47 protein-coding genes and 5 pseudogenes (2 of these 52 cut by a window edge) are annotated in these 57,671 nt (G+C 68.6%); 21 read left to right on the forward strand and 31 right to left on the reverse strand.

What is annotated here, in order from left to right; all coding sequences use genetic code 11:
* A protein-coding gene (locus OG878_RS01105; protein ID WP_328884960.1) for an N-acetylmuramoyl-L-alanine amidase crosses the window boundary here: on the reverse strand, positions 1 to 1,348 show its 5' portion. Its footprint begins 545 nt before the window's first position; the window shows 1,348 of its 1,893 coding nt (coding positions 1-1,348); it begins with the start codon at positions 1,346 to 1,348; its stop codon lies beyond the left edge, outside the window.
* A gap of 157 nt (positions 1,349 to 1,505) precedes the next feature.
* A complete protein-coding gene (locus OG878_RS42125) occupies positions 1,506 to 2,015 on the reverse strand; it encodes a hypothetical protein (protein ID WP_443049042.1) in 510 nt (169 codons plus the stop codon).
* A 680-nt stretch (positions 2,016 to 2,695) separates the two neighbouring features.
* Between OG878_RS42125 and OG878_RS01115 the strand changes: the two genes are divergently transcribed.
* Together OG878_RS01115 and OG878_RS01120 are read left to right on the forward strand one after the other, a co-directional pair.
* A complete protein-coding gene (locus tag OG878_RS01115; RefSeq protein ID WP_328884961.1) occupies positions 2,696 to 2,965 on the forward strand; it encodes a hypothetical protein in 270 nt (89 codons plus the stop codon).
* 434 nt (positions 2,966 to 3,399) lie between these two features.
* Entirely contained in the window at positions 3,400 to 3,963 is a 564-nt protein-coding gene (locus tag OG878_RS01120) for a hypothetical protein (protein WP_328884962.1), read from the forward strand.
* A gap of 753 nt (positions 3,964 to 4,716) precedes the next feature.
* On the opposite strand, the gene OG878_RS01125 is transcribed toward OG878_RS01120, so the two are convergent.
* Complete coding sequence (locus OG878_RS01125; RefSeq protein WP_328884963.1) at positions 4,717 to 5,493, reverse strand: DUF427 domain-containing protein; 777 nt, start codon at positions 5,491 to 5,493, stop codon at positions 4,717 to 4,719.
* Positions 5,494 to 5,890: 397 nt separating this feature from the next.
* On the opposite strand from OG878_RS01125, the gene OG878_RS01130 reads away from it, so the two are divergent.
* On the forward strand, positions 5,891 to 6,511 hold the full coding sequence (locus OG878_RS01130; protein WP_328884964.1) for a DUF7691 family protein: 621 nt from the start codon (positions 5,891 to 5,893) through the stop codon (positions 6,509 to 6,511).
* 438 nt (positions 6,512 to 6,949) lie between these two features.
* Here the strand turns inward: OG878_RS01130 and rph are convergent, their stop codons facing one another.
* A complete protein-coding gene (rph, locus tag OG878_RS01135; protein ID WP_328884965.1) occupies positions 6,950 to 9,547 on the reverse strand; it encodes a rifamycin-inactivating phosphotransferase in 2,598 nt (865 codons plus the stop codon).
* Positions 9,548 to 10,754: 1,207 nt separating this feature from the next.
* Entirely contained in the window at positions 10,755 to 11,201 is a 447-nt protein-coding gene (locus tag OG878_RS01140) for a DUF6228 family protein (protein ID WP_328884966.1), read from the reverse strand.
* A gap of 94 nt (positions 11,202 to 11,295) precedes the next feature.
* Between OG878_RS01140 and OG878_RS01145 the strand changes: the two are divergent.
* Positions 11,296 to 11,502 (forward strand): annotated as a pseudogene (locus tag OG878_RS01145) (transposase); the annotation flags it as partial.
* Here OG878_RS01145 and OG878_RS01155 read toward each other — a convergent pair.
* Positions 11,501 to 12,177: pseudogene (locus OG878_RS01155) on the reverse strand (IS630 family transposase); the annotation flags it as partial. The pseudogenes OG878_RS01145 and OG878_RS01155 overlap by 2 nt on opposite strands.
* 416 nt (positions 12,178 to 12,593) lie before the next feature.
* A pseudogene (locus OG878_RS42130) lies at positions 12,594 to 12,704 on the reverse strand (IS5/IS1182 family transposase); the annotation flags it as partial.
* Positions 12,705 to 12,907: 203 nt separating this feature from the next.
* Here OG878_RS42130 and OG878_RS01165 point away from each other — a divergent pair.
* A complete protein-coding gene (locus OG878_RS01165) occupies positions 12,908 to 13,777 on the forward strand; it encodes an LLM class F420-dependent oxidoreductase (RefSeq protein ID WP_328884968.1) in 870 nt (289 codons plus the stop codon).
* 183 nt (positions 13,778 to 13,960) lie between these two features.
* On the opposite strand, the gene OG878_RS01170 is transcribed toward OG878_RS01165, so the two are convergent.
* From OG878_RS01170 to OG878_RS01190, 5 genes are all read right to left on the reverse strand, one after another.
* Positions 13,961 to 14,725, reverse strand: coding sequence for an alpha/beta fold hydrolase (locus OG878_RS01170; RefSeq protein ID WP_328884969.1), 765 nt, complete (start codon positions 14,723 to 14,725; stop codon positions 13,961 to 13,963).
* Positions 14,726 to 15,455: 730 nt separating this feature from the next.
* Positions 15,456 to 15,929 (reverse strand): carboxymuconolactone decarboxylase family protein, encoded by a 474-nt coding sequence (locus tag OG878_RS01175; RefSeq protein WP_328884970.1) that lies wholly within the window; start codon positions 15,927 to 15,929, stop codon positions 15,456 to 15,458.
* A gap of 555 nt (positions 15,930 to 16,484) precedes the next feature.
* Positions 16,485 to 17,192 (reverse strand): B3/B4 domain-containing protein, encoded by a 708-nt coding sequence (locus tag OG878_RS01180; protein ID WP_328884971.1) that lies wholly within the window; start codon positions 17,190 to 17,192, stop codon positions 16,485 to 16,487.
* A 34-nt stretch (positions 17,193 to 17,226) separates the two neighbouring features.
* A complete protein-coding gene (locus OG878_RS01185; protein WP_328884972.1) occupies positions 17,227 to 17,874 on the reverse strand; it encodes an FMN-binding negative transcriptional regulator in 648 nt (215 codons plus the stop codon).
* Between the two features lie 31 nt (positions 17,875 to 17,905).
* The gene (locus OG878_RS01190) at positions 17,906 to 18,751 is read right to left on the reverse strand and encodes an EamA family transporter (protein WP_328884973.1); all 846 of its coding nucleotides are present in this window, start codon (positions 18,749 to 18,751) and stop codon (positions 17,906 to 17,908) included.
* 118 nt (positions 18,752 to 18,869) lie between these two features.
* Between OG878_RS01190 and OG878_RS01195 the strand changes: the two genes are divergently transcribed.
* Positions 18,870 to 19,454, forward strand: a complete 585-nt coding sequence (locus OG878_RS01195; RefSeq protein ID WP_328884974.1) for a helix-turn-helix domain-containing protein — start codon at positions 18,870 to 18,872, stop codon at positions 19,452 to 19,454.
* 144 nt (positions 19,455 to 19,598) lie between these two features.
* Here the strand turns inward: OG878_RS01195 and OG878_RS01200 are convergent, their stop codons facing one another.
* The 3 genes from OG878_RS01200 to OG878_RS01210 form a co-directional block, all read right to left on the reverse strand.
* Positions 19,599 to 20,108, reverse strand: coding sequence for an NUDIX hydrolase (locus OG878_RS01200; RefSeq protein ID WP_328884975.1), 510 nt, complete (start codon positions 20,106 to 20,108; stop codon positions 19,599 to 19,601).
* A 475-nt stretch (positions 20,109 to 20,583) separates the two neighbouring features.
* Entirely contained in the window at positions 20,584 to 21,411 is an 828-nt protein-coding gene (locus tag OG878_RS01205; protein ID WP_328884976.1) for an SDR family oxidoreductase, read from the reverse strand.
* A 170-nt stretch (positions 21,412 to 21,581) separates the two neighbouring features.
* On the reverse strand, positions 21,582 to 22,175 hold the full coding sequence (locus tag OG878_RS01210) for a TetR/AcrR family transcriptional regulator (RefSeq protein ID WP_328884977.1): 594 nt from the start codon (positions 22,173 to 22,175) through the stop codon (positions 21,582 to 21,584).
* A 150-nt stretch (positions 22,176 to 22,325) separates the two neighbouring features.
* Here OG878_RS01210 and OG878_RS01215 point away from each other — a divergent pair, with 150 nt between their 5' ends.
* The 6 genes from OG878_RS01215 to OG878_RS01240 all read left to right on the forward strand — a co-directional run bounded on the left by OG878_RS01215 (position 22,326) and on the right by OG878_RS01240 (position 30,906).
* A complete protein-coding gene (locus OG878_RS01215; protein ID WP_328884978.1) occupies positions 22,326 to 22,763 on the forward strand; it encodes a hypothetical protein in 438 nt (145 codons plus the stop codon).
* Positions 22,764 to 22,997: 234 nt separating this feature from the next.
* On the forward strand, positions 22,998 to 23,165 hold the full coding sequence (locus OG878_RS01220; RefSeq protein ID WP_328884979.1) for a hypothetical protein: 168 nt from the start codon (positions 22,998 to 23,000) through the stop codon (positions 23,163 to 23,165).
* Positions 23,166 to 23,281: 116 nt separating this feature from the next.
* Positions 23,282 to 24,397: a cation diffusion facilitator family transporter gene (locus tag OG878_RS01225; RefSeq protein WP_328884980.1), complete on the forward strand. Its 1,116-nt coding sequence runs from the start codon at positions 23,282 to 23,284 to the stop codon at positions 24,395 to 24,397.
* Positions 24,398 to 24,409: 12 nt separating this feature from the next.
* Positions 24,410 to 25,063: a class I SAM-dependent methyltransferase gene (locus OG878_RS01230; RefSeq protein ID WP_328884981.1), complete on the forward strand. Its 654-nt coding sequence runs from the start codon at positions 24,410 to 24,412 to the stop codon at positions 25,061 to 25,063.
* Between the two features lie 841 nt (positions 25,064 to 25,904).
* Complete coding sequence (locus tag OG878_RS01235) at positions 25,905 to 27,527, forward strand: beta-N-acetylhexosaminidase (protein WP_328884982.1); 1,623 nt, start codon at positions 25,905 to 25,907, stop codon at positions 27,525 to 27,527.
* A 286-nt stretch (positions 27,528 to 27,813) separates the two neighbouring features.
* On the forward strand, positions 27,814 to 30,906 hold the full coding sequence (locus OG878_RS01240; protein WP_328884983.1) for an alpha-N-acetylglucosaminidase TIM-barrel domain-containing protein: 3,093 nt from the start codon (positions 27,814 to 27,816) through the stop codon (positions 30,904 to 30,906).
* Between the two features lie 804 nt (positions 30,907 to 31,710).
* Here OG878_RS01240 and OG878_RS01245 read toward each other — a convergent pair.
* From OG878_RS01245 to OG878_RS01275, 7 genes are all read right to left on the reverse strand, one after another.
* A complete protein-coding gene (locus OG878_RS01245; RefSeq protein ID WP_328884984.1) occupies positions 31,711 to 32,262 on the reverse strand; it encodes a DoxX family protein in 552 nt (183 codons plus the stop codon).
* Between the two features lie 1,127 nt (positions 32,263 to 33,389).
* The gene (gene galE / locus OG878_RS01250) at positions 33,390 to 34,409 is read right to left on the reverse strand and encodes a UDP-glucose 4-epimerase GalE (protein WP_328884985.1); all 1,020 of its coding nucleotides are present in this window, start codon (positions 34,407 to 34,409) and stop codon (positions 33,390 to 33,392) included.
* Positions 34,410 to 34,685: 276 nt separating this feature from the next.
* On the reverse strand, positions 34,686 to 34,829 hold the full coding sequence (locus tag OG878_RS01255) for a hypothetical protein (protein WP_328891535.1): 144 nt from the start codon (positions 34,827 to 34,829) through the stop codon (positions 34,686 to 34,688).
* The gene (locus OG878_RS01260) at positions 34,771 to 35,304 is read right to left on the reverse strand and encodes a DUF6215 domain-containing protein (protein ID WP_328884986.1); all 534 of its coding nucleotides are present in this window, start codon (positions 35,302 to 35,304) and stop codon (positions 34,771 to 34,773) included. Before OG878_RS01260 ends, OG878_RS01255 begins: the two co-directional genes overlap by 59 nt.
* Before the next feature lie 238 nt (positions 35,305 to 35,542).
* Complete coding sequence (locus OG878_RS01265) at positions 35,543 to 36,019, reverse strand: iron chaperone (RefSeq protein WP_328884987.1); 477 nt, start codon at positions 36,017 to 36,019, stop codon at positions 35,543 to 35,545.
* 417 nt (positions 36,020 to 36,436) lie between these two features.
* Complete coding sequence (locus OG878_RS01270; protein ID WP_328884988.1) at positions 36,437 to 36,889, reverse strand: pyridoxamine 5'-phosphate oxidase family protein; 453 nt, start codon at positions 36,887 to 36,889, stop codon at positions 36,437 to 36,439.
* Positions 36,886 to 37,242, reverse strand: coding sequence for a VOC family protein (locus tag OG878_RS01275; protein WP_328884989.1), 357 nt, complete (start codon positions 37,240 to 37,242; stop codon positions 36,886 to 36,888). Before OG878_RS01275 ends, OG878_RS01270 begins: the two co-directional genes overlap by 4 nt.
* Before the next feature lie 136 nt (positions 37,243 to 37,378).
* Between OG878_RS01275 and OG878_RS01280 the strand changes: the two genes are divergently transcribed.
* Positions 37,379 to 40,165: an ATP-binding protein gene (locus tag OG878_RS01280; protein ID WP_328884990.1), complete on the forward strand. Its 2,787-nt coding sequence runs from the start codon at positions 37,379 to 37,381 to the stop codon at positions 40,163 to 40,165.
* A 155-nt stretch (positions 40,166 to 40,320) separates the two neighbouring features.
* On the opposite strand, the gene OG878_RS01285 is transcribed toward OG878_RS01280, so the two are convergent.
* The 5 genes from OG878_RS01285 to OG878_RS01305 form a co-directional block, all read right to left on the reverse strand.
* Positions 40,321 to 40,665: an HIT domain-containing protein gene (locus OG878_RS01285; protein WP_328884991.1), complete on the reverse strand. Its 345-nt coding sequence runs from the start codon at positions 40,663 to 40,665 to the stop codon at positions 40,321 to 40,323.
* Positions 40,666 to 40,858: 193 nt separating this feature from the next.
* Positions 40,859 to 41,623 carry a DUF6292 family protein gene (locus OG878_RS01290; protein ID WP_328884992.1) on the reverse strand — a complete coding sequence of 255 codons (765 nt, stop codon included), beginning with the start codon at positions 41,621 to 41,623 and terminating at the stop codon, positions 40,859 to 40,861.
* 135 nt (positions 41,624 to 41,758) lie between these two features.
* On the reverse strand, positions 41,759 to 41,890 hold the full coding sequence (locus OG878_RS01295; RefSeq protein ID WP_328884993.1) for a hypothetical protein: 132 nt from the start codon (positions 41,888 to 41,890) through the stop codon (positions 41,759 to 41,761).
* Between the two features lie 413 nt (positions 41,891 to 42,303).
* A complete protein-coding gene (locus OG878_RS01300; protein ID WP_328891095.1) occupies positions 42,304 to 42,675 on the reverse strand; it encodes a fic family toxin-antitoxin system, toxin component in 372 nt (123 codons plus the stop codon).
* Between the two features lie 2 nt (positions 42,676 to 42,677).
* Entirely contained in the window at positions 42,678 to 42,941 is a 264-nt protein-coding gene (locus OG878_RS01305; RefSeq protein WP_328884994.1) for a hypothetical protein, read from the reverse strand.
* 420 nt (positions 42,942 to 43,361) lie between these two features.
* Here OG878_RS01305 and OG878_RS01310 point away from each other — a divergent pair, with 420 nt between their 5' ends.
* Complete coding sequence (locus OG878_RS01310) at positions 43,362 to 43,685, forward strand: hypothetical protein (protein ID WP_328884995.1); 324 nt, start codon at positions 43,362 to 43,364, stop codon at positions 43,683 to 43,685.
* Positions 43,686 to 44,509: 824 nt separating this feature from the next.
* On the opposite strand, the gene OG878_RS01315 is transcribed toward OG878_RS01310, so the two are convergent.
* The gene (locus OG878_RS01315) at positions 44,510 to 45,148 is read right to left on the reverse strand and encodes a DUF1707 SHOCT-like domain-containing protein (protein ID WP_328891096.1); all 639 of its coding nucleotides are present in this window, start codon (positions 45,146 to 45,148) and stop codon (positions 44,510 to 44,512) included.
* A gap of 384 nt (positions 45,149 to 45,532) precedes the next feature.
* Here OG878_RS01315 and OG878_RS01320 point away from each other — a divergent pair, with 384 nt between their 5' ends.
* Complete coding sequence (locus tag OG878_RS01320) at positions 45,533 to 46,780, forward strand: glycosyltransferase (RefSeq protein ID WP_328884996.1); 1,248 nt, start codon at positions 45,533 to 45,535, stop codon at positions 46,778 to 46,780.
* A gap of 197 nt (positions 46,781 to 46,977) precedes the next feature.
* The gene (gene helR, locus OG878_RS01325; RefSeq protein ID WP_328884997.1) at positions 46,978 to 49,131 is read left to right on the forward strand and encodes an RNA polymerase recycling motor ATPase HelR; all 2,154 of its coding nucleotides are present in this window, start codon (positions 46,978 to 46,980) and stop codon (positions 49,129 to 49,131) included.
* Positions 49,132 to 49,389: 258 nt separating this feature from the next.
* Here the strand turns inward: helR and OG878_RS01330 are convergent, their stop codons facing one another.
* Both OG878_RS01330 and OG878_RS42135 read right to left on the reverse strand, forming a co-directional pair.
* Positions 49,390 to 50,145 (reverse strand): fibronectin type III-like domain-contianing protein, encoded by a 756-nt coding sequence (locus OG878_RS01330; protein WP_328884998.1) that lies wholly within the window; start codon positions 50,143 to 50,145, stop codon positions 49,390 to 49,392.
* Positions 50,146 to 50,206: 61 nt separating this feature from the next.
* Positions 50,207 to 50,809: pseudogene (locus OG878_RS42135) on the reverse strand (glycoside hydrolase family 3 protein); the annotation flags it as partial.
* 525 nt (positions 50,810 to 51,334) lie between these two features.
* On the opposite strand from OG878_RS42135, the gene OG878_RS01335 reads away from it, so the two are divergent.
* Positions 51,335 to 52,489, forward strand: coding sequence for an ROK family transcriptional regulator (locus OG878_RS01335; RefSeq protein WP_328884999.1), 1,155 nt, complete (start codon positions 51,335 to 51,337; stop codon positions 52,487 to 52,489).
* Positions 52,490 to 53,167: 678 nt separating this feature from the next.
* On the opposite strand, the gene OG878_RS01340 is transcribed toward OG878_RS01335, so the two are convergent.
* The gene (locus tag OG878_RS01340) at positions 53,168 to 54,634 is read right to left on the reverse strand and encodes a chlorohydrolase family protein (RefSeq protein ID WP_328885000.1); all 1,467 of its coding nucleotides are present in this window, start codon (positions 54,632 to 54,634) and stop codon (positions 53,168 to 53,170) included.
* 364 nt (positions 54,635 to 54,998) lie between these two features.
* Here OG878_RS01340 and OG878_RS42140 point away from each other — a divergent pair.
* The 4 genes and pseudogenes from OG878_RS42140 to OG878_RS01360 form a co-directional block, all read left to right on the forward strand.
* A pseudogene (locus OG878_RS42140) lies at positions 54,999 to 55,148 on the forward strand (ABC transporter permease); the annotation flags it as partial.
* Positions 55,149 to 55,373: 225 nt separating this feature from the next.
* A complete protein-coding gene (locus OG878_RS01350; protein ID WP_443049220.1) occupies positions 55,374 to 56,471 on the forward strand; it encodes a dipeptide/oligopeptide/nickel ABC transporter permease/ATP-binding protein in 1,098 nt (365 codons plus the stop codon).
* Positions 56,468 to 57,469 carry an ABC transporter ATP-binding protein gene (locus OG878_RS01355; RefSeq protein ID WP_328885001.1) on the forward strand — a complete coding sequence of 334 codons (1,002 nt, stop codon included), beginning with the start codon at positions 56,468 to 56,470 and terminating at the stop codon, positions 57,467 to 57,469. Before OG878_RS01350 ends, OG878_RS01355 begins: the two co-directional genes overlap by 4 nt.
* Before the next feature lie 52 nt (positions 57,470 to 57,521).
* Positions 57,522 to 57,671, forward strand: the 5' portion of a protein-coding gene (locus tag OG878_RS01360; RefSeq protein ID WP_328885002.1) for an amidohydrolase family protein. It continues 1,062 nt past the right edge of the window; only the first 150 of its 1,212 coding nucleotides appear in the window; it begins with the start codon at positions 57,522 to 57,524; its stop codon lies off the right edge, out of view.

Here is a 57,671-nt window from a genome sequence, read left to right on the forward strand (position 1 = left end):
CAGGTGTGGCACCCGTCGGGTCGTCGGACGGGCAGACCTCTACGGTCTGCTGGTTGTGGGCGAACCCGGGAGTGATCGTTACGGCCGAACCGATCCGGCCGACGCCATGACGGCCGTCGACAGGGGCGTCAAGGAGACTCATGAAGCGCTCCCAGTCCCAGGACGGGCCCGGGTCCCAGTGCATCCCGGAGACCAAGGCGGAGTTCGGTCCGGGGACGTTGTCATGCCCGACGATGTGCTGCCGGTCCAGAGGGATGCCGAAGCGGTCGGCCAGGTACGTGACGAGTTCCGCGCTGGTCTCGTACTGGGTCTGGGTGTACCAGCTGCCGCCGGCGGCGGCGTAGCCCTCGTGCTCGATGCCGACCGAGTGCATGTTGGTCGAGTAGTTGCCCGCTTGGAAGGAGAGGTCCTTGGTGGGCACCATCTGCGTCACGGCGCCGTCGGAGGAACGGATCACGTAGTGAGCCGAGCCGCCGCCCGGCGTCTGGAAGGTACTGATGGCCGACTCGTAGGAGGACTCGGTGTCGTGGATGACGATGGAGTCGATCCGGATCCCGTTGGCGGGTCGGTTGGACACCTGGCCGTTGGCCGCCGCTGCCGGGATGAAGACGCAGTCGAGGGTGGACGGGCACTCCGTGTCCGCCGCGGCGGCCGCCTTCAGGCGCAGCGCGGCCAGTTGCCCGGTGGCCGGTCGGACGTCCGGTGCGGCGGACAGCCGCACGTGCTGCCCGTCCTGGGTGGTTTCGTCGGCACCCTTCTTGATCGTGGCGAAGACCCGGTCAGCGAACACCTGTGCCGCGTGCTTCTGCCCGGATCCGCTGTAGCGGGCCACCGCGGCATACCATTGGCCCGGGTCCGCCGGGGTGTCACCCACCGCGGTCTTTGCGTAGGAGGCGAGGAGGGCCGCGCCTCCGCGGATGTTGGCGACCTCGTCGTTGCGCAGTTCGTCGGCGGGCAGACCCGTCACTTCTGCGGCCGCCTGGAGGGTGTGCAGCGACGGATCGGCGGTCATCTCCTTGAGGTCGCCGCGGCCGACCGCTCCCGCACCGCCTCCGGCCATCATCTCGGGCGTCACGTCGGTCAGGTGCATGGGGCCGTAGCCGCCGCTGGTGCTGTGTTCGCCGGGATGGGCGTTCCAGGCCGACTCGTGATACGCCACTGCGAGAAGGACCGGCACGGGAACGCCGTACTCCGCCGCGGCCTGCTCAAAAGCGTTCTGGCGGGTGTCGGTCTGTGTCTGTGCCCCTGACGCCTGGGCGAACAAGGGAACGGTTGCCATGCTCGCTGCCGCCAGCACGCCTGCCGTGATCGTCAGTGGCAGCCGCCATCGCGGCTTACGCTTGTGCACTGCAGTACCTAGCTTTCACACGCTGGTAATGATCTTGAGAAGTCACTGCCGAACCTCAATGCCGATGACGTCGAACTCGGCCTCGGACGCCGCCTGTTGGGCGTGCGGTAGTGAACTTGCACGCTTTGACACTACTGCTTGAGCTCGTGTCAACACATCACACTATCCTATGGTGCGAGTACAGGATCATGCTGTGAACGGAACCTTCACAACAAGCGAGGCTTGGAGTGCGCCGTTCACCTGTCGACTGGTTCACGAGGGTATTCACGGTGCGCCGGCGGCCGGCCGTTCCGTACCGGCCGATGTGGGAGTTCGGACGATTCTGACGCTTTGCGACAGCCAGGCCTTGCAGCCGGCCCACGCGGTCACAGGAACGGACCGGACGGCCGGCCATCACGTCGGAGGAGCCGATGTTCTCCGCCTCCACCTTTCCGGGATCGGCGGTTCGATCTTGATGCAGCCTGCCGTGCGTCAGGCGGTCGGCCTCGCCGCCCTTCAGATCGTCACGTGCCAAGCCGGTGACTGTGGTGTGGTTCAGGTCCATCGAGCGCACGGACTCACCGACGCGCCGCGGCTCGTCGAGGCCCAGGGCCCTTGGGCCAAGGGCTGTCCCGATCCGGCAGAAGCCGCAGTGCCGGCGGGCCGCGGGCGACGTGCCGATGGCCATGCACCGGCTTGACCAGGGCCCGGACCTTGCCGCCGTCGAAGAATGCCGTGACATCGGGCGGGTATCCGAGCCGGCGTTCCGGTGTCGGCGACCAGCGAGCCGGCCGCCGACACCGAGGCAGCCGCCGGGTAGGCAGCCCACCAGCCTCCGGCCGCACCGCCTACCGACAGCGCGAACCGGTGCCGCGGCGCCGACCCGGCCGCCGCGACAACTCGGGTGAAGACGCGTCCGCGATCAAGCTCGGCATACAGGCGGGCGCAGGGCTCGATGGGCGGCTGTCACAGCTCCCTCAGTTGTTCGGTCAATGCAGGTATGACTTGCGCGGTGTCCGTGCAAGCCCCCGCAGCGAGGAAGGGGAGCAAGCATGTCAAGCCCCCGGGACAACCGATGCATCCGCGCGATACCTGCTCACCGGCGGCCGGGCCGACCTGGCATCCGCATCGCTCGATCCCAGGCGTCTGCCACAGCCGTCCGAAGACTGCCGCCTGCATGTGCTGTCCGGTGCGGGTACCGGCTCCCGCGGAGCGGCTCATGCTGATGCGATGCCCCACAGCTCGCCTGCGGCACCGACGGCGCGCCGCTCGCGGCGGAGGACGGCCAGAACACACGGTTTCCCCCTGCCGATCCGCAACCATTCCGGTTCCTCAAGACTCCCGGCTTGAGCCGACGAAAGAGGCATGATGCCCAGAGACCCTGACACGCACTCCGATGCCGCCGCCGCCAGTGTGTCTCTGGCAACCGAGGCCGCCCTGCTCGAGGCCCGTCTGCGCGCGCTTCACGAGGCCCTCGACACTGTCGACGCGCGCATCAAGGCGGTCTCCGACGCGCTGCGCCGGCTGCGCCGCTCTGCATCCGTCTCCAACGTCGCGGACCGTGAGGTTCACGGTGGTTCGCCCTCCCAGGACGAACCGCCGTCCCCCACCCCCTCGACGCATGCACAGAGTGGTTGAAACGTTCCCTGCCGCGCCGGCCCTGACGGGGATCGCGCCCTGGCTTCTGCAAGTGGCGGTGGTCGACGCTGCGCGGCCGGCGGACGGTGTCAGCGGCCCACGGGCCGGACCTTCCGGTCACTCATACCCATTGAGTTTCCCCGGACAGTGGCAAGCATCGACGGGATATAGCTCTTTATCCCAAACACCACCGAAGTGTCTCAACTGCTCGGCAGGTCGGGCATTCTCCCCTCCCAGGCGACAGCACCGTGTTCCGTGTTCCGGTCATACAGTGCACCGGCCTCTCCGTAACATGCGCATCCGTCCGATTCAGCTGTATGCGGGAGGACCTCCAGCATATGATGTGCCGGGGTACCCATCCCGAGGTCGGCCGAGCGGCATCGCAGGTGAGCCGACAGGGACGCACCAAGAGGGGTTGAGGATGAGAGGAACACATGGTCTCTGTGACCCGAGCCGCGCATAACATTGAGATCACTGCTGAAAGTCTCCAGGAGGACCTGACGCGCCTGGAGGTCCAGAGGCGGGCGCTGGAGAGGGAACTGGCTGCAGTCGTAGCGCATCTCGGCTCCGTCCAGCGGGCGCTGAGTGCCCTCGAGGCTCTGATGCTCGACCCAGCCGGCTCGACCCCGGCGGTCACTCCCCGTGCTGCGGCTGCGGCGCCGGACCAGGCATCTTCGCCCGCGGAACTGCAGACGAACATCTACTCGTCCGCAGACGTCGCGTCGAAGCCCGAACGCCAGGCAAAAAGGCCTGCTGCCCCTGGAGCCTCCACCGACGCTGACAAGCAGACGGAATACGGCAAGCTCACCGAGCAGATCCTGGAGTACTTCGCCGGGGTAGACGATGCGGATGTGCGTGCCCGCGATGTGGCCGCGGCACTCGGCCGCGATGCCGACAGTGGGAGTATCAACGCGGTCCGGAGCACGCTCGATCGTCTGGTCGGCGCATCCCGCATCCGCCGAACCGGCCGGGGCCTCTACCGCGCCCAGCACGCGTAACCGGGGCACAGATGGCAGCGTTGCGCACGAGGCGGTCTCCGACCGGGAGGCGGCTTGTGGCCGCCGGGCGCCGGTGGCTGGTCTCCAGCACATGTGAGATCCGCCGGGGGTAACAGCGCATTCCCGCACCCGACTCCGCCCCGCACAAGGGTGGTTGGCGGCAACCCCGCACGGTGTGACCTGCCGACGCCTCAAGCTGGGGACAGGCGCTGCGTGCCGCAAGACCTGCCCTGGGCGATCAAGCGGTTCCGCACCGTCGTCGGGCCTGTAGGAGGCTGCTCAGGGCAGGTCCTCGCCATTCGGGCGCCGGGGACGAAGAGGGCTCAGTGCGCCACTGGCGGGGGTTCCGGTGGCGCCCGGAGCGCAACACCCGTTCGGCTCTGGACACACAGATGCCGAACACGTTTCGGACGCCCTCCACAGGGCTCGTACGCACGACCTCCAAGACGCTGTGATCAACTTATCACAGCGTTTCTTCAGGCCGCATACGCCCACGGCTGTCGGTGAACATGTTACTCAGCCACAGTGTTATTTCTTCCGCTGCCCCCGAGTGTCGCCCACGGTCGTTGGTCCGCTGCCTGCCGTGACTCGACCGAGGCGGTCGCAGACCGGAGGAAACGGGTGTCGGGTGCCTGTGCGCGATGGCCCAGCTACCGGCATCCAAGAAGACAGTGTGATGATGAGCATGACACTGTCTTAGTGGTCAGCGGCGCACGCGTCGCCACTCGCGTGTCCCCGGCATTGAACACTGTCCTACGCTGCCGGATCGGAGGAACGCGGCAGCAGGGTGCCGTCGATATACAGGTCGACGTGCTCGTTGTAGAACGCGACCGTGCCGGCGATACGGTTGGCGTGGATCGTCGGGAAGTCGTACGCCCAGGCGATGTCCTCGTGGGTGGCGACCTCGCTGTCGAACGACCAGTAGCTGCTCGTCGTTCCCTTGTACGGACAGCGGGTCACCGTGTCGGAGTGGCGCAGCCGGGTCCAGTCGACGTGCATGCGGTCGAGGTAGTAGCGGGTCGGCAGACCGGTCTCGAACAGCGTGATGCAGTTCGGCGCTTCCGCCAGCACGACCCCGTCCACCTCCACACGGACGCTGCTGGAGGAGCGCAGCGCGTCCACCCGGGAGTAGGGGCTCCGCGGGTGGACGAACACCGGCTCGTCCTCCTCGAACCAGGAGTCCAGCGCCTCCCACTCGAAACGGACGGTGCCGTGCAAGCGCTCCGGGGCGCCGTCCTCCCACACCCATGCCGCACCCGCGCGGACCTCGGATCCGACCTGCAGGGTGTGTCGCCGCGCGGATCCGGCGCCCAGCAGTTCGGTGTGCTCTTCGTCGATGAGCACACCGTCGACCAGGTCCTCGACCGGAATGCTGAACTGGGGATAGGCGGGCCATTCCCACACGTACAGTGCGCGCCGGGTATCGAAGGCGACGCGGCCGCCGATCGTCCCCCGGATGCGTCGCGGTACGGGCTCGACGTGCCCGACCGGGGCGATCAGGCTCGGGTACTGCACGTTCTCGTCCGCCATCGGTGATACCTCGGTTCGCTCGCACTCCGTGCGCCCCTGCGTCGCCGGCGCGCCTTCGAACGGATACGCCTGCCCTGACCGGGGGCTCTCACCTTTTCGTCCGGAATACTACCGAGTGGGCAAGTGACGGCACCTCGGGGGTGTGACGTGGGCAATGCGAACGGCCGCCGCGTGTCGGGCGCCGCGGCCGGCCTCGGCGGGAGAGGCGCCGGTGCCTGCCCGGCGGAGTTCGACACAAGGTTCGGTGCGTCCCGTGGGGAGTTCGGTGCGGACACGGCGGGCAGGCGGCGGCAGTTGGGCGACGTAGGCAGTCGTAGGTACTGCGCAGTGACACCGTGGTGCTGTGCCTGCCGGCGGCCGCGCAGTGGTGTCAGCGGCTTCCCATAGGCTCAGTCTCATGAGTTCTTCTTTGAGCGTCTACCTGCTCGACGTGGCCGCTACGCGTGCCCTGATCGGATCCCGCGATGACCAGTTGCTGGAGGTGATACGCACCCGCTTCGGGGACGACTTGGCTCGCGACGACGACTATCACAGCCACGCGATCGAGCAGTGCGCCCCTACAGCATACGAGGCGCTGCACGCGGTCGTCCACGGCGGGCCCTTCAGCGAGAACCCGGATCACGCCTTCCAGTACGGCTATGCCTACGACCGGCTGTGCTCGCTCACTGGCGAGTTTCTGCCCAACGACAGGTTCACACCGCACAAGGGCGACTGGCTCTCAGTCGTCGACCAGGGTCTGAAGGCTCTGGGCATCACCGCCGTGTCCGTGGAAGCCTTCAGCCACGGCGACCCGCCCGCTCCACTGCCGTACGCTTTCACACCGGGCTGCGGAGAGTGGACGCCCGATCACATCGCCCAGGCGCTGGAGCAGTTCGAGGCCACCAAGAGGGCGGTCGACGAGTCGCAAGAGGCTCCGCCGCTGGAGCCCGAAGTCGTGGAAGCCGTCATGCAGTGCCTCGACTGGATGCGGCGCGCGGCGGCACGGTCCGGCTTCGGCGTTATTGGCTTCCGTTCCTGACTTCGTGAAGGGGGCGATCGGATGGCCGCCCCCGCCAGCGACTCGTGGTGGATTGGTGGCCGCCCGATGCCGTCGGAACTCCGTCAGCCGCACCGCCCCCCTCCGCCTCGGCTGACGCTGCCGTCAACTGCTGCCGTCTCCCCACGCAGAAGCCCCCGTCAGGACGCACCTGACGGGGCTTCACGTATGCCGCTCGGACTAACCTCGGGATTTCACGAGGGGTGCTGTCCGGTGGGTGATCGAAACAGTAGAAAACGCCTCTGAACTGCAACCATAGGACGTGCTGACGGCTCTGTACGTGCGAGCGGAAGAGGCACTTCCCAGGTGAGGAACAGGTACGGATCCTGTCCGCGTTGCGGGCGGCGGTCGTGGGGTGGCCATCACCTGCTTGGCGCTGTTCGGTCGGAAGCTACGGATGGGGCTTCTCGGTGTGGTCGGTCAAGGCAGGACCTCGACGTACCCGTCGGTTCCGTGCACGCGGATCCGCTGCCCGTCCCGGATCAGCCGGGTGGCCTGCTCCACGCCCACGACGGCCGGCAAGCCGTACTCCCGGGCGATCACTGCGCCATGGGTCATCAAGCCGCCCACCTCCGTCACCAGGCCCGCGATTCCGACGAACAGCGGCGACCAGCTGGGGTCCGTGAAGGCCGTGACCAGGATGTCGCCCGCTTCGAGATCGGCCTCCGCCATGTCAAGGATGACTCGGGCCCGTCCTTCGATGGTCCCGGCGGAAACAGGCAGGCCGATCAGGGCGCCGGCAGGCACGTCGTCGCGCCGGTAGGCCCCGGTGAGGGCCTCACCGTCCGAGGTGAGCACCCGTGGCGGTGTGAGCGCGTGGTACGACCGGAACGCGTCCTTGCGCTGCTGGATGAGCTGGTCATCCACCTGATTCGAGCGCACGACATCGTGGAGTTCCTGGAACGTGAGGTAGAAGATGTCCTCCTTCTCGGAGAGCACGTTGGCCTGCGTGAGACGCTCGGCCTCCTCCAACAGGGCCTGCTTGTAAACGAAGTAGCGGCTGACGATGCCGTACTTCGGGTACTCCCGGTACCCGACGAAGGCTCTGACCTGGTCGATCATCCGCTTGGTCTCGTCGGCTTTCCGGTCTCCGTCCGGCAGGGTGCGCAAGCGGGACAGCACCTCCTGTTGCTTCTTCTGCGCCTTCTGCCGCCCTTGCTCGAAGCGTCGCTCGGCGGCGCCCGGCTCGAAGTTCCTGACGTTGTCGAGGATCACGGGAACGAGCGTGGCAGGGCGCTCACGCCACCGTGGCCTCGTGATGTCGATCTCTCCGACACAGCGCATGCCGTACGACTCGAGGTAGGCCTCGATGGCGTCACGCGCTTCGGTCCCACCCGCAAGCTTCGGCAGCTCGTCCAGGAAGCCATCGCCCTCGACGCCTTGCAGGAACGCCACCACCTCCGGCTGCGGGCGGATCACGTCCGCGACGTCGAGCAGCGCCAGACCCATCTCCGACGTGACGTTGTCGGGGGCGGACAGCGTGAGCGTGTCAGCCGCGTTCTTCTCGCCCAGCCACTCCTGCAGATTGTCGTTGAGCCACCACGTGGCCTCCATCCCGGCCATGATCGCCTGGATGTTCGGCGGATCACCGAGGACTCGCTTGTGCTCCTCGAAGGCGTCCAGCAGGAAGTCGAACAGCGCGGGTCCGGTCTTCGTCCGGATGTCGCGCTCCAGGGCGGCGATGGATGTCTGGCTGCGCTCGATCAGCTCGGTGACGATGGCCGGATCGACCTCGACCGGGGCGGACGCACCGCGGGCCGGCGGCCCGCCGGGACCCGTGTCCGGGAGGGACGGGACGAAGTCGTCGCGGTCGAGAACGGTCTCCAGAGCGTCTCTGATCAGCGGATCGCCTTTCCCCATGACGTCCAGGAGGGCGGCGCGGCTCGCGGGCGAGGCCAGGCGCCGGGTGACGTCGACGAACAGCCTCCCGCCGGCCTCATGCATCGGCACCATGGCCGTCAGTCGCCACATGGAGAGGCCCAGAGGCTTCATGGGGTCGGTCATCATCTGCCCATGACCGACGGAGACGTAGACGTGATTCTCCTGGTCGCCGGTCTCGGGGATGGGGAACAGCGTCGTGATCGGCCGGCTCTGGACGATCTGGAAGTCATCGTTGACCAGGCACCATTCGATGTCCTGCGGGCGGCCGAAGTGCGCTTCGATCCGCCCCCCGAGCTGCACGAGCCGCACGACCTGCGCGTCCGTCAGCGCCGGCTGCTCCTGCCGCTGCGAGTCGATCGCCACTTCCTGCGTACCGCCGGCCGGCAGGGCGTGGACGGCACGCTGTTTGGCGGCGATCGCCTTGGCGACGACTTCGCCGTGTCGCACCTTGAAGACGTCCGGGTTCACCAGGCCGGAGACCAGGGCCTCGCCGAGACCGAAGCCGGCGTCCACGGTGGCGACCTTCCGGTTGCCCGTGACGGGGTCGGCCGTGAACAGGATCCCGGCCGCATGCGGGAAGACCATCTGCTGCACGACCACGGCCATGTGTACCGTGCGGTGATCGATGCCGTTCCGCCGGCGGTAGGTCACGGCCCGCTCGGTGAACAGCGAGGCCCAGCACCGGCTGACGTGCTGGAGAATCGCCGTCGGCCCTACGACGTTCAGGTACGTGTCCTGCTGGCCGGCGAAGGAGGCCGTCGGCAGGTCCTCCGCCGTCGCGCTGGATCGGACGGCATAGGCGGCTTGCTCGCCGAGCTGGGAGAGCGCGCGGGTGATCGCCGCCGCGAGATCGCCCGGGATGGTGGTCTCTTCGATGGTCCGACGAATCTGCGCGCTGAGCGTGCGGATCGCCTCCCGGTCGTCCGGGTTCAAGCGCGACAACTGATCGAGCCGATCATCGATCGACGGCGCTTCCGCCATGATCCGCCGGAAGGCGTCCGTCGTCACGCAAAAGCCGCCCGGCACGCGGATGCCTTCGATCCGCGACAGCCCGCCCAGGTGTGCGCCCTTGCCGCCGACGACCGCGACCTGCGTCTCGTCACCTTCGCGAAGATCCACCACGTACTGCGCGATCATTGCGATACCTCCGAGGCAGCCGTGCTCCGTTGTACTGCGGTGGCCGATCGAATCACCGGCGCCTCCCACTCTGTCGAACCATTGGTCGAGCATGTCCTCATCCCTGGTTGCCTTCCTTCTGACGAGTCGCGCGGCGCGCACCCCCGTACCTCCGCGCCGAGCACCCGCAGCTGCACTGCCGGTCCCACCACTGGTCCGACGTCACCGCGTCCCCCATACGTCGACAACAGCACACGCACGTCGCGCCCCCATTTCTGCAGGTTGTGGCACCGGCCGACGATTCTCCGCCGTGACGGGGGTCTTGCGGCAAGCCCCCCTGTGCGCTATACGTTGAGAGGGGCAAGGAGAGAGCTCTCCTTGCCTTTGCCTTTGCCTTTGCCTTTGCCTTTGCCGCCCAATGGAAGTGACAAGAAACCCGCGAAGCGGTGGCGCGCTGCGTACGTGTGCGGCGTTGGCAAGGGCGGATGTCCCATCGGCCTACGGATGCAGCCGCGGAGCCAAAAGTGATTTCCCTTGCCGACGAGGCCCGAACGTCGAGCGCGCCGCCATTTCCAGCGGCACTCAGGGTGTGCGTCTCGCGCATCGCAATCGGGAATTCTAACCGGGCGACACGAGTAGCGTGAAGCGCTGCATGCCGACCGCCAGAGCAAGTGGCGGCGTGGTCAGCACACGCAGACGACACGGCTTATCAAGGTGCACAACCATGACTGCGGGGCTAAGGACTGTCCCGTAATCCCTGGCGGGCGCACGACGACAGCTGCGGCACCTCGCCGCGTTGTCGGAACGCCCGAATACACCCCGTATGAGGACGCCCCTCCGCCTTGCGATGCACCGCATCCGACGCCGCGCGCTGATCCACCAGGGATTACGGGACAGCCCTTAGCCTGTAGGAAGATCGATCGCAACTCCGGAAGCTGCGGTGTCATTTCCGCGGAATGGTGCGGAGTTGCGGGATGGGTGGCCCTGATGCGCACTTATGAACCCGCAGAGTTTTCATCCTTGCTGTCAAGCGACGCCCTACCCAATCCTGAAGAGTTGTCAGTTATTGGCATGGTGAAGGAGGTTGATGGATCCTCGTCGACCATTAACTTTACCAACTCACTCTCATGCGAGAATTGGCTTGTTCTCCCGATCGACATCGTCGATTCATTCACACACCTAAGGCGTGGTCTCACGTGGTGGTGGCCAGCGCGGGAACGGGCTCCCGCTACGTCGTCACGCTCGTGAGGAAGGTATGGACCTCGGCGGCAAGGTTTCCCATCTCCTCGCCGGCCGCGTGCACCGTGGTGGTCTCGAAGTGCCAGTCCTCGAACGGGGGCCGGTCGTGAATGCCCCAGGTCAGGTGGACGTGGCCGCCAGATTGGTGTTCCGCCGAGATTGTCAGGTCGTATTCCAACGAGTGCCAGGTGCGCGCTCCCTCCCAACCCCGGAAGTCCTCGGCCATTGAGGAGAGGAAGCTGTATAGGCCGTCGCCGTCCCAAGTCCGTACCGAGGTCTCGACACTCACCCACTGACCGCGTGCCTTCACTAGGAAGTCGAGCGTCGGCTCCTCGTCATACGGGCGCGTCGGCTCGGAGAACAGCAGGTGGACGGGTCGCGGTCCGGGGTCTCCCACCCGGACCGTGGGACTGCCGGATTCGTCGTAGTCGATCACGTGAGCAGGTTAGAAGGGCCAGGCTGGGTGGTCCAAAGTCGTTTTCTGGTGGGCTGGCAGCGGAGTGAGCTTCCCTGGGGCATGATCGTCAACCATGGCTGTGGATCTTGAGCGTGACTTGGTTCCTGACGGGCTGTGGGAGATAGCCGCGCCGCTGATACCAGCGTTCCGGCCCCGTCGACAGGGTGGTGGGACGGCTCCGGTGGCTGACCGGAAGGTGTTCACCGCGATCGTGTACGCGCTGACCACGTCGTGCGCCTGGCGCCGATTGCCTCCCTGCTTTGGCGTGAGCCCGGCCACCGGTGAATGAGACGGCTCTTCTCGCCGGCCTTGTAGCAACACAGCGCGGCAACCGAGGTCCGGAGGCGGGACCTGCCACGCACGCGGATGACGGGGGTGTGCCCGCGCCGGCCCCAGGTGCGGGGACGGGGCGGCGTCATCGAGAAACCGGCCTCGTCCTCGAAGACGATCCAGGCCCCAAAGGCCGCCGCGAGCCTTTTACCCGGGGCCACACCTCCTTCTTCCACAGCTCCACCGCGTGCTCGTCACGCTCCAGTGCTCTGCGGGCGGGCGCCTGCCAGGACCAGCCGTGCCGTTTCAGCAGCCGCCACACCGTCGCCACCGACAGGCTCACTCGCAGCCGACGGCGGATCACCGCCTGGACCCGGACCAGGGTCCAGCGTTCGTCTTCGAAGCCGTGCGTCGCCGGGCCTTTGCCGAGTTCCTCCTCCAGCACGGCGAACTGGGTATCGGTGATGGTCGGTGAGTTCGCCGGACCCGCGGAACGCAGGCCCTCCATGCCGTCCTCGCGCCAGGCACGGCGCCAGCGTTCCACCGACCGCACGCTCACTCGCAAGTCCTTGGCGATCACCGAGGTCTTCTCACCCGCCGCGAACCGATGCCCGGCCTGAAGCCGGATCTCCTCACGAAACGCCCGACGCTCAGCGGTCAGGCCCCCACCCTCCGAATACCTCACCCCACCGGCATACCGCAGGGATCATGAACCGTCACCACCCGACGACAACACGAAAACCTCAGTAAGAGACATGAAGTGCTCAGATCACGAGCACCCTGTTGTTAAAGTCAAGTTCAAGCGACCAAGTGAAGTACAGCCGGAATTGGCGTTCCTCCTGACTGTGTATCCAGCTTCAATCATCATTTTCTCGTGCTCTCGCCCGGACCGCTGCGGGCAAGGACGGCATCTCCCCCACTGCTGTGGAGTGCGCTACTGGGGAGCTCGGCGGACAGATTGTAGTTTGCTGCTGGCCACCAGAGGGCCATCCTTTGACGTGCACCGGGGTAGTGTAAGAAGCTCTGCCTCAAGCGAATTTGATCGTCTGATTCCCGCTGGTCAGGGATGGTTTCGGTCTCATGGATGTCATCGCGGATCTCCAGGCGGCGCCAACACGTCACGCCAGAGCCGAGGCCGAGGTCCTGCGGTAGGCATTCCCAGGCGAGTCCGGTATGCAACACGAACAGAATGTACTGAAACACCAGTAGGTCCGTATGTCACTTCCGACCAGGATGACGCCTCCGGCGCTCAAACTTCGGCAGCAGCGATTCGATCACCACCCGCAACGTGTCGTCACCATCCCACGGTTCGACCGACCCACTGAACACACCCGGATGGTCAAAATCCCGAAGCGATCCAACCACCACAGAGATCATTTCGTCAGGAGTTCTTGAGGTGATGCCCGGAGGTGAAAATGCGAGTGGGGTTGCACGCGCTCGGTATCGGTGACGGTGCCCGTCCCGAGGTGATCCGTGCGGTGGCCACAGCCGCGGAGACGCACGGCTTCGCGAGGCTCTGGTGCGGGGAGCACGTGGTGCTCGTGGACGCGCCCGCCTCGCGCTATCCCTACTCCGCGGACGGCCGGATCGCCGTGCCTGCGGACGCGGACTGGCTGGACCCGCTGCTTGCCCTGACCTTCGCGGCAGCGGTCACCAGCCGGATCGAGCTCGCCTCCGGCGTACTCCTGCTGCCTGAGCACAACCCGGTCCTGGTCGCCAAACAGGCCGCCACACTGGACGTGCTCTCCGCCGGGCGGTTCAGCCTCGGAGTCGGGGTCGGCTGGTCGGCCGAGGAATTCGCAGCGCTCGGAGTGCCCTTTGCCAAGCGCGGGCGACGCACCGAGGAGTATCTCGCCGCAATGCGCGCCATCTGGGCCGAGGACCCGGCCTCCTTCACAGGAGAGTTCACCCGCTTCGACGCGATCCGGGTCAACCCGAAGCCGCTGCGCGGCGGCGAGCTCCCGGTCGTGGTCGGCGGCAACAGCGACGCCGCCTTGCGCCGCGCGGCCACGCTCGCCGACGGCTGGTACGGCTTCAACGTCCCGGCGGCCGACGTCCCGGCGCGTGTCGCCGTTATCGCCGATGAGTGCGCCCGCCACGGTCGCGCTTTTGACGAGCTCACGGTTGCCGTCGCGCTGAGCGACGGCGTCCCGGAGCACCTCCCCGCACTCGGTGCGGCGGGCGTCACCGAACTCGTCGTCGTCGGCGCACCCCCGCCCGCTCCCGACGCGGCAGCCACCTGGGTCGCGGAACTCGCCCGGACCTGGATTCGCCCGGAGAAATAACCCGAGCCGGCCGGAGTACCTGCCGCACGCTTTCACGCCCGCAAGGCGTCTCTCAGGGACAGGACGACTGGCCGCGGGCATCGCCGTGCTGGACCAGGCCGGAGTAGTCGACCGCGGCCCTGCGACCGGCAGTCCTGCCCCAACCTCGCCGGGAGACGGACATGGGTTCAGCTCTTCTGCCGATCAGCCCGGAACGGACAGAAAATCCTCGACAGCGGCGGCGAACCGGGCCGGAGCATCGTGGTGCACTACATGACCGGCAGGCAGCTCGGTGAGACGGGCCATGCCGGCACGACGAGTGATCATTTCCCTGGCATGCGCGGCCGCCAGCTCATCGCTGCGTGTTCCACGGATCAGCAGAGTGGGGCAGGCCACCGCCGTCCAGTCCTGCCAGTGGTCACCATTGAGTGCCTTCTGGGACGCCACCGTGTGCTCGATGTCGAACGAGAATCCCCAGCCGTCCTCCGCCCGACGGACGGAACACTCCAGATAGGCAGCCGCCGAGCCCAGTGCCGCCACCAGATCCCGGCGCGACGGCGTCTGCTGGGGCAGGCGCAAGGTGAATGACCAGTCGCTTTCCACCACCGCGCCGATGTCCTCGACGATCAGCGCACAGACCCGATCCGGCTGCCGGGCAGCGTACTGGTATGCGTTCACTCCGCCCAGCGAGTGGCCCAGCACCGCCACCGGGCCGATGCCCAGATGCCGATGGAAGGCAGCGACATCGGCGACGTAATCGTCCCGCTCGTAACACTGAGCACGATCGGACTCGCCGTGCCCGCGTTGATCGAGCGCGATCACCCTCCACCGCGGCGCCAACGCCTCAGCCAAGGGCGCGAACGCCGACGCCTCGTTGTAGTGCCCATGCAGGGCCAGAAGCGGGGTACCCGGACCACCGAAGTCGAGATACGACAGTTTCCGTCCACCGACCACGAAGAACTCACGCATGATGCGGATCCTATGCGGCAGCACTGACACCCCTTGGCTGACCAGCAGCCGACAGAGACCGGAACCGCCTTCCTCTCGGTCAGAACGAGCTGCATCCAACGGACATCGCCTCGCGGAACCGTCCCCTCAGACCATGCCTGTGAAGGTCGCCCAATCGACGACCGCCTTCTGCTCTCCGGAGTCGGCGTCGGAGAAGACGGCCCGTAGTCCGAACCACGTCCCACCGATGTTCCCTGTGCAGCCTTCGAACCGTATGCACGGTGGAAGTACGCGTGGGCGGTGAGATCGGCATGAGCGAAGTGGATGCCACCGACGAACCGAGTGCCTTCCAAGTCGACACGTTCCGCTTGCGTCCGGCCCGCTCGAAGCCCAGCAGGGTCGGTCCGGCGAGATTCAACTCGATGCCGGGCCAGAACTTCGCCGGGTGGAAGGCGGGTCAGAGGGCCAGCCGTCCGCTTGCTCATCCGGGGCGAGAGGGTGACTGGTCAGGATCTGCTGCGCTGTCAGTCTCACCACGCGTTCCTGCGGCCTGGCCGCCCTGCCTGCTGCCACCCTGACGGCTCTCTCCTGCCGTAGGACCGGAGCCCGTTGCGGTGGAACTGTGCTTGGCCGGCGACTGCAGTCGCAGCGCCGTGGGACCCGGGACATCGCCCCCGGGCCCCGGTGAGGGCGCCCGGGGCGTGTGATGCTGCACGCGGGGGCACTGGCAGTCCCGGCCAGCTGCTCCTGGTTATGCGAACTGGCCCGGCTGGTAGTCGCCGGCGGGCTGCTGGACGATGACGTTCGCCCGGTTGAAGGCGTTGATGAGGGCGATCGCGCACACCAGGGCGGCCAGTTGCTCCTCGTCGTAGTACTTGGCAGCGTTCGCCCAGGCCTCGTCGGTGACCCCACCGGCCGCATCCGCGATGCGGGTCCCCTGCTCCGTCAACTCCAACGCGGCCCGCTCGGCCTCGGTGAAGACGGTGGCCTCCCGCCACGCCGCGACCAGGTTGAGACGTACCGAGGTCTCACCGGCGGCGACGGCGTCCTTGGTGTGCATGTCCGTGCAGTAGCCGCACCCGTTGATCTGACTGGCTCGGAGCCTCACAAGCTCCTGCGTCGCGGTTGGCAGCGTCGAGTGTTCGAGCACCTTGCCTGCCGCAACGATGTGCTTGAAGACGTTGCCGATGGTCGGACTGCTGAAGGCGTCCAAACGGGCACTCATGGTGCTCTCCTCTACCGTTGTCGGTGCTTACACAGGTAACGACGGCACAGCTCGGCAGGATGTGACATGAACCGCTGTGGCCTGTATCTCCTCTCCGGCACCGCAGCAGAGACCAGCGCCACTGTCCCGTTGCGGAATCGTCGCCCCTGTCCCAGAGCATCCTCAGTCACTCGACGTTCGGTGGCACGAACCTGGTGGCCACCGACCTTCGGTGACAACGATCAGGAGGGGCTGGACTGGCAGTTGCGCCAGACCCGGGGCCGGTTCCGTGAGCTCGACGCCCAGGGGCCGCAGGAGCATCGCAGCCGGGCCCGGCCTGCGACGTGCGCCGGCCGGACACTGCGCTCGGCGCGGTGTGTCCGTGCCTGGTCACAGCATGAACGTGTGGAACTCCCGATGAGCGCGGCGCCGGCCCGTGCCGCGTGCCGGTGCTGCCGCAGGGGCCGTGCTGGTGGTGCGAGCCCACATCATGAACAGGGGATGACGCTGTCTGTCACCCGCGACTGAATAGGCTCGGGGCCCTCCCTTTCCTGGGCGCCTGTGGGCAGTGGGTGTTCAGACGGCGGCTTCGGGGTGTTCCGGGCTGAAGTAGCAGACGGCGGTCTGCTCGGCGTGCGGGATGAGCAGGCCATGCAGTTCCTCTGCCGCCATCTTGAGCAGGTGCCCGTCGCGGGTGGCGTGGAGGGTCTCGAGGACGAAAGCCACGCGGGTGGAGTCTTCGGTGACGCGCGTACGGTGGGCGTCGCGGTGATTCCAGTGGCGGGTCAGGACGCCGACGGTGTCGGCGTAGATGATCTCGCCGGGCCTGGGGTTTTCGACGGTGTCGGGTTCGCCGAGCGGGGTGAACTCCTCGCTGCCGTCCGCAACCCGGATGTCGACGACGCCGGTCACGTGGTCGAGGTCGAAGGCGCCGGCGGGCAGGCCGTGGTGTACGGAGACGACGTTGTAGGAGTCGACCGCCGAATTGATGCGGGGCAGCGATCCCTTCTTGGCCATGCGGCGGCCGAGCGCGTCGACGCTGGGGCGGATGCGGCGGGGGTTGGTGCCGAAGGAGCGGTAGGCGGTGTGCCACGCCTCGATACGGAGGTCGCTCTCATCGGCGGGCTGCCAGGTCCCGTCGGTGAGTTGCTGCTCCAGGTCTTCCATGGAGGAAGCGGTCTCGGGCCAGGGTTCGTGGCCACGCAGGCCGTTGGCGGTGACCAGGGCGATCAGAGTGTCGGAGAAGGCGTTGGCGACGGCGGGGCTGATACGAAAGGCGGTCATGGGCGGGTTCCGTTCCTACGGCGTGCGGTGGTGGTCAGGGCTTCCAGGGGCCGATGCGGTCCAGTCGCCGCCGCTGCTGGCGTGCGGTGGGCGCGTCGAGGCCCTGGCCGCGTGCGGTGAGGTGGTCGGCGACGGCGGTGCGGTGTTCGACGGGTTTGTGGTCGTCGTACTTGAACTTGGCCAGCACCTCGGTGACCTCCAGGCGCAGACCGCGGATGCCGGGCAGCATCCGGCCGTACGGCGGCTGGTCGACGGCGACGGGGGCGTGGTCGCCGTCGGGCTGGAAGTGGGCGAGCTGGCGGCGCAGCAGCTCGGCCTTCGCCTCAGGGTCGTCGACGACATGGGCGTAGCAGGTGAACTGCACGGCCGCGTAATAGCTGGTGGGCACACCTTCGGTGCGCGGAGTACCGGGGTTGGCGCGCCAGGGACCCGGGATGAAGGCGTAGTCGCCGAAGACGGTGAAGGTGACGTTCGGATCGTGCTCGATCGTCTTCCAGACCGGGTTGGGGCGGGCGAGGTGGACCAGGAGATGCTTGCCGTCGGTGGTGAAGTGGGTGGGGACGACGGCGGGCGCCTGGCCGGGCAGGCCGTTGACGCTGAGCTGGCCGAAGTCGTGGCCTTCGGCAATCCAGGTCTGCCATTCGACGTCGTCCAGGCCGGCGTCCCAGGGCTGGATGAACATGCACTTCTCCTTGCGTGGGCGGGGCGGTGGTTCAGGTGAGGGCGAGGAGGCTGACGGCAACGGCGGCGGTGCCGAGGCCGACGAGCTGGCCGGGGTGGATGCGTTCGGCGAGCACGCCGCGGGCGAGCAGGACGGTGCCGGCCGGGTAGAGGGCGGTGATCACGGCGACGACAGCGAGGTCGCCGCTGCGGGCGGCGAGCAGGAACAGCAAGTTCGCCAGCGAGTCCAGCACACCCGCAGTCACCGACATGGCGTAGGCGGGCTTCTCGGGGCCGAGTCTGCGATGCAGGATCCCGGCCGCGGCAAGGGTGACGGCCGAGGAGACCGCCCGGCCAATAATCAGCGGGGCGACGCCGCTGTCGGTGGGTGCCTGGTGCAAGAAGATCAGCTGAAGGGCGATGGCGGCCCCTGCGCCGAAAGCCAGCAGCAGCCCCTCTTGTGACGGACGGGACGAGACCGCGCCGTGCCCGGCGCTGACCAGCACCACGGTGACGAGCGCGAGGGCCAGACCCACCAGACCGGCCATGCCCACATGCTCGCCCTGCAGCAGGCCCACGGCGACGGGCAGCGCGGCGGACATCAGCGCGGTGACCGGCGACAGCACATTCATGGGGCCGATGGCCAGGGTCTTGTAGAGCAGCGCGAATGCTGCGGCGGAAGCGACGCCCGAGGCGGCGCCCCAGCCGAGAGCGGTCGGACCGAACGACGCGCCGAGCACCGGCCAGAGCAGCAGCTCGACCGCGAGGCCGGCCGGGGCGGCAACCATCACGGTGCGCAGCACGTGGGCCTTTCGGGCGCCGAGGCCGCCGAGGCCGCCGAAGAAATCGGCGCATCCGTAGGCGAGTGAGCTGCCCAGGGCCAGCAGCAGAGCGATCACAAGACAATCCCTTACCATCTCAGTGGAACGACTAAAACGTACAACAGACCGACCGACCTGGTCAACCAAACGACCGGGTGGTGCATTCCAGTGGTCCACTCGTGAGGATGGTGATCAGGTGGCCGAGACCGAGGCAGCCCTGCGCACGCTCGCCCACAACGTCAGGACGGCCCGCACCCGCGCAGGCCTGTCCCTGGACGAACTCGGCCGTCGGGCCAAGGTCAGCAAGGGGGCCCTGGTCGGGCTGGAGAAGGCCCAGGGCAACCCGAACTTCGCCACCCTGGTCCGACTCGCCGATACCCTCGGTGTTTCAGTGTCTGCTCTGATGGAGGGACCGGCCGAGGGCCGCGTCCGCGTCGTGGCCGCCGACGCCGTCATGCCGCTGTGGACCGGTGATCAGGGCAGCGAGGCCCGGCTCATGCTGACGACGTCAGGTCCCGCCCCGGTCGAAGTATGGCGCTGGAAGCTGGAACCCGGTGAGGAATACCCCAGCCACCCCCACCAGGCCGGAGTCGTCGAAACCGTGAGCGTCACAGCCGGGCGGATGACCCTGATCATCGACGAAGTCGAGCACCTCGTAGAGGCCGGGCAGACCGCCGCCTTCGATGGCGACGTCCCCCACACCTACCGCGGCTCAGGCGACGAGACCAGCCACCTGATCATGACCGTCAACCTGCCGCCCGGCCCTGCCTCCATGCACTGACCTGCACAGTTGTCAGATCAGCCCGGACGGCGACCTGAAACAGGCTTGGACCGGACGCGATGCCGGCGCGCTGGATCTCCTGCGTACTCGTTGGAAGGTCGAACAAACCCGGATCCGCCCAAGGGCGACGGGTTGATGACGACACTAACTCCAGGGTTGGTCCGCCCGGTTCACGTCGCGGTATCGAGCAAATGCCTCGCGGGCGTCCGGGACGAACTCCCGCTGTCGCACGAGGGCTTCGAGTTCCGGCTCGGCAAGCCAGTCGTGCCAGGCGACTTCCTGGGCACACGGCTGTACCGGCGTCGTGATGACGACCTCGTGCAACCCGAGCCAATAGGGGCTGATTGCGCCCACGCACAGGAATTTGAGCACAAAGCGCGGGCGGGCATGGACCCCCAACTCCTCGGACAGTTCCCGAGCTGCCGCCTCTTCGTACGACTCGCCGACATCAGCGGCTCCGCCGAGCATCCAGTTGTACTGGCCCGCAAAGCGGGGCGAATCGTCCGGGCGGCGGTGGACAAGGAACCGTCCGTCTCCGTCACGGCACACGATGGTGGCAATACGGTGCAGCCAGCCCTGACGAATCGCCTCCGCTCGGTCAACGACCCCCACCACCTGATCATGCTCGTCGACGCGGTCCACCAGTTCACTCATGGGGCACACAATGTCAGGGGCGCTCGCGGTGGAGCCGGCAGGCGGTCGCACCAGCCCGCGCCGACGATGTTCGGACTCCCGGTGAGCCGTCGTCCGAGCCCGGGTGCTCAAGGGTATGGACACTACGGAGCGCAGCCGTGATCGAGAGGCTGAACAGGTCGCACGCGAAGACCGCCAGGTCAATGGTCGGCGCCACCGCACAGCCTCCGAGCCGGCGCGTCCAGGAAGCAGGGAAGCGGATCTGTTTCGAGGCGGCATCCGTCCGACCCGTCTTCCGCACACCCACAGCACCTTCGCCAAGAACACACTCCCCCACGCTGCAAGACTCCTCGCACGAACGCGCAGCAGCAACCAACGCAACGCACGGCCACCAAGCGCACTCAATAGCCTCGAGCGGCCCGAATGCGCGTCGGGGATGGCCCTCAGGGTGACAGGCATAGTTCTGACCTGCGGGGCTTCGTGGGAGACGTGCGAATCACCGCTCACGGGCCAGGAAGTCGCGGGCGCCGCGCAGCGTAGTACGCAGTGCGCGTTGCGTCCGTGTGCTGTCCAAGCGGACGTCCAGCGCCCCCGGGAAGCCACTGCCGATGCGGCGGCCGGCGGTCAGAGCGCAAGGGTCCAATCCATCGCGGTGGGCGATCAGGACACCGAGCTCATGACGGTTGACGGCGTCCGATCCGGCGAGGTGACAGACGCCTGCGTGACGGGAGGTGGCCAGCTCAAGAATGGCGGCGGCGAGGTCGGCGACATGAACGGGACACCGGATGTCATCGGTGAACAGCACTCCCTCCCGCCGCCCGGACGCCAGATCGTGGACGAACTGCTCGTGCGCGGAGCTGCCGTCGCCGATGATCAGCGAGGTGCGGGCGATGACCGCCGACGGGGCCAGCAGACGAATCGCCGTCTCAGCCGCGGCCTTCGCGGCGCCGTACGGGGTGATCGGATCCGGCAGGGCCGTCTCGTCATAACGGACTTCCGCACCCGAGAAGACCGCGTCGCTCGACACATGTACCAGGCGGGATCCGTGCCGGGTGGCAGCCATCGCCAAGCGGATCGCTCCGTCGGCCGTTGCCGCCCAGTCGGTCTGGCGATACGCCGCGTTGATCACAAGGTCCGGCTCGGTCTCCTTGAGGACCTGCGCAATTTCCTCGCCGTGACGTAGATCCATAGGCACCCAGCGGATCCCGGGAATGGCGTGAGCGCGGGTGGCGAAGGTGGCCGTCACGGCGTGCCCGCTCGCCGACGCCTGCTGGGACAGCTCGCGGCCGAGGAAGCCGCTGCCGCCGACGATCAAGGTACGCATGGTCAGTCATGCTAGGACCCCAGCGGACGGGGCGTCAGGGGGCACCGCCCCGATGGTGGCACCTGCCGTGCCGGCAGAGGCGTGCATGCACTCGGTCAGGATGTAGAGCTGGGAGGTGACGACGGTGAACAACGAGCGCACGGTCGACAGCTCTCGATGCCGACGCCCTGCTACGACGGCTGCTCACCAGCCTCTTCGACGGCCCCGATGCCGGCGATCAGCGCGTCAAGGCCGCGCTTGATGCGGTCCACCTCCCAGCCGCGCTCGATGCGCTGAAAGTCGAACAGGCCCGGCGTGTACGCCATAAGGAGCAGATCCGCAACGTAGTCGGCGTCCACGCCGGGGGCGAGCTCGGCAACCATGCCGACGATCTGCTCGTGGTGCCGGCGAAACGGGGCGCTGTGATAGCGCCCTGCGGGCACGCTCGCTTCTGCCAGGAGCAGCAACTCTCGGTTGTCGTCGACAAGTTCGGCCATGCCGTGCAGAAAGGCACGCAGCCGGTCATGTGCCGACGGGGCCCCGTCCTCGCAGTACCGCGTGAACGCCTCCTGGAAGCAAGTCTCGTTGTCCTCGATCAGCGCGTAGACGACTCCCGCCCGGTTGCGAAAGCGCCGATAGACCGTGCCGACCCCGACCCCGGCCTCCTTGGCCACCGCGTCGAGGGACAGATCGGCGAAGCCGTCCGCCGTGAGCAGGCGCCGAGCGGCGTCGAGGATGCGGAGGCGATTACGGGCAGCGTCGGCGCGCTCGGCGGGGGCGGTCATGTGCAGCAGCGTAACGGACGTAGCGGAGACTCCTCCGGTTATCCCTTGAAAATCGGAGAGCTCTCCGCTTAGAGTCGACAAGCCAAACGGAGAACCCTCCGGTTGATGGTCGGAGCTCCAACATGCGTCGCTCACAAGGAGATTCACGCCATGACAGCCACCACCGCCTCCGCCTCCACTCCCCTCCTCAGCGGTCAGTTGATCGGCATCACCTACCACGCGATCGCGGCCGTGCGAGATCGGCTCCTCGCCGCCTCGGGCCTCACCTTCCACCAGTCCGTGGCGCTCCAGGCCGTCGCCGACGGGCTCGACCGCGCCGGTGCCGTCGACCGCATGACCGCGACGCTCAAGATCGGCGAGTCGGAGGTACACACCCTGCTCGACGAACTCGTCGATGCCGGGCTGTTCGACGCCACCCGGACATCCCTCACCGAAAAGGGCGACAGACTCCACCGAGGGTTCACGGACGCCGTGGCCGGGCTCACCGAGCGACTGTACGGCGACCTTCCGGCGGCCGAGCGCGAGATCGCCGCCCGGGCGCTCGCCCATGTCACCGCCAGGGCCAACGCCGAACTCGCCGCCCAGTAGGCGACATGTGCCGGCCTTGAACCGAAAGGCCGTTGCTGGTCAGTCGGGCTCGCGTGACGGCCTTCGGGGGCTCGCGCTGCTCGGGGCCGGTCAGCGGCATCCGCATCCCTGCGGTTCCTGGAGGTCAGCGGTGGAAGTCACCTTGTCTCAGATCGAGCAGCGTGCGTTGCGGGTCAAGGGGCTCTACCACGAACTGAACCGGCTGATCGGCCGAAAGTGGACACGGAAAGATTCATGCTCGGGTTCGTCGGGGATGTCGGCGACCTGGCCAGACTCGCCGCGGCGGCCGAGGGAGCACGACTGATCCCGAACTGGCCGCGCGGTTCGGGCCGTGGACGACGATCCATGAACTCCATCGGCGTGGTCGGCCTCCTTGCGTCCGGCAAAGGCATGCCGACCTGAACGAACCGTCTCGGCACCCTGTTGCGTACATAAGGCATGTGCAAGAACATCGCACCTGATCGCAGCGTGTATGACGGCTGTAGCTGCAATCGAATCGGTGCGCCACGGTGGGATACATGGAGGCGAACCGGCACACCCATACGCACGATCACCACCGTTCCACCATCGGGCATGGCGGTCCGGGGCATCGGCACGACCGCGGGAAATCCCTCGCGGCCCGGCTGCGGCACCGGCTCGCTCATCTGGTCACGCCGCACAGCCATGAGGCCGGGGACAAGGTCGACACGGCGATGGAGGCCTCGCGGGAGGGGATGCGCACGCTGTGGGTCTCCCTGGCCGTACTGGGGGTGACGACCGCGATCCAGGCGGTGATCGTCGCCCTGTCGGGGTCGGTGGCGCTGCTCGGCGACACGATCCACAATGCCGCCGACGCGCTGACCGCTGTGCCACTGGGCATCGCGTTCGTGCTGGGCCGGCGGGCGGCGAACCGCCGCTACACCTACGGTTACGGCCGTGCCGAGGACGTGGCCGGCATCGTCATCGTGGCGACCATCGCGGCATCCGCGGCGCTGGCCGCCTGGGTGGCTGTGGACCGGCTGCTCAACCCTCGTGACATCACCGGGCTGTGGGCGGTCTCCGCCGCGGCGCTGGCCGGGTTCGTCGGCAATGAGTGGGTGGCCCGCTACCGCATCCGCACCGGGCGGCGGATCGGGTCGGCCGCGCTGGTCGCCGACGGGCTCCACGCCCGCACCGACGGCTTCACCTCGCTTGCCGTGCTGCTGGGCGCCGGGGGTGCGGCGGTCGGCTGGCGGGCGGCCGACCCGGTCGTCGGCCTGCTGATCACGATCGCGATCCTGTTCGTCCTCAAGGACGCCGCCCGTGAGATCTACCGGCGGCTGATGGACTCGGTCGACCCCGCTCTCGTCGATACCGCGCAGGCGGCCCTGCGCGGTGTCGAAGGGGTGCTGGGGACCGGGCAGGTGCGGATGCGGTGGATCGGGCACACCCTGCGCGCCGAGGCGGACATCGTGGTCGATCCGCATCTGACCGTCGTGCAGGCGCACGGGCTGGCGGTCGCTGCGGAGCATGCTCTCATCCACGCGGTACCGAGGCTGACCGCCGCGACCGTCCATACCGATCACACCCCCACAGGCCGTGATCCCCACGCAGGCCTCGCCCATCACGGTCACCGGCCGGACCGGACGTCCGGGGGCGTTGTCAGTGGCGGCTGAGATGATCGGGGGATGACGAACACTGCTGCCATTGCCCAGTATTGGGACGCCGCCGCTCCGCGCTTCGACGAGGAGCCGGACCACGGCCTGCGGGCCACGGAGACCCGCGACGCGTGGGCGAACCTCTTGAATTCCTGGCTGCCGTCCCGGCCGGTGGATGTCCTGGACGTGGGCTGCGGTACCGGGTCGCTGTCACGGCTGACGGCCGAGGCCGGGCACCGGGTCACCGGCGTGGACCTCTCGCCGCGGATGGTCGAGCATGCCCGGGCGAAGCTGACGGCTGCCGGACTGGCGGGGCGTTTTCTCGTCGGTGACGCCGCCTCTCCGCCCACGGGCGATCAGCGGTTCGACGTGCTGCTCTCCCGCCACCTGATGTGGACCTTGCCCGACCCGCACACCGCACTCGGCGACTGGCTCAGCCGTGTCCGCCCCGGCGGCACGCTCGTCCTGGTTGAGGGCCGGTGGCGCGAGTCCGGGCAGAGCGGTACGCCGTATGTGGCGGGTGCCGAAACACTGCCCTGGGCGGGCGGGATCGGCGCCGACGACCTCGCCGCCACTTTGCGCCCCCTCGTCACCGAGCTGCGTGTCGAACCCCTCAGCGGCGAGGCGGCGCTGTGGGGCCGTACGGTGACCGACGAGCGTTACGCCGTGATCGCCACGGTCTGACCGTCCGGCTCCGGCATGGCTCTTCGGCTCGCGGCCGTGTCCTTGTCGCACAGGGGTGCAGGGGAAGTGGCTCACGCACCGGTTCTTCCGCCGAGGACGTGGCGCTGGAGCCGGTCCATGCGTGCGGGCTCGATGGTGCTGCCGGGGCCGGCGATCGGGGGAAAGCGGGGCGGCGCGGGCCGATGGTGTCGGCCTCGGCCCGTGCCCGCTGCTCGTCGGCTTTGGCGAGTACCCTGCACAACTCGGCCGGCGACGTCACCGGAGCATCGGCGCACAGCTCCGCGTCGGTGAGCTCGAAGAGAGCGCTGCTGCCCGGGTGTGAAGGCCGCAGAACCGGAAACGAAAGCGGGACAGCGCGCCCAGGGATTCGCCGGCGAACCGTCCTGGGACAAGTCTCTTCACAACGGCCTTTTCTTCACGCGACGTTGCTCGACGCCTCGAAGCGTGAAGGGCGGTCGCCCTGCCGCCTCAGGAAGCAACAGTGCGGGGAACGTCAGCCGGTTCCTCGACGCCACAAGTTCAACGGGTCAGGCAAACCACCGGGGTCGAACAACAAACCGAGATCGAACGACATTTGGTGGTCAGGGCGCGTTTCAGGCCATCGATCGATCGGCGTGATCCGTGCGGCCGGGTTCATCTTCGGCGCACGCCCGGACGATGAGTCAGGGCTCGGTGGCCCGAGTGAAGATCGCCTGGATGCGCGCCACGGTGCAAGAATTGGTCTACACCCTTGACCTACTCATGGGGCGGACGGTACCCATGGTGACTGTTCGGTTGCTCAGCACCACAGATGTGAACCCCCCGCGAACCACGACCTCGTCGCTCGTCGAAGGGACCGTTTGTGAGACAGCACCAGAAGCAGTATCACAGGGCCGCCCGGCTGTTCGGTTCGCTGCTGCTCGTCGCGGCTGCGGGAGTCTCCGCCGTCGGCGCCGCCCCCGCCCACCACGGATCCGCTCCACAGGCCACCACGCCGCTCGGCCAGGTCGTGCCCGCCCCCGCGTCCGTCGAGGCGGGCGGACCGGCGTACGCGATCACCTCGAACACCCGGATCCGGGTCGAGGACCACTCGCGGGACGCGCGGCAGGTCGCGGCCTATCTCGCTGGGGTCCTACGCCCCTCCACCGGCTACCGGCTGCCCATCACGGACAAGCACGGGCACGACGGCATCCGCCTCGAACTCAGCCGCGGCGCCAAGGATCTGGGGGCCGAGGGCTACCGCCTCCGGTCCGATCGCGGATCCGTCACCATCACCGCGCACAGTCCCGCCGGCCTCTTCCACGGCGTACAGACCCTGCGTCAGCAGCTGCCCGCCGCGGTGGAGGCGAGCAGCAGGCAGCCCGGCCCGTGGCTGGTCGCCGGAGGCACCATTGAGGACAGCCCGAAGTACGGCTACCGCGGCGCGATGCTCGATGTCTCCCGGCACTTCTTCGGGGTCGACAAGGTCAAGCGCTACATCGACCAGCTGGCCCTCTACAAGATCAACAAGCTGCATCTGCACCTGAGCGACGACCAGGGATGGCGCATCGCCATCGACTCCTGGCCGCGACTCGCGGAATACGGCGGCTCCACCCAGGTGGGCGGCGGGCAGGGCGGTTACTACACCAAGGCCCAGTACCTGGAGATCGTCCAGTACGCCGCCTCGCGGTATCTGGAGGTCGTACCCGAGATCGACATGCCGGGCCACACGAACGCCGCGCTCGCCTCCTACCCGGACCTGAACTGCGACGGTGTCGCGCCCCCGCTCTACACCGGAACGAGCGTCGGCTTCAGCTCGCTGTGCGTCGGCAAGGACGTCACGTACGACTTCGTGGACGACGTCGTGCGCGAACTGGCCGCCCTCACTCCCGGCAAGTACCTCCACATCGGTGGAGACGAGGCGCACTCCACGAGCCATGAGGACTACGTCACGTTCATGGACAAGGTGCAGCCGATCGTCGCCAAATACGGGAAGACCGTGATCGGCTGGCACCAGCTGACGGGCGCAACCCCGTCGAAGGGCGCCATCGCCCAGTACTGGGGCCTCGACGGGACCAGTGCGGCCGAGAAGGCGCAGGTCGCGGCCGCGGCACAGAACGGGACGGGGCTCGTCCTCTCGCCCGCGGACCGCGTCTACCTCGACATGAAGTACAACAAGGACACCCCGCTCGGCCTCGCCTGGGCCGGCTACGTCGAGGTCCAGCGGTCCTACGACTGGAACCCGGGCAGCTATATCCCGGGCGCGCCCGGGTCGTCCGTCCAGGGCGTGGAGGCGCCGCTGTGGTCGGAGACCCTCTCGACCTCCTCTCAGGTCGAGTACATGGCCTTCCCGAGGCTGCCCGGCGTCGCCGAGCTCGGTTGGTCGCCGCCGGCCACGCACGACTGGGACACGTACAAGGTGCGCCTCGCGGCACAGGGCCCTCGCTGGGACGCACTCGGCGTCAACTACTACAAGTCGGCGCAGGTGCCCTGGCCGGCCGACTAGGGTCTTTCGTTTGGATCAGGCTGGATCAGGGAGCGGGGTCGGGTGCGTACAGCTGTAAGGCGGAGGAAGGAGCCGACGCGGAGCGTCGGGGACTGACGACAACGCGGCAGATGTGCGTGCCCGACCCCGCGAGCCCAGCGTGATCCAAACGAGAGGCCCTGGCGCCAACAGCGGCTTGTTCTCAACGCATACGGAATGGTTCGTCCGGACGGCCCGGTCCCCGGGCCGTCTTCGATCAGGCTGTGCCTCCCGCCAACCTTCCTGCCGCAGGCCGAGGAGCCGTCGCATGACCCGCCGCCGCACATTCCTGCTCGCCGTGCCAACCGCCTTGGGCGTCGGCCTCGTTCCCCGTCCGGCCGCCGCCGGGGCGGCCGCGGCGGCCGGCGGCCCCTTCGACCCTGCCCCGGCCGCCGCGGCGCTGCGGCGGCTCATCGGCGACCGTGCCGACCAGATCAGACTCCGGCCGATCAGCGACAGCGCCGACACGTACCGGGTCGGCGGGAGGGAAGCCGCGCTGGTCATCGAAGGCACCAGCCCGGCCACCATGCTCGCCGGTTTCCAGCGTTACCTCGGCAGTCAGAACCGCGGGGTCTGGTGGGCCGCCGACAACCTCGACCTGCCGGGGAAACTCCCCGCGCCCGCCGAACCCCTCGTCGGCCGCGCCGACGTCCCGCATCGGTTCGCCCTCAACGACACCAACGACGGCTACACAGAACCGTACGGCGACTTCACATACTGGCAACGCGAGATCGACCTGCTCGCCCTCCACGGGTGCAACGAAGTGCTGCTGTATCTCGGCGCGGACGCGGTGTACCACGACACGTTCCGCGAATTCGGCTACTCCGACGAGGAACTGCAGGCCTGGATTCCCGGAGCGGCACACCAGCCATGGTGGCTGCTGCAGAACATGTCCGGGTTCGCCGGGCCAGTCTCCGGCAGGCTGCGCGAACAGCGGGCCGCCCTGAGCCGGCAGATCATCGACCATGTGCACGCCCTGGGCATGACCCCTGTACTGCCTGGCTACTACGGGACCGTGCCACCGGCGTTCTCCGACAGGAACCCCGGTGCGGCGATCGTGCCGCAGGGCACCTGGTGCGGTTTCAAGCGCCCGGACTGGATCGATCCGCGCGACGAGTACTTCGCCCGAATCGCCGAAGCGTTCTACCGGCACTCCGCTCGACGCTACGGCACCACCTCGATGTACAAGCTCGACCTGCTGCACGAAGGCGGCACTGCCGGACCGATACCGGTCGGCGAGGCGTCGGTCGCGGTGGATACCGCGCTGCGGGCCGCGCACCCGGACGCCATCTGGGTGATCCTCGGCTGGCAGGACAATCCACGCGCCGAGATGCTCGACGCGCTCGACACCTCGCGCATGCTCATCGTCGACGGGCTCAGCGAACGACCGCCCGCGGTGGACCGGGAAAAGGACTGGTCCGGCACTCCGTACGCGTTCGGCACGATCTTCAACTTCGGAGGCAAGACGACCCTGGGCGGCGCGGCGGACCGCTGGCTGGCCAAGTACCGGGACTGGCGCGACAAGCCGGACAGCGCGCTCGCCGGGATTGCGTTGATGCCGGAGGCCGCGGACAACAACGACGCCGCCCTCGACGTGTTCACTTCACTCGCCTGGACCACGCAACGCGTCGACACACAGACCTACTTCACCGACTATGCCACCCGCCGGTACGGCGGTCACGACGCGCAGGCCACCACCGCTTGGTCGGCACTCGCGCGCACCGCGTACGCCGACACCAGCGACAAGGGCGAGCCGCAGGACAGCCTGTTCTGCGCGCAGCCGTCCCTGTCGGTGACCACCGGCGCCGGCTGGTCGCCGACTGCGATGACCTACGAGGGCGCCGACTTCGATACCGCGCTGACCGCGTTGCTGCGCGTGTCGCCGTCCCTGAGACGCTCCGATGCCTACCGCCATGACCTCGTGGACGTCGCCCGGCAGGCCCTGACCAACCGCGCGCGGATCCTGCTCCCGCGGATCCAGAGCGCGTACCAGACCGCTGACCGGGCCGCGTTCGACGAACTCACCGACACCTGGCTCGACTTCATGGACCTGCTCGCCCGGCTCGTGTCCACCCGGCCCGCATATCTGCTCGGCCCCAGGCTCGCCCGGGCCCGGAAGGCCGGCCTCGATCAAGCCGAGGCCGATCAGCTGGAGTTCGACCAGCGCAGCATCCTCACCGTCTGGGGCGACCGGTCGGCTTCGGTGACAGGCGGCCTGCACGACTATGCGAACCGGGAGTGGGACGGCCTGATTCGCGACGTGTACCGGCCACGCTGGGAGGCGTACTTCGCCGCATTCGAGACCGCCCTGCGCACCGGCCGGCCACCGGTGCTGCCCGACTGGTTCGCGCTCGCTGACACCTGGGCGCGCGACCACACGGTCTACCCGCAGCACCCGCGGGGCGAGGAGTACGACCTGGCCGACGAGGTGCGGCGGGTCCTGGCCGCAGACACCCATCAGGTCGACGCCTGGCTCGCCACCGACCGGCCCGTTCTGCTCGCCGGCGGCGAGCTGACCGCTTCCGGCACGGTCACCAACCGCAGTGGACTGTCCGATGCGGACCATTTCACCGTCGGCATGACGGCGCCCGACGGGGTGACCGTCGACGCGACCGGCCCGACCGCACCGCCCGTCCTCGCCGGTGGGGCGAGCGCCGACGTCGCATGGCGACTGACCGCGCCCGCCGACTGGCGACCGGACGGCGTCGCGACGACCCTCTCCATCACCGCGGACTACCGGGTGGGTCGGCGTGCCGGGCGGGTCACGGTGCCGAAGCGGATCCTCACCGGAGCGCCGGCCACTGCCCCGTACGCCGTCGCGAACTTCAACGCCGCCACGTTCGTTGCCGCCGGCGACGAGCTCGGTATCCATGGTGGTGGCCGTGACATGTGGGGCGGTACCCATCAGTTCGGCGCGATCTACCTGCCCGGGGGCTTCGTCGACGGGGCGACCGCGACGGTGCTCGTCACCGCCGAGGACCCCACCGGGCAGTGGGCCCGAGCCGGCATCGTGGTGCGGAATTCCCTGGCCACCAACGGATCCACCGGCTTCCTCAATCTCGCGGTGACACCGGCGCACGGCTGCGCGGCGAGCGCCGACGTCAACGGAGACGGCAAGCTGGAAACGGTCCTGGCCTCCCCCGGCTGGACCACGCCGGTCTGGCTGCGCCTCACCCGGACCGGAGACCGGTTCGATGCAGAGTGCAGCGCCGATCGGACGACATGGACTGCGGTGGCCGGCATGACCGTGCCCACCGCCGCCGCTCAGCAGGACGTCGGCGTCTTCTTCACCGCGGCCAACGGCGGCAGCGGCGCCACAGGCCTGGCCACGTTCCGGGAGTTCACCGTGACCGGGCAGTAGCGTCGATGACCGCCTGCGCACCCTGACCACCGTTCCGCCATACGACCGCGTCGAGGGCCGCCCAGGAAGCGCAAGGCTGGCCAGGTTGCTCCGCTTGGGCGGAACACGCTGATCCGTACCGACTGCGATGGCAGAACACACGAGTTCATGGCCTGGTGCGCCGAGTGCGGAACGTGGCGGTCGTGCTCGGTCGGCAGAACCAGCGCGGAGCGGATGCACAGAGCCCTGCTGACGTCCCAGCCTCGCCGTGGACGACGGCTAAGGAGTCCGGAAGCGAGATCCGGTAGGAGGCCCGGGTCACCGAGTAACGACCGCGCGCACCCGTTCGTCCGGACCAAGGCTGCCGACCAGATCCTCGAGAACGCCGACCGCATAGAACACTTCGCACGCCGACCTGTTGCGCGAGTGCATCGACGGACGGGTGGGCCGGTAACGAGGGCCGGGCATTCGCCGTGGTGGTCAGAGCTTGCCGAGGGTGATAAGCAGCGCCCGGACTTGCCCATGGTGAGTGGCAATGTGCCGGCCTGGGCATCGGTGCCGCCGGTCAGCAGGACGGCGCTGTGGTGGTCCTGCGAGCGGCCGAACGTCGTCCATCACCGCCGCCCCATGGTGGACACGTGGATCCTGCACCCACACCGGTCGGGTTCGGATGTCCGATGAGCCGAGGTCGCCGGAGCGGGCGGACCGTGCCCGCCGACTGAAGCGCTGGGCCCGGCCGGCTGAAGCGCTCGTGCACAAGCAGCCGATCAGGCGTCCGACTCCGATGTGGGCGGGCGGTGGCTGTGCCGGTTCGGCCTGCGGAGGTCAGAGGATCAGCGCGAGGGCGGCGCCGAGGCCACCGAGGAGCAGAGCGAAGGCAGCTTCGGGCCATCCTCCTTTGCCCCAGCGGAAGGGGCGGTCCAGGGCGAGCCTTCCGGGGCCGATGGCCGCGATGGCGAGTGCGACGGCCGCGATGCATATGTTGTACTCCATGCCACCCTCGGTCGCCCACAGTCCGTGGGCCGCGCTGACGGTCACCATGGCGTTGATCATCACGCCGATCAGCGCGGCCGCTGCCAAGGGCGTGAACAGCCCCAGAGCCAGACCGAGGCCCCCGAGCAATTCGGACCCGCCGCCGACCGCCGCGTGAACCGACCCGGGGTGGTATCCCAGCGACTCGAAGGATCTTCCGGTGGCGGTGAAACCCTCACCTCCGAACAGGCCGAAGAGTTTCTGGGCGCCGTGCCCGGCCATGATCAGGCCGAACGTGAGCCTGATGAGGAGCAGGCCGCAGTCGGCGGCGGAAACTGCGGACCGCGCCGGAGCCCGGTCCGCGGGCGTGGGTGAAGCGCGCAGTCGACGAGCGATGTGATTCATCAGGAGCTCTTCTCTGCTCCGAAGTCCGGGCCGGGGCACCGGCAGGCAGGGGACCGCGGAGCCGGTTGGGCACCAAAGCACCTGGTGCTGCCTGAGGACACGGCAATGACCAGCGGCTGCGTCCGCGCGGGTGCGGGCGCCGGGGCAGTCATTTCCCATCGTTGCTTCCATTTCCCTGCCATGGCGTTCTGCGCGTGCGGGCTGAATGCGTTATCGACGGGGAGGCGAGCCGACCACCGGCTCGAAACCACTCACAGGGCCCGGACCAGGAACCTTCCGGCAGGGGGCTGCGAGCGGTGACGCCGATGCCGCTCACAGGGGTATGCGGGCCGAACCGGTCTCCCGCCTGCGTCGTCCTGGCTGGTCTGCGCCGAGCAGAGGGTGAGAGCGGTGCACCGGCGGCGGTGTTCTCTGCACCGGGCCGATCGTCAGGGCGAGAGCGGTTGCCGTGGTGCTCTCGGTCGGCTTCGAGCCGGGCAGGGCGGCCTGAGCCTTGGGCCGTGACGGTAGGCGAGAAAGGTCTTGTCCACCGGCAGGGGGCACGGTGCCCGTGGCGGTGATCTGGAACCCGGCGGTACGCAGCCGGCCGGCCGTTTCGCCGGGGGGCGGTGCCGTTGAGAACAGTGACCTGGGTGATGCCGGCGGGCGAAAGGACGGCTCGACGGGTCTTCTTGCGCCAGGCCTTGGTCATCTCGTGAACCGGCCACCACCGAGCGACAAGACAACTATGCCGTCCATGAGTCACCACGTTGGGCGATACGGACCCGGCGCGGCGCGGGGGTGCTGTCGGTGCCCCACGGCACAGAGCACCGAGAGCACGGGAACGGCAACACGAAGCGAGCAGGCAGGGCGCGCAGCATCCTCACCGACCGGCCGCTCGGCCTGATCACCGGGCAGACACTGAGCGGTCGGACCGCCTCTCGCTGACGGGGTCACGGGCAGCGAAGGGCCCGGTGCAGGGTCCCGGATGTCCGGGGCCTCGCACCGGGCCCTTCGGCGTGGAATGCGGATGGGACCGGGAGAAGTGCTGTGCGGGGAGGAACAGGGGAACAGGTCCCGTGATCTGCATCAGGCGGAGCAGCCGGCCTCCGGCTGCCCCGCCTGATGAAGGTCACGGGGCGATACTGCTAGGCATCCGGGAAGCCGTCCGGGTTCTGCGACTGCCACCGCCATGTGTCCGCGCACATGTCGTGGACGGTGCGCACAGCCACCCACCCCAGCTCGGCCTGGGCCTTGGCCGGGTCCGCGTAGGAGTCCGCGATGTCGCCGGGACGCCGGGGCGCGTCGACGGTCGGGATCTCCCGATCACTGGCTTCGGCAAATGCCGACACCATCTCGAGGACCGAAGTCGGCGTCCCGGTGCCCAGGTTCCAGGTGGAGACCGGCGCCTCCGTCCGGCCCAGCTCGTCCAGGGCGGCGACGTGGCCGGAGGCCAGGTCCTCGACATGCAGGTAGTCACGCCGCGCGGTGCCGTCGGGAGTGGGGTAGTCCTTGCCGTAGACGTGGAGTGCGTCCCGTCGCCCCACGGCGACCTGGGCCAGCAGCGGCATCAGGTTGTTGGGCACGCCGTGCGGGTCCTCGCCGATCATCCCGGAGTGGTGGGCACCGACCGGATTGAAGTAGCGCAGCAGCGCGATCCGCATCTCCGGGTCGGCCGCCGCGACGTCACACAGGATCTGCTCCTGCATCACCTTGGTCCAGCCGTAGGGGTTGGTCGCCGAGGTCGGGAAGTCCTCCTGCATCGGCACCGGCGCCTGCTCGCCATAGACGGTGGCGGAGGAGGAGAACACCAGCTTCTTGACGCCGTGCGCGCGCATCGCGGTCAGCAGGGAGAACGTCGAGCCGAGGTTGTTCGTGTAGTACTCCAGCGGCATCGCGACGGACTCCCCGACCGCCTTCAGACCAGCGAAGTGGATGACCGCGTCGAACGTCTCCTGAGCGAAGAGACGGTCGGTCTCCTCCCGGTCGGTGAGGTCGATGACGTGGTGCTTGATCGGCGTGCCGGCCAGCGACTCGAGGCGGGCCAGGACCGAGGGCTTGCTTCTGCTGAAGTTGTCCGCAATCACGACCTCGTGGCCCGCCGCGATGAGTTGGAGCGTGGTGTGGGACCCGATGTAGCCGCTACCGCCGGTGATCAAGATGCGCATGCCGGGACCCTACCAGCGGACCTTCGTCAGGACAGTGGCGGTCGGATGGGGCAAGCAGGGCATCGGGTCCCGCCGACTGACAACGTTCTTCCGCCGGCCATCCCGCTCAGTCCGAGCCGTCTGACTGAGCTTCGAGTCTGCCCGACCGCCCACTTACGGCGCTCAACCGCCCCCAGGTGCTGTGACCGGAGAACGACCACCAGCGCGGTGCCGAACACCTCGGCATGCGGACCGGCCCCGATGGAGCGCCTGATGCCCGGGTGCCGCCCAAGGCAGTCACTCGCCGGCAGCCCATCCCGGCACCGTCGGCAGGACCTTCTCGGCGGCGCGGAGCAGCACTGCGTCGTCCGGTACCCCGCCGTCAGCGCGCCACAGGGTCACTTCGAAGGAGCCGCCGCTGTCCTTTGCGTCCTGGGCCACGGTGAGAGCCCGGGCCGGGACGGCTGGTGGTGTCGCTCCCGTCGAGGCTGAACCTGATGCTGATGGTGCGGTCCGAGTAGAAGACCGCCGGGCGGCCCAGAACCGTCCGCTGCTGCGCGCCGTCCCCCAGAAGTGTGGCGGACGCGGCCACCGGCAGACGATCGTAGGTGGCCGACAGCGTCACGGTGCAGGTCTCGAACTCGACTTGGGCAGAGGGAGTGGCGATCTCCTTGCCGTTGGCAGGCTTGACGGAGCCACCGCTGGTGCCGGCGGCCTTGGCGTTCTCCCCCGGCGTGCCCAGCAGTTGAGCGAGGTCGGGACGGTTCAGCGCCTCGCACAGTTGCGCCCCGGAGACGTGCCGAGATGTCTTTTCGATATCCCCTTCCGGACACGTGGCAGGCGGCGGGGCACTGTTCGAGGACGACGTGTTCCCCAACGTCCACAGACCGACACCGAGTGCCGCTACCAGAGCCACGGCCGCGAAAGCCTGCCCCTACGCGTTCGCACCCTTCGTGGGCGCGTCGATATCGTCCGCCATGTCCCCGCCTGCCGTGATCCCCCGATACGTGCCCAGGGACCTTAACCCGTGATCATCAAGGCGGACAAGAAGGTTTGGCGTCGGCAGAGTTGGTCGACGCAGGGCGGTCGGCCGGCGGAGCGCGGGGGCCGCCGCAGCCCATGGAGCTCGTCCTCCATCCGGCGAGGAAGCGGCCTCAGCTCGTCGCCCTGCCGATGAGCTCGCCGATCCGTGCCTCGGTGACGGCCGTCAGTTCCGTCAGGGCATATGTGGTGGGCCACATGGTGCCTTCGTCGAGATCCGCCTGGTCGCTGAAGCCGAGCGTGGCGTACCTGGTCTTGAACTTCTGTGCGCTCTGGAAGAAGCAGACGACCTTGCCGTTCCTGGCGTACGCGGGCATCCCGTACCAGAGCTTCGGCGAGAGGTCCGGTGCGGCGGACCTGACGATCTCGTGGAGCCGCTCGGCAAGGACGCGGTCCGCGTCCGCCATCTCGGCGATCTTCGCGAGCACATCGCTCTCCGCGTCCGCCTTGGCCGTGCGCGGGCTGCGGCGTGCGGACACTTTCAGCTCCTGGGCGTGCTCCTTCATCGCGTCGCGTTCCTCGGCCGTGAACCCGTCGAACTTCTTGTCGGCCGTGCCGGTGCTTCGGGCGGACTTCTGCGCGTGCGTCATGGCAGGTTTCCCTTCTTGGATGGTGTGATCGGGGATCTCGTACTGGGGATCCGCCGCGGCGGCGGCTTCTCCGGGAGTGTTCGGTCGTCGTTCGGGTGACACCGGCGACGGTGCAGAGGCGGAGGCCGAGGGGGCCTGACGCCACTGCACCATCACGACCGAGGGGTGGAGGTCGCACTCGGCCGCTCCGGCACGTGCTCGGGACATCCGGCAGGGTCTTGTGGGGCACAGGCATGCTGCGGCGTGACGTCGTCCTGGGAGTGACGGCGGCCGGAGGCGAAACGCGCCCGGGGTCCAGGGCACTGCTCGGCGGCCTCGACACCCGCCGGCGCAGGTACTGTGCCTGCGAGCAGCAACTGCTTCGCACCTTCATCCGCGCCGTCTGCCGAATGGGACGGGTGTGGTCGCGTGCGGCGGTCAGGCCAGCCAGCGGCCGTCGCGCATGAGCTCGCGTCCCGGCAACTCGTCCGCCTCGCACCAGGCCTGGATGCGGCCCGGGGTAATACGGAACCAGCGGTACGGCGTGGCCTGGGCACGTGGGTCGAAGCCGGTGCGTGCGGCGAACCGGTCACCCTGCTGGTGCGGCAACGCGTCGATCTCGAGGGCCTCGACCTCGCCTTCGATCATGGACACATCGCGGGTGTGGCCCAGACCCAGCCGGGTGACCCGCGTGGCGGCCAGGTTCCTGCCGGTCGGGCTGTCGGCCGGGGTGGCCACCAACAGAGCCTCGCCGTCCCAGTCGAAGGACAGCGGCACCAGATACGGCGCACCGTCCGCCGAGGCACTGGCCACCCAGACATCGATGTCGTGGGTGAGCCGGTGCTCGGTGTCGCGACGACGCAGGGCGCGCGGGCGTGGATCGGCACTCATCGGTCCTGCAACAGACCGAGGACGTTGCCATCGAGGTCGGTGAAGGTGGCCACCAGGCGGCCACCACCGACGTCGTGCGCGGGCTCCTTCACGGTGGCGCCCGCTGCGGTCACCTCGGCCAGCTTCGCCTCGATGTCCGGCACGTGCCAGTAGGCCACCGGTGAGGTCATGCCCTGCGCTCCACCGGCCGGCACCAGCCCGATGTGCTGGCCCGCGGCCTCGAAGCCGACGTAGTAGGAATCGTCGAACTGCGGCGGCATGCCGAGCAGGGCCGAGTACACCTTCTTGGCCGCCGCCAGGTCGGAAACGGGATGCAGCAGGGTCTTGCATCCCTGGGTGGACGAACCGGTCATGGTCACTCCTGTGGTCGTGGGTCACGCTCGACCCCGCGTGTCCGGCTGGGCCCGATCGCTGTGGTCACAGACTCTCCCGGCCAGGGTAGGGTCCACCTCCGTGTCGGCCACGGAAAGCACCACGGATAATGACTCCGTGTCCAGTTCAGTGATCTCGGTCCGGGAAGCCGAAGTCCTCACGCTGCTCGGGGAGCACCTGAGCAACGCGGAGATCGCCGCACAGTTGTTCATCTCCGTACGCACAGTCGAGTCACATGTCTCCGCGCTGCTGCGCAAGTTGGAGGTGCCGGACCGGCGGGCGCTCTCCCGGCATGCGGCCTACCTCGCCCGTGCTGAGCAGTCGCGCCCGGTATCCGCCCTCCCGGCACCGCTGACAGCGTTCATCGGCCGGGTACGGGAGCGCGCGGAGCTGGCCGAGGCGGTGAAGGCACGCCGGCAGGTGACCGCAGTAGGGCCGGGTGGTGTGGGGAAGACCCGGCTCGCGCTGGCGGTGGCAGCGGAGGCGGCCTGCGACTTCGCCGACGGGGTGTGGTTCGTCGACCTTGCCCCGATCACCGACCCGGGGCGGGTGGGGGCCGCGGTCGCAGCGGCCGTGGGTGTGGGCGAGCAGCCCGGGCGCGGTATCGACGAGGCGGTGCTGGCCGCACTGGCGGACCGTCAGGCGCTGCTGGTGCTGGACAACTGCGAGCAGATACGGGACGGGGTGGCTCCGTTCCTGGAACGACTGCTGGTGGCCTGCCCGCGGTTGCGGGTGCTCGCGACGAGCCGGGCCCGGATGATGGTGCCGTTCGAGTGGGTCTTCCCGGTACCGCCGCTGTCCTGGGCCGGCGGCGGCGAGTCGGAGGCCGTGACCCTGTTCATGGAACGGGCGGCCGCGGTCGGCCGGCCGCCGGATCCGGCGGTGCACGACCGGATCGCGGCCATCTGCGAACGGCTCGACGGCATGGCGCTGGCGATCGAACTGGCGGCGGCACGGTGGCCCACGCTCGGACTGGACGGTCTCACGGCGGGCCTCTCCGACCAGCTGCGGATCCTCGCCGGCGGACCCCGCGCGGACGACAGGCACCGGTCGGTGCGGGCCGCGCTGGACTGGAGCCATGACCTGCTGGATCCGCAGGATCGGGCGTTGCTGCGCCGGATTTCGGTGTTCGTCATGCCGTTCACCGCTGAGGCGGCCACGGCGGTGGCCGGGTTCGCTCCGTTGGATCCGGCCGCGGTCGCCGACGGGCTCGGCAGGCTTGCCGAACAAAGCCTGCTCACCGCGACACCGTCCGCGACCGGCACCCGGTACCAGGCGCTGGAGACCATCCGCCAGTACGGTGCGGAGCGGCTCGCCGACGCCGGTGAGCTGACCGGTGTCCGCTCTCGCCACGTGGCTTGGTGCCTGGACGGCGCGACCGTCCTCACAGGAGCCGAACACACGGACTGGCGCACGCGGTTCGACGTGGTGGCAGAGGACCTCCGGGCCGCCCTCGCCTGGGCCGCCGACCGGCCGGAGCAGCGCGTGGACGCCCACCGACTCGCCCTGTCCATGGCCGAGCTGACCTTCACCCGCAACCTGCTCGGGGAGGCACAGCAGCGGTTCGAGCAGGCGGCGGCGCTCGCCGGTGACACCGACGCTGCCGCAGCACTGCGGGAGGCCGCCGGGGTGGCCGGATGCCGCAGGCTCGGCGACGACATGTTCCGCCTGCATCGTGCCGCCGCAGAGGCCGCCCGACGGGCCGGCGACACCGCCGGTGCCGGCCGCGACCTGGCGGCCGCCGCCACCGTCGCGTACCGCTTCTCCAGTGAGTTCGCGCTGGTCCCCGCCGTGGACGAGGTGACCGCCGTGCTCGCCGCGGCGCGAGAGCTGTCCGGCGACGGCGATCCCGATGCCGAGGCAGCCGTCGCGCTGGCCGAGGCGGCGGTGCTCGCGGATGCTTTCGGCGCGGTCCAGGGGGGCTCGGACAACACTGCGCACGAGACGGTCGGGCGCGCCGAACTGGCCGTCCGCCTCGCCCGGCGGGCGGGCGACCCGGTGGCCGAGTCCGCCGCCCTCGACGCGCTCTCCGGCGCCCGGTGCTGGGCCGGTGACCCCTTCGGCGCCGCGGCTGCCGCCCGGCGTCGGATCGACGTCCTGGCTTCGGTACCGTCCAGCCCCGCCGGTACGCACGAGCGGATGGACGCCCTCGCCATGGCCGCGGGAACCGCCCTCGGCGTGGGTGAGCTGCCGGAGGCCCGCCGGTGGGGCAGGCAGCTGGCCGACCACCCGCTGTTTGCCGAGGTGGGCCACCACGCCACGTCCTGGCTCCTGATCGCGGACGGGTTCGTGGGCCATGCCGACGACGTACTCACAGGCAGCGTGAGATTCCTCGACGCGTGGCAGCGCAGCGGCCGGCAGCGGTCGTTCTCGCTCGGCCCGGCCGCCGCGTCGGTGGCGATGATCCACGGCTTGCGCGGCGACCACGACGCCCGGGCAGCCTGGCTCACGGTCGTGGACCGGGCGGGCACCGCATCGGAACACCGCCATGGCTACGGCGCGGTCTTCGACGCCCTTGTCCTGCTCCATCAGGGGGACCCGGAAGCGGCCCTGGAGCGGCTCGCACCGGAGCCGGATGAGGTGTGGAAGTGGGTCTCCTGGATCTGGCTGCACTGGTACGTGGCGCTCCGGGCGGAGGCTTCGGTGCTCGCCGGGCACCCGGACGCACACGACCGGGTCGAAGCCGCTCGGAGCCTGGTCGCCGGCAACCCGGTCGCCACCGCCCAGCTGGACCGGGCGCAGGCGCTGCTGGACGGCGACCTGACGCGGCAGCTCGCCACCGCGGCGGCATTCGACGCGGCGGGCTGCCACTACCAGTCGGCGCGCACGCTGTTGCTTGCCGGAAACGGCCATGCCGGCGCGGCGGCGCTCGCCGACCTCGGCCTCGCTCCCACCCCTGGATGAAGCACCCGCTCCGGACGGCACTGTCCGGGGCGGGCCGAACGGGCGGCGGCTGCAGGAGGGCGCGCCTCTGCAGAGGAAGTGCAGGGAAGCCGGCTCCGAGGTCTCATCCGGAAGACGTCCGGGACGCAAACCGGCAGCCACCGCTGGCTGCCTGGCTACTTGCGGGGAACGAACCGGGCCACCCCGTCTCCTACAGCAATGTGCAGATGAAGATGCCGGTTGTGCTGTTCATCGCCCAACGTCGTCAGCACCTGGCAGCCTCCGTGCCGTTCGACGACCGCTTTCGCAACAACCTGGACAACCTCCAACAGGTGGGCCCCCGAAGCAGCATCCAGCTCCAGCAGGGAACGCACATGCTGCTTTGGCACCACGATGACGTGCTCTCTCCCGAAACCAGGGATTGGTGGGCGAAATGCCAACACGCTCTCGGTCTCGAGCACCGCGTCGACCTCGACCCTGCGGGGTATGACCTCGTCGCAATACCAATCGGGCTTGTCCATGCGCGCACCCTACGGGCCGGCCCCAGGAGACACCCACTACCGTCAATTCTCGTGAACGTTCGCGGACATGTTGATCGCCAACTGTTGCTGGAGGCCTTTGACGAACACTGTCGCGCAGATCGAGCGAAGCCATCTTCCGCGATCCGAGGTTCGCGTGGGCGTTCGTACCGCTCCTCCTGCTCCTGTCCGTGGATCAGCGTCCTGCGTTCCGAGCGGACGCGAGTGCCCTGAGCAGCTCAGCCGGCTTCGGTCGGATGCCGTCGCCGAGGTAGTGGATGCCCTCACCTTCGGGAGCGCTGGTGTGGTTCCTGCCGATCGGGTGGCGTCGGCTGGTCGCGGTACGCCATCCGAACCGTTCGTCCCACACCAGTACTGGCGTCGCCTGCGCGGCGGTGAGCGGGATTGCGGCCGCCAGGTGCTCGTTGTCCAGCTGCCGCATCTCCACCTGGACCGGCTCGGCGATGCCCGCCTCGGCCAGCGCATCGGCGACCTGCTGCACGTAGGGACGGACCCGGCGGCCGCGCAGTTCTGTCTCGGCAATCGCTACGGCGCCGCGGTGGGTGACGGTGGGGTATGCGAGGCGCTCGGCGGCCTGGAGCGGGGTGAGCGCGGGATCCGCCACGATGAGGTCGGCGATCCGCCGGGCGCGCACCTGCGCGAGCCCGGCCTGGGCTGTGGGGAACTTCGTGATGCCCAGGATGTCGGCAACTTCGGTGAGTGTGATCGCCGGGTTGTGGTCGAGCAGCTCGGCGATGCGGGGCAGGATCTCGTCGCGCGGGATCATGTCGCCGCTGCCGGTGCGGCGGCCGCCGCCGGCACCGCGGCCGGGACGGTTGGCCTTGAACGTGCGGACGATGCGCCGCGGCCAGTGCTCCGTACCGTCCTCGTCGGGGACCAGGACGACGTGCTCGGACAGGCTCGGGTCGCTCTTGTACTTGTTCCAGGTGCCCGCGGCCACACCGAGCTCGGCGGCCGCTTCATGGCGGTCCAGCAGGTCCTCGTCGTCGTCGGTGTACAGCAGGGCCGGGACGGGGTTGCCGAAGTAGAAGGCGGCGGTCTGCTCGCTGTCCCACAGCAGCGCCCTGGACGTGGGTCAGCTGATCGGGGCGGGGTGTCCGGGCTGGGCGTGCGGCTTCCTGTTGCGGAAGGTGCCGAGCGGCATGCCCAGCTGGGCGGCCAGATCGGCCATGGTCTGTACGCACGCGAGTCGTCCGGCACGAATCATCTTGTTCGTTCTCCATCACGGGGCGGGCGCTGCATGGTTGAGACGTCCAGCGGGCAGGACGACGAGTACGGATCGTCCGGGTCGGCGCCGCATCCGCCGCAGCCACGGACGTCGGCAACACGGCGGACTCGAGGTCCTGGACATGATGGTCGGCATCGCCCGGCACCGGGGGTCTCCTGGTGTGGGGGAGCGTTCGGTGCCGGCGCGCCACCACAACCATGCCCTCAATACAACAATAACCTGCTTGCATTACAACACGCTCGCGTTCCCCTGCGGAGTGCGTGTTTTCAGAAGGCCGGCACCCTTGGCACCGGCTTCGACGGATTGGGCGCAGGTCTTGCACATACCCCCGGCGCCCCACCGGCGCAGGCCTCACGGGTTCACCTCGGAGCGCCGGGCGGATACCAGTGGTTTCAGGGACGCCAGCTGCGCAACTGGTCCGCAATGCGGGCCGCAGTGCAGCGCGGATCGTACAACTCCTCAGCCAAGGCGGCGAGTTGCTCACGGGTGGGGTCCACCGGGATACCGCTGGCATTGAGGTACATGACGGCGGCGGCGCAGGCGACGGTCAGGTTGGAGCGCTCGAGCCATCGGCAGCGACCGAGCGTGTGCACCAGGGCGGAAGCGCGGGCGTACGGACCTCCGTACACGGGCTGTTCGAGCAGTTCGGCTCGATGGCGGGCGACTGCGGCTATGGGCACCCCGAGATCGTCGGGCGCAGGGTCGCGGTGGCCGGCACGCTGGGCTACTTCCAGAATCCAGGAGAGATCGACATGCAGGGACATGCTCACGCAGCGGCGCCCCGGGGGGCCCGTGCGGGAGCGCGCCGCGCGTCGAGGTCGGCTTCCAGGTCGTCGAGGAAGCCGCCATGGGCGTCGATGAGGCGCTGAGCTGCGGCCATACCGGCCGCACGGGCACCGGTGGTGTCTTCGGCAATGAGGCGCTGCACGTACTGGTTGAAGTCGAGGCCGCGGGCGGCCGCCGCATCCTTGCCTGCGGCAAGGACGTCGGGCTCCAGCCTCAGCTGCGTCTGCTTCTTCGGGCTGCTCATACCGCAAAGGTAGCAGGGTGGTAGCAGCCAGGGCGAGGGCTCAGGCGATCTGACAGCAGAGCCGCATCGGTCCGCGCGTCCACGCACCCGGAGGGACAGTGCCGCCCGACATCGTAACGCATGAGGGTTATAGTTATTTCGATCAACCCGCGCGATGTGAAATCGGCTGCGCGCAGCCCGGCCGGTCACGCGACCGTCTCGCGCCCGGGTCGTCGTGCCGAGCACGCCGAGGACGGATATGACGAGCAGGGCGTCGGCAGCCGGAGCGACGAGTGACGATCAACGTCCGGTTGGTGGGCGCACTCGGCCCGACTGGGGCACGAGCCGCGCATGGGCACTTCGCCCGCTTCGTACCAACGTCCACCCAAGCGATGTCGTCACACGTGGCTCGGTAAGCTCTCGCGAACAGACCTTGAGCAGATGGCGAGCCGCACAGTGATACGAGACCTCTACAACGTCCGGTTGCGGCCTGCGGAGGGCACTGCCACACCACTGACCGATGAGGAAGAGCAGCGCTTCCGGGCTGTGTTGTTCAGTGAACTCGGCGACAAGATCGCCGACCAGGGCTGGGCGTGTTTCCCGGCATACACGCCGGAAGATCGCCGTCGATTGGTCGATGTCGCGGACCGCCTCACGACCCACTGGGGGCAGCAGGTGTTCGTCGAGGCCGAGGACCAGTGCCGCCTCAGGCTCTGCCTCGCGGGATACGAAGTCCTGCCGAAGACGTTGCCGGCGCGTCCGTAAGTTTGTACGTCCACGGATCTCGTCGACGCCCTCGCCGTCGGCGGCGCTTGTCCCGGAGAACCACAACCGGACGGCCGCTGCCTCGCGGTCCCCGGAAAGGCACTCGGCCTTCGCTCTGATCAAAGTTCCTTCGACCAGCCGGAGTTCGCCGCAGTACTCCAGTCAGGCGGCGCGGTGGGTGAAAGCTCGACGGAAGGCTCCCAGACACCCGGGCGACAGGGGTGACGCCCAGCATCGGCCGGCGGTCGCGTCGTCGGCGGGCCCCAGGCGGATCGCGCGCATGATCGGACGGAGACCGCCCGCACGTGCGGCAAATCCCCGGCCGAGCAAACCCGTTCGAGACATCATTCGAGATCGTGGCACCATGTACGGCATGACGACGAACCGAAAGGTCCATGCCGCGTAGACGGCCGGGAATCATCCGGGCCGGCATCTTCCGCCACCGAACACCGGACGCAAAGCCAGTCATCGACGGCTTGTCCTCGCGAGCGCTGTCCGAGATCTCCCGTCTCGAGCGCACCCGCAACTATCTGCAGCCCGGAGACGTCAACGCGGCCGTGGGCTTGTGGAGGAACTACGTCCACCGTCCCGAACGCCAGCTGTGGCACGACGACGAGTGGGGAAACGTGCACCGGTACTGCTGCGACAATCCTCTCGAAGCCCGCGCTCTCCTCGACACCGTGGTGCAGGCCATGTCACATCGAAACGCACGCGAACTCCGCCGGATCATCACCCGGTTCGACGCCGTCCGGAAGCAACCATCACCGCCATACGATGCAGACGGAAGGTGAAGGACGAGCCCAGCGCGTGTTGAGAACCCGCGCTCAGCGGCCGATGCCGCTCGGCGTGCGACGGAGCAGCCACTCCGAGAACTTCCGTCGCGGGGGTCGGGCGATGATGTCGCCTCCACGGGACTGCCCGGCCAGTTGCACACGCAGGGCAAGGGGAGTGCCAGGGCCGGTTGCAGGCCGGATCTTGATGTCGCCGCTGCTGCGCTCCAGGTCGTCAGTGTCGACTTCGATCCCTGGCCTGGTGATCAGGACCAGGTTTCCCCCGACTCGCAGGTCGACGTCGATGTGAAGGGTGTTGTGGGTGATCACCGCATCGGTGAAGTCGAGCTTCGCTTCGCAGAACATCAGCCTGATTTCCATGCGGCGCGGAACCAGCCAGCGGCCGGTGCGTGTGACATCGCCGAACCGCTGGTCGATCCGGATCAGATCTCTGGCTTGTGGGGGCATTCCCTCCGAGGGCAGGTCGGCGGTCAGTCGCTCCAGGTCGCCAATGGTGCGGGCGGACAATGCAGCGTCCAAGCGCTCGTCCAGCTCAGCCGCAGTGAGCCGACCGTCGCCTGCGGCCACCTGCAGGATCTCTACAACCTGGTCCCGGTCTCGGTCCGATGCCCGCAACTCGGGCCGTGTGCCGTGACCGGAAGAGTCACCAGCCGGCCTGAGTTCACCCGTCATGCCCGCATTCTTGTGGACAGCCCTGAGTCCCGCAAGGTCACTGATCACGACAGAGCGCGTGTCTGTCGGCGTACACGCGGACCGGGGACAGCTCGCATCGGCGGGCGGCGGGCGCATACTGATGCGCGCGAACGATCGTGGAGTCGACCCGAGATGCATCCGTGGGCCCGTGGGAAATCCTTCTGGTCCGACGGTCACGTCGTACGCGGCGCATCGCCGCTTCGCGAGAAGGTTGTCCGCCCATCGTGGACGATGAAAGACAAAGAAAGCACCCACTCCTCGCCACTCTCAACTTATAGCGCACGGGGGGGCTTGCCGCAAGGCCCGGGTCATGCCGCAGAATCGTCGGCCGAAGCCAGAACCTGCGGAAATGAGAATCGCGAAATGCGTGTGTTGTTGGTGGCGTACGGGTCGCGCGGGGACGTCGAACCGGTGGTGGGACTCGCGGTGCAGTTGCGGGCACTCGGCGCGGAGGTGCAGGTGTGCGCGCCGCCGGACTTCGCGGAACTTTTGGAGGGTGTCGGCGTCCCGTTGGCGCCGATCGGCCTGCCGGTGCGACCGATGGTGAAAGGAAACACGACCGGGGCGGCGCCGCTGCCGGCGGAGGGCCTGCCCCAGCGCGCGGCCGCGTTGATCGCCGCGACGTACGACACGGTCGCCGCGGTGGCCGAGGGTTGTGATGCGGTGGTGGCCACCGGCTTGATTCCGGCCGCGGCCGGCGCGCGGTCGGTGGCCGAGAAGCTGGGCATCCCCTACGTGTTCGTGGCCTGCTTTCCGACCTACCTGCCGTCTCCGCACCACCCGCCCCTCGCGTGGCCGGGTCGGCCGCTCCCACTGGAGGTGACCGACAACCGGGTGCTGTGGGACCTGAACACCGAAAACATGAACGCGCTGTTCGGCGAGGCGTTCAACACCCACCGGGCGTCGATCGGCCTGCCACCGGTGGACAACGTCCGCGACCACGTCTTCACCGACCGGCCCTGGCTGGCGGCGGACCCGGTCCTGGGCCCGTGGCCGGAACCGGCGGACCTCGACGTCGTGCAGACCGGCGTATGGATCCGGCCCGACGAACGCCCGCTGCCGGCCGAGCTGGAGACGTTCCTGAACGCCGGCACACCCCCGGTGTACGTGGGCTTCGGCAGCATGCCCCTGCGCGACTCCGAGGACATCACCCGGGCGGCCGTCGAGGCGGTCCGCACGCAGGGCCGCCGCGCACTCGTCTCGCGCGGCTGGGCCGACCTGGCCCCGATCGACGACCAGGAGGACTGCTTCACCGTCGGCGAGATCAACCAGCAGGCGCTGTTCCGTCGGGTGGCCGCCGTCGTGCACCACGGTGGCGCGGGCACGACGACGACGGCCGCCCGGGCCGGCGCGCCCCAGGTGGTGGTACCCCAGATCGCGGACCAGCCGTACTGGGCCGGCCGCGTGGCCGACCTGGGCATCGGCGCGGCACACGAAGGTCCGACTCCGACCTTCGAGTCCCTGTCGGCGGCGCTCGAGACGGCCCTGACCCCCGAGACCCACGCACGGGCGACGGCCGTGGCCGGCACGATCCGCGCCGACGGCGCGACGGTGGCCGCGAAACTGCTGCTCGACGCGGTCGGCCAGGAACGGCCGCCCATGTCCGCGTGAACCACGCGGGATCGCCGAGCCGGGACCCGGAGTACGAGAACCCGCAGAACCCGCAGAACCCCGGCGACCAGAACCGGCAACGCCCACGGTGTCCACGTCAGGCGGAGCGTTGCCCGTCATGGGCACCAGGCTGATGACGCCGGTCCCGACGCCTCGCTGTACGCAATGGTCGCGAGCGACCTCGATTCGGAGCTGATGTGAAGCCTTTGACCACCCGTGCGTTCGACCTTCCCGACCACCTCTCCCCCAAGGCCGACCCGACGCTGATCGCCGGTGACGAGCAGCACTTCGCGGCCATCGCCGAGTGCCTCGAGCAGTCGATCGCCGACCTGTCCGACCGCCTCGATGCCGAGCGCAGGGCGCCCGGCGGCGCAGGCCGGCAGGCGCTGGACCGGGACGTGGAGATCCACCGGCTGACCGCTCGCCTCCGCGCACTGCGTCGCTTCGGTCTGGACCTGTGCCTCGGACACATGGTCGGCGCGGACAGCCCCGAGCCCCTGTACGTCGGACGGCTCGGCCTTACGGACAGCGCGGGTCGTCGGCTGCTGCTCGACTGGCGCTCCCCCGCGGCTGAGCCATTCTTCGGAGCCACCCACGCCAACCCGATGGGCCTGACAAGTCGCCGCAGGTACCGCTGGACCCGCGGCCGGATCAACGACTACTGGGACGAGGTGTTCCACTCGGACGGGTTCGCCGGGCACGCCGCGCTCGACGACCAGTCCGCTTTCATCGCCAGCCTGGGCAGCAACCGGTCGGCACGGATGCGAGACGTGCTCGGCACCATCCAGGCCGACCAGGACGCCATCATCCGGGCGGGTTCCCCAGGCGCTCTCGTCGTGGACGGCGGTCCGGGCACGGGGAAGACCGTCGTCGCTCTGCACCGCTCCGCCTACCTCCTCTACTCCGACCCTCGCCTCGGTCACCGTCGGGGCGGTGTGCTGTTCGTCGGCCCGCACCGGCCCTACCTGGCCTACGTGGCCGATGTCCTCCCCAGCCTCGGAGAGGAGGGCGTGCAGACCTGCACGCTGCGGGACCTCGTCACCGAGGGAGCCGCAGCAGCGGTCGAGGCCGACCCGGACGTGGCCGCCCTGAAGTCGTCCGCGAACCTGGTGAAGGCGATCGAGACGACCGTCAGGTTCTATGAGGAGCCGCCCAGCAAGGGGATGACGGTCACGACCCACTGGTCCGACATCAGGCTGAGCACCGACGATTGGGCCGTGGCGTTCGAAGCGGCGGAGCCCGGTACTCCGCACAACGAGGCGCGCGACCAGGTCTGGGAGGAGCTGCTCACGATCCTGGTCGACAAGCACGACGGCGACGTCCCGGCCGACCTGCTCCGCAAGTCGCTGCGGCAGAACAGGGAACTGCTCACGACCTTCGACCGCGCGTGGCCGCTGCTCGAGGCGGCCGACGTCGTGGGAGACCTGTGGTCGGTACCCGCCTATCTACGGATGTGCGCTCCCTGGCTCAGCCCCGATGACGTTCAGAAGCTGCAGCGCGGGGACGCCCAGGCCTGGACGGTGTCCGATCTGCCGCTCCTGGACGCGGCACGGCAGCGGCTCGGCGACCCGGAGGCCTCGCTGCGCAAGCGTCGGCACGACGCCTCTGTCGCCGCCGAACGCGCGCGCAGGGCCGATGTCATCGACGGCCTGCTGCAGAACATCGTGATCGACGAGAGCGAAGGCGCGGTGGGGATGCTGCGCGGACAGGATCTGCAGGACGCCCTGGTCGACGAGACCGCACTGCCCAGCGTCGAACCGGACCTGCTCGCCGGCCCGTTCGCGCACATCGTCGTGGACGAGGCCCAGGAACTGACCGACGCGGAGTGGCAGATGCTGCTGCTGCGGTGCCCGTCCCGGAGCTTCACCATCGTCGGGGACCGTGCCCAGGCCAGGCACGGGTTCACGGAGTCGTGGCAGGAACGGCTCGAGCGGATCGGGCTCGACCGGATCAACCTGGCCTCCCTGAGCATCAACTACCGGACGCCGGAAGAAGTCATGGCGGAGGCCGAGCCGGTGATCCGGGACGTGCTCCCGGACGCCAACGTGCCGACCTCCATTCGCAGCAGCGGCGTCCCCGTCGTGCATGGATCCGTTTCGGATCTGAACTCGATCCTCGACACCTGGCTCGCCGCACATGCCGACGGGATCGCCTGCGTCATCGGCGACCCCGCGTTCCGGACGACGTCCCGGGTCCGGTCGCTCACCCCTGAGCTCTCGAAAGGGCTCGAGTTCGACCTGGTCGTCCTCATCGACCCGGAGACGTTCGGCCAGGGCATCGAAGGAGCGGTCGACCGCTATGTCGCGATGACCCGGGCGACCCAGCAACTCGTCGTCCTCACGAGCTCCTGACGTCGGCCGGACGAACGCCTGCCGGGACAGTCGCCGTCGGCGATCACGACGGGTGCGCCGTCGGCGATCACGACGGATGCGGGACGTGGCGAGCGCTCCGTGCGGGATACGGGGCTGCCACGACGGCGGAGGGCCGTCGCCTGTGGGGTAAAGACGAAGGCCCCGTTCGGTGCTGGTGCCGGAACCGGTGCGTGGGTTGCGCTTCCGGACCACCGGCGGCGACGGAGCTGAGGTGGTTACCGCCGTCGCCATGGCAGGTCAGTGAGCCGAGTGCCGACCGTGCTGGTTGCCGGAGTGCTTGTCGTCCGACGGCTTCGCCACGGTGCTCTTGTCCGTGGTGACCGCGGGCTCCAGGTCCTTGAACTGGGCGGTGTACGGCTTCACCGTGATGCCGTGCACGCCCTGCGGGCCTGCGAGCTCCTCGAACGAAGAGCTCTGCGCCGCGGTGGTCAGCACGCGGATCGCACTGCGCTGCAGGTCGCCCAGGCGCAGGTTGTAGCCCTGGACGGGGTAGGCCCGGTACGCGCTGTCCACGGAGGTGAACGTGGCGTTCGGCGTGAACACCTGGTTGTTCATCGCGTCCGTGACGGTCTCACCGGACTGCGGCACCTGGGACAGGTCCGTGTTCTGGTCGACGGTCGTCGTCACGGTCGTACCGCCGGTGACGGAGAGGGTGAGGCCACCCAGCTCGCCCGCGTCCAGCACATAGACGGTGCGGGATTCGTCGTAGGAGGCGAGCGAGGCGGTGTCGAAGTTGATCGTCACCGTCTGCGACTGGCCCGGCGCCAGGGCGTCGGTCTTCACGTAGCCGGTGAGCTGCTGGTACGCCTTGTCGAGCCCGGTCTGCGGCGCGGAGACGTAGACCTGCACGACCTCCTCGCCACCGTAGGTGCGGCTGGTGTTGGTCACCTTCGCCGTGACCTTCACGGTGCGGGCGTCGGCCTGGACGCGCTGCGCCTTGATGTCGAAGGACGCGAACGGCTGCCCATAGCCGAACGGGTAGTTTGACCACACTCGCAGGATCGGCCGGGTCGATCTTCTTGTAGAGCGAGTCGAAGTACCGGTAGCCGACGTAGATGCCCTCGCTGTACTGCTCGGTCAGAGGGTCCCCGTCGTTCTTGGCGAACGTCGAGGCGGCCGGGTAGTGGGAGCAGGCGGACGCCCAGGTGTCGGTGGGCTTGCCGGACGGAACGACGGTGCCGTTCAGTACCTCGACCAGGGCGTTGCCGCTCTCCTGACCGGCCTGGCTCATCAGCAGCATCGCGTCGAGTGCAGTCCCGCCGTCGGGGCCCTTCGTCTCGGCGTTGATCTCCTTGAAGAATGTGGTGTCCACGATCCCGCCGGTGTTCAGCGCGATGATGACGCGTTTGCAGGTCTGGCCGAGGAGCTTGATGTTGGCACGCTCGGTCGATGTGAGCAGGTAGTCGCCCGCACCGGGCGAACGGTCCGCACCCTCACCGGAGTTGCGGGCCAGGACGAAGACTGCGGTGTCCGTTTGGGCCGAGGGCTTGGCGGATTCGGCCGACAGGGGCTGCTCGACGGAGGAGTAGTCGACGCTCTGGCCATAGGTGCTGCTGGAGCTGTTGCTGTACTTGGCGTCGTAGCCTGCGTCATCGCGGACCAGTACGCTTCGCTCGTCGTGACCTGGTATCCCGCGTTCTCCAGACCCTGACGTGCGGAGACCGTGTAACGGTTGTTGACGTTGCCCGAGCCCGTGCCGCCCTTGACGGTCTTGTGGGCCCCGACACCGAAGACCGCGACGTTGCCCGACTTGGCGATCGGAAGCGCCTGTGGTTCTCCAGGAGCACCATGCCCTGCGTGGCGGCCTCGCGGGAGAGCGCGGCGTTCTTCAGTTCCAGTGAGCCCGGGTTGGGGTCGGTCGTAGCCGCGGACACCGCGGGCGCTCCGGTGACCACGAGAGCGGCAACGACGGCTGTGGCGGCGGCTATGGCCGTAGCACGGCCCCGTCGCACCTTGGGCTGGGAATGGGTGGAGAGATGCATCAAAGGGCCAGTCCTCTGTGCACAGCGTTTCCCAGGTGGGGGGTTGGGCTGGTGGGTGAACGGCTTGACCTTAAGGAGCATGTTTTGGATGCGTCAATGACAAAAAAACCATGATTTTTCAAGAATTTACGGCCAATCATTAGCTGTTCAATTGTTCGACAGCTCCTTGAATCGGCGGCGCGATGCCCTAGGATCCGCCTATGACAGCGTCAGCGAGCGCCTCACCACGGGACCGGACGCGCGAGGACGTCTTCCGGCTCATCCGGTCCGGCAGCAGCATGACCCGCGCCCAGCTTGTGAAACTGACCGGTTTGCCGCGCAGTACGGTCAACCACGCCGTGACCCGGCTCCTCGCCGAGGGGCGCGTCACCGAGGCGGAAGCGGAAGTCAAGGGCCCCGGCTCGGGCAGTGGCCGGCCCGCGGCCGTACTCCGCGCCGCGGCGCGGCAGGCCCCCGTGGCTGCCATCGACTTCGGTCACAACCACATCAACGTCGCGCTCGCCGACTCCCTCGGCCGCCCCCTCGCCGAGGAGCACATGGTCCTCGACGTCGATCTGCGGGCGACCGAGGCGATCGACCTGGCCGTGCGGCTGCTCGACGAACTCCGCAGCTCCCAGGGGGTCGACGACCCGGCCGCGATCGTGGCCGGAGTCCCCGGCCCGCTCGACATCGACACCGGTCTCGTGCGCTCTCCCACGATCCTGTCGAGCTGGGTGGGCCTCGCCCCCCGTCAGGAGCTGGAGCGACGGCTCGACGTCCCGGTACACGTCGAGAACGACGCGGTCCTCGGCGCTTACGGCGAGATGCACCTCGGCGCCGGCCGTCGCCACGCCGACTTCCTCTACATCAAGGCATCGCACGGGATCGGCGCGGGGTTGGTCGTCGGCGGCCAGCCGTACCGTGGCTCACTGGGTCTGGCCGGAGAGATCGGGCACACCCCCCTGCCCGGGCACACCGAGATGTGCCGCTGCGGCAACCGCGGCTGTCTGGAGACGGTCGTGTCCGTCACGTCCCTCGATGCACAGATATCCCACACCCATCCCAACGTGGAATCCGGTCTGCTCCGCCTCGGGCATGCGGACGACCACATCACCCGGCGCATCCTGGACGACGCCGGCCGGACCCTCGGCGGCATCCTCGCCGTGCTCTGCAATCTCCTCAACCCCGCGGCGCTGATCATCGGCGGTGAACTCGGCGCCTCCGGCAGCGCGTTCATCGAGGGAATCACCACAGCGGTGCACCGGCATGCCCAGCCTGCGACCGTCGCCTGCCTCGACATCGTCCCGGCTTCGCTCGGGATCCGTGCCGAACTGATGGGTGCACTCCAGCTCGCCATGACTCTGGTGCCGCGCTGACCGGCGAACTCTCCCCTGCGTCCGCCGTGCCGAAAGGCCTGCGGTGTCGCCCGACGCCCCCGCGTCCCCGGCCGGTTGAACTCGATCCGGAACGTCTCCGGTCTGCCACGAGCAGGACTGCACGGCCAGTGGTTGCCCGCCGGGGCGGAGCAGCGCGAGAACGCCGACGCCGACGTGCTGGGCGGACCGCGCCCGCAACTCCGAAACGCCGAGGGACTGGAATTCGGCCCAGCAGCCGAGAACCAAGGTGGGTACGCCGAGCCGAAGCATGCCACGTGGCCTCGAGCTCCGGCTTCCGGGCGGCGACGGTTGTCGCGGACCCTCCGTATGCACGTTGTGCCTACTTCTCCGGCGCGTGTTCGGCTGCTGACGTGGGTGTGACCGCCTCAACCTTCGGCGGCAGCATGACCGGGACCGGCAGGTCGATCAGCTGACCTGGAGGGGTGCAGAGGCGTCCCGTCCACGCGGAACGCCGACAGGTCATCCGGTGTCGGCACCACAGGGTCCCGGACCACACGACCGACGTCGGATGGCCGATAGGGCCGGAAGCACTCCACGCACCGGGCGTCACCTCGTCGAACAGGCCATGGCCGGCCCGATGGGCCGGCGCCTGCCCCTCCCCCAGACCGTCAACACCGCAGCTCACGAAGCATCCGACGCACCATTCGCCGCCCCCTGCTACGACACCGGGAATACCGGCGGGAAGAGCTCGCCCACCGTGCGCCGCCGATGGTCGCGCTCCGGGTAGGCCGCGCGCATCACATCGAACAGCTGCTGACCGGCTCGTCTCAGCGCGGTGAGATCGACACCGGGGATCAAGCCGTCGCACATGATCACCTTGCCCGCGACCATGGTCAGGACGGCATCGCGCGCGGTGCCGTTGAGCACCAGGGTGCGCAGCGGATCCTCCGTGACGCCCATGCCGAAGTCGTCCAGGGCGAATGCCGCCAGGTCGGCGGTGGCCCCTGCCGCCAGACGCCCGAGGTCCGGCCGGTGCAGCGCTGTCGCCCCACCGGTCCAGAGCGCCTCGAAGTAACCGGTGAGATGGCCTTGGCCCAGATCGCCGGCCTGGAGTTTGGCGACCTGGGTGCCGACGTCGATTCCCCGGATCAGGTCCGGCGGGAAGGAGTCCGTGCCCAGGCACAGGTTCACCCCCTGTGCCCGGTACCCGGCGAACGTGTGCAGGTGGTGGGCATACCGGGCGTTGGTCAGCGGGCAGTGCACGATCGAGACGCCGGCGTCAGCCAGCACCTCGACATCTCCGGTGTCGCTGCCGAGCACCTCCGGATGCACGTCGAGCACCACCCCGTGGGGAACGATCAGCCGGTCGGACAACAGACCGGTATCGGCGATCAGTTGCAGCGGGGTGCATCCGTAGGTGCGTTGGATGTAGTCGCGCTCCGACAGACCTTGCAGGGCGTGCAGGCGTACCAGCGCGCCTCGTTGATGCGCGGCGCGGGCGACGTCGCGGAGCGGGTCGGGGGTCAGGGTCTCGATCCGGCAAGGGAGTAGCACGCCGGTCACCAGAGGATCGGCGAGCTGCGCGGTGTGGTCCAGGAACCGCAGCGCGTCGGCCAGACCCCGCCGGCCTACCCCCTCGTCGAACTTCACGGTGCGCTTGCCGTCGACGCCGATCACGTTGACCCCGGACCGGAACGACGGTCCGAGGAAGGCGCGTAGACCCAGCCGCGTGGACACCTCGGCCATCGCCACGAAGTCCTCGTAGGTCTCCGCCCAGTCGCTGTGCACCTCGGAGGCGATCGGCATGTAGCTGGTGATGCCGCGCAGGGCAAGCTGGGCCAGCGCGTACTCACGCACCGCTCGCCGTTGCGCGGCGTCGAACACCGCCCGGGGCGCATGGAAGTACTCGGTCGACCATGTGAAGCCGGCGGCCGGCTCCGGGGACGCCCAGGAGTCCAGGATCAGGTGGTCGATGTCGGTGAGGGCGTCCAGGTCGATGAGGCCGGGCGTGATCACCGCGTCACCGAGGTCGATGCGTTCGTCGGCGTGGTGCCGGTCGAGTTCGGCGCGCTCGCCCACATCGACGACGGTGTCGCCGTCGATCAACACGGCGCCGTCCGGGATCTCCACGTGCGAGCGTCCGTCGTGCGCGATCACCCAGGAAGCGGTCACCAAGATCTTCATCGGCACATCCCTCTCACATTTGGTACACCAAGTTGGCGAACCGGCCATCGATACCTCAGGTGCGGGCCCCCAAACCCCTCCACTGAGAGGCTCATCTGTTACAGCCAGCGATCCCCTGCGCGACCATAACCCCTCCACCACATGGGAAATAGTGCGACCAGACTCCGGGTGGCAGGGATGAACCGGATGTCACAACACCCTACTGAGGACCACCAATCTTGGTATACCATTCTGGCCACCCACTCCCCCCGAGCACCGAAGGACTGACGTGCCGGATCCACATGAGTCACCGAGCCGGACGCGGCGCGCCAGCGCACCGGCGTCCCCCGACGGGCAGGTGGCCACCCTGTCTTCACCGGAATCCGTGGCCGCCACGGTCGAAGGCAGGCCCGCCGCGGAGATCGCCACCGCGCGGTCGCTGCTGGGCACGGCGTGGCTTCGCATTCGGCGCAGCCGGGTCGCCGTCGCCGCGCTGGTCGTGGTGGCCCTGATGGTGCTGTTCGCGGTCCTGGCCCCGGTGTTGGTGGCCATCGAGGGATCGGATCCGTTCACCGCCCGGACCGGACCGGACTTCCTGGACGCCTTCGACACGCCCGGTCTGCCGCTGTCGTACTACCGCTTCCCGTCCGGCGAGCACTGGCTCGGCCTCGAACCAGGGCTCGGGCGCGACGTCTTCGCCCGCATGGCCTACGGCGCAAGAATCTCTCTGACCATCGCACTGCTGTCCACGGTGGTGTCGGTGGTGCTGGGCACCGTGCTCGGCGCCGCCGCCGGATACTTCGGCGGCAAGGTCGACATGGTGATCAGCCGAGTGATGGATCTGTTCCTGGCCTTCCCGCACCTGCTGTTGGTGCTGTCGCTGACCCCGATCATGCAGTCCCGGCCGCGTGGCACCGCACTCGATTCGGGGAGCCTGGTGCCGATCGCCTCACTGGTGATCATTCTCGGATTCTTCGGCTGGGCGTACCTGGCCAGAATCGTGCGCGGCCAGGTGCTGTCCATCCGGCAGCAGGAATTCGTCGAGGCCGCCCAGGCTTACGGGGCCTCGCACCGAAGCATCGTTCTCAGGCAGATCACCGAGGCGCAGATGCGTGCCTACCGTGGCAAGAAGATCGCGATGATCTTCCAGGACCCGCTGTCGGCGATGCACCCGTTCCACCCCGTCGGGGTGCAGATCGCCGAGGCCTACCGGGTGCACAACGACGTGTCCAGGAAGGCAGCGGCGCGGGTCGCCGTCGATATGCTCGGCCGGGTCGGGATTCCCGACCCGAGCCGCCGTTACTCGGCGTGCCCGCACGAGTTCTCCGGCGGCATGCGGCAGCGCGCGATGATCGCCATGGCGCTGGTCTGCGAACCCGAGTTGCTGATCGCCGACGAACCCACCACCGCTCCCGACGTCACCGTGCAGGCCCAGATACTCGATCTGCTCAATGAGCTGCAGGACGAGACCGGGACCTCGGTGATCCTGGTGACCCACGACCTCGGCGTGGTCGCCGAGGTCTGTCACCAGGTCGTGGTGATGTACGGTGGAGGGTGCGTGGAGCAGGCGACCGTCGCCGACCTGTTCGGCGACCCGCGACACCCCTACACCCTGGGACTGCTGGCTTCGATGCCGGCACTGGCAAGCCGCACCGAGCGGCTCAACCCGATCCCCGGATTCCCGCCGTCGCTGTTGGCGCTGCCCGAGGGCTGCCTGTTCGAGGACCGCTGTCCGAAGGCGCACCTGGTGCCCGACAACGCCTGCGGTACACGCCGGCCGACGCTGATCGGACCCGACGGGCACGCGTCGCGGTGCCACCTGGAGACCCTGCAACCGACCGGAGTGGTGGTCCGATGACGCCGCTGCTGCAGGTCACCGACCTGACCAAGCACTTCCCGATCCGCTCCCGCGCCTTCCGGTCCGCCGGCGGCGTGATCAAGGTGGTTGACGGCGTCAGCTTCTCGATCGACGCCGGGCAGACCCTCGGTCTGGTGGGAGAGTCCGGTTGCGGCAAGTCGACCACCGGCCGTCTGCTCATGCGGCTGCTGGAGCCCACTTCCGGGAGCATCCAGCTCGACGGCCGGGAGATCGCCGAACTGCGCCGGTCGGACCTGCAGGAGTACCGGCGCCGGGTGCAGATGGTCTTCCAGAACCCCTCGTCCTCGCTCAACCCGCGCCAGTCCGTGGGCAGCGCGATCGCCGCACCGCTGCTGGCCCAACGGGTCACACCGGCCGGCGGCGTCAAGGCCAGGGTGCGGGATCTGATGGACCGGGTGGGTCTGCGCCCCGACCACTACAACCGCTTCCCGTACGAGTTCTCCGGCGGCCAGAAGCAGCGTGTGGGCATCGCCCGGGCGCTCGCCCTGGACCCGCAGCTGATCATCTGCGATGAACCGGTGTCCGCACTGGACGTCTCGGTGCAGGCGCAGATGATCAATCTGCTCGAGGACATCCAGCGGGACACCGGGGTGGCCTACCTCTTCATCGCCCATGACCTGTCCGTGGTCCAGCACTTCGCCGACCGCATCGCGGTGATGTACCTCGGCAAGGTCATGGAGTACGGAGACACCGCAAGGGTTTTCGGCGCTCCGGAACATCCCTACACCCAGGCGCTGCTGTCCGCCGTCCCCCAACCGGATCCGGCGGCGGACCGCAGCGGTCGGATCCGGCTGTCCGGGGATCTGCCCAGCCCGGCCGACCCGCCGCGCGGCTGCGTGTTCCGGTCCCGGTGTCCGGTGCATCCTCGGCTGGACCCGCAACGCCGTCGGCTGTGCACAGACAGTGTGCCGAGCAGCGACACCGCCTGCCATCACACCGATGTCGCAGCCGAAGCACCGGCCCCGACGACCCCGTGATCCGTTCCGCATCCGGTGAACAGCCCTATCGCACAACAGAAAGGTGACAACCGTGTTGATCCGTGACGTCCGCCCGTGGGGTGGCCGGCGCAGCGACGTCGAGCTTTCGGGCGACCGCATCGAGGCGATCCGACCGCACGACCCGGCCGCGCAGCCCGCCGGCGAGGTGGTCGAAGGCCGTGGCAGGCTGTTGCTGCCGTCG

The organism is Streptomyces sp. NBC_00316, from assembly GCF_036158715.1.
Classification (GTDB): Bacteria; Actinomycetota; Actinomycetes; order Streptomycetales; family Streptomycetaceae; genus Streptomyces.

Excerpts from the sequence above, each read along its gene's own strand:
- OG878_RS01315 (WP_328891096.1), bottom strand. The coding sequence starts at position 45,148 with ATGACGGGTGAACTCAGGCCGGCTGGTGACTCTTCCGGTCACGGCACA.
- OG878_RS01340 (WP_328885000.1), bottom strand. The coding sequence starts at position 54,634 with ATGAAGATCTTGGTGACCGCTTCCTGGGTGATCGCGCACGACGGACGC.
- OG878_RS01275 (WP_328884989.1), bottom strand. The coding sequence starts at position 37,242 with ATGACCGGTTCGTCCACCCAGGGATGCAAGACCCTGCTGCATCCCGTT.
- rph (WP_328884965.1), bottom strand. The coding sequence starts at position 9,547 with ATGATCGCGCAGTACGTGGTGGATCTTCGCGAAGGTGACGAGACGCAG.
- OG878_RS01215 (WP_328884978.1), top strand. The coding sequence starts at position 22,326 with ATGACAGCCACCACCGCCTCCGCCTCCACTCCCCTCCTCAGCGGTCAG.
- OG878_RS01210 (WP_328884977.1), bottom strand. The coding sequence starts at position 22,175 with ATGACCGCCCCCGCCGAGCGCGCCGACGCTGCCCGTAATCGCCTCCGC.
- OG878_RS01245 (WP_328884984.1), bottom strand. The coding sequence starts at position 32,262 with ATGAATCACATCGCTCGTCGACTGCGCGCTTCACCCACGCCCGCGGAC.
- galE (WP_328884985.1), bottom strand. The coding sequence starts at position 34,409 with ATGCGCATCTTGATCACCGGCGGTAGCGGCTACATCGGGTCCCACACC.
- OG878_RS01240 (WP_328884983.1), top strand. The coding sequence starts at position 27,814 with ATGACCCGCCGCCGCACATTCCTGCTCGCCGTGCCAACCGCCTTGGGC.
- OG878_RS01220 (WP_328884979.1), top strand. The coding sequence starts at position 22,998 with ATGCTCGGGTTCGTCGGGGATGTCGGCGACCTGGCCAGACTCGCCGCG.
- OG878_RS01300 (WP_328891095.1), bottom strand. The coding sequence starts at position 42,675 with ATGTCCCTGCATGTCGATCTCTCCTGGATTCTGGAAGTAGCCCAGCGT.
- OG878_RS01130 (WP_328884964.1), top strand. The coding sequence starts at position 5,891 with ATGAGTTCTTCTTTGAGCGTCTACCTGCTCGACGTGGCCGCTACGCGT.
- OG878_RS01165 (WP_328884968.1), top strand. The coding sequence starts at position 12,908 with ATGCGAGTGGGGTTGCACGCGCTCGGTATCGGTGACGGTGCCCGTCCC.
- OG878_RS01320 (WP_328884996.1), top strand. The coding sequence starts at position 45,533 with ATGCGTGTGTTGTTGGTGGCGTACGGGTCGCGCGGGGACGTCGAACCG.
- OG878_RS01125 (WP_328884963.1), bottom strand. The coding sequence starts at position 5,493 with ATGGCGGACGAGAACGTGCAGTACCCGAGCCTGATCGCCCCGGTCGGG.
- OG878_RS01120 (WP_328884962.1), top strand. The coding sequence starts at position 3,400 with ATGGTCTCTGTGACCCGAGCCGCGCATAACATTGAGATCACTGCTGAA.
- OG878_RS01295 (WP_328884993.1), bottom strand. The coding sequence starts at position 41,890 with ATGATTCGTGCCGGACGACTCGCGTGCGTACAGACCATGGCCGATCTG.
- OG878_RS01170 (WP_328884969.1), bottom strand. The coding sequence starts at position 14,725 with ATGCGTGAGTTCTTCGTGGTCGGTGGACGGAAACTGTCGTATCTCGAC.
- OG878_RS01310 (WP_328884995.1), top strand. The coding sequence starts at position 43,362 with ATGGCGAGCCGCACAGTGATACGAGACCTCTACAACGTCCGGTTGCGG.
- OG878_RS42125 (WP_443049042.1), bottom strand. The coding sequence starts at position 2,015 with ATGGCCATCGGCACGTCGCCCGCGGCCCGCCGGCACTGCGGCTTCTGC.
- OG878_RS01270 (WP_328884988.1), bottom strand. The coding sequence starts at position 36,889 with ATGAGTGCCGATCCACGCCCGCGCGCCCTGCGTCGTCGCGACACCGAG.
- OG878_RS01115 (WP_328884961.1), top strand. The coding sequence starts at position 2,696 with ATGCCCAGAGACCCTGACACGCACTCCGATGCCGCCGCCGCCAGTGTG.
- OG878_RS01180 (WP_328884971.1), bottom strand. The coding sequence starts at position 17,192 with ATGACCGCCTTTCGTATCAGCCCCGCCGTCGCCAACGCCTTCTCCGAC.
- OG878_RS01175 (WP_328884970.1), bottom strand. The coding sequence starts at position 15,929 with ATGAGTGCCCGTTTGGACGCCTTCAGCAGTCCGACCATCGGCAACGTC.
- OG878_RS01355 (WP_328885001.1), top strand. The coding sequence starts at position 56,468 with ATGACGCCGCTGCTGCAGGTCACCGACCTGACCAAGCACTTCCCGATC.
- OG878_RS01285 (WP_328884991.1), bottom strand. The coding sequence starts at position 40,665 with ATGGACAAGCCCGATTGGTATTGCGACGAGGTCATACCCCGCAGGGTC.
- OG878_RS01225 (WP_328884980.1), top strand. The coding sequence starts at position 23,282 with ATGGAGGCGAACCGGCACACCCATACGCACGATCACCACCGTTCCACC.
- OG878_RS01305 (WP_328884994.1), bottom strand. The coding sequence starts at position 42,941 with ATGAGCAGCCCGAAGAAGCAGACGCAGCTGAGGCTGGAGCCCGACGTC.
- OG878_RS01335 (WP_328884999.1), top strand. The coding sequence starts at position 51,335 with ATGACAGCGTCAGCGAGCGCCTCACCACGGGACCGGACGCGCGAGGAC.
- OG878_RS01265 (WP_328884987.1), bottom strand. The coding sequence starts at position 36,019 with ATGACGCACGCGCAGAAGTCCGCCCGAAGCACCGGCACGGCCGACAAG.
- OG878_RS01205 (WP_328884976.1), bottom strand. The coding sequence starts at position 21,411 with ATGCGTACCTTGATCGTCGGCGGCAGCGGCTTCCTCGGCCGCGAGCTG.
- OG878_RS01200 (WP_328884975.1), bottom strand. The coding sequence starts at position 20,108 with ATGAGTGAACTGGTGGACCGCGTCGACGAGCATGATCAGGTGGTGGGG.
- OG878_RS01230 (WP_328884981.1), top strand. The coding sequence starts at position 24,410 with ATGACGAACACTGCTGCCATTGCCCAGTATTGGGACGCCGCCGCTCCG.
- OG878_RS01185 (WP_328884972.1), bottom strand. The coding sequence starts at position 17,874 with ATGTTCATCCAGCCCTGGGACGCCGGCCTGGACGACGTCGAATGGCAG.